53 protein-coding genes, 1 other RNA gene and 1 riboswitch (2 of these 55 running past the window's edge) are annotated in these 57671 nt (G+C 38.0%); of the genes, 29 read left to right on the top strand and 25 right to left on the bottom strand.

Features of this window, described 5'->3' with window-relative positions; genetic code table 11:
* Positions 1-1513, top strand: the 3' portion of a protein-coding gene (locus JM84_RS12115) for a M1 family metallopeptidase (RefSeq protein ID WP_144784565.1). The gene continues 107 nt to the left of window position 1, outside the view; only the last 1513 of its 1620 coding nucleotides appear in the window; its start codon lies beyond the left edge, outside the window; its stop codon occupies positions 1511-1513.
* Positions 1514-1546: 33 nt separating this feature from the next.
* On the opposite strand, the gene JM84_RS12120 is transcribed toward JM84_RS12115, so the two are convergent.
* Positions 1547-2779, bottom strand: coding sequence for an ABC transporter permease (locus JM84_RS12120; RefSeq protein WP_013751704.1), 1233 nt, complete (start codon positions 2777-2779; stop codon positions 1547-1549).
* Positions 2780-2815: 36 nt separating this feature from the next.
* On the opposite strand from JM84_RS12120, the gene JM84_RS12125 reads away from it, so the two are divergent.
* From JM84_RS12125 to JM84_RS12140, 4 genes are all read left to right on the top strand, one after another.
* Complete coding sequence (locus JM84_RS12125) at positions 2816-4042, top strand: exo-beta-N-acetylmuramidase NamZ domain-containing protein (RefSeq protein WP_013751703.1); 1227 nt, start codon at positions 2816-2818, stop codon at positions 4040-4042.
* Entirely contained in the window at positions 4035-4697 is a 663-nt protein-coding gene (locus tag JM84_RS12130) for a hypothetical protein (RefSeq protein WP_013751702.1), read from the top strand. Before JM84_RS12125 ends, JM84_RS12130 begins: the two co-directional genes overlap by 8 nt.
* 194 nt (positions 4698-4891) lie before the next feature.
* Positions 4892-7696, top strand: a complete 2805-nt coding sequence (locus JM84_RS12135) for a TonB-dependent receptor (RefSeq protein ID WP_013751701.1) — start codon at positions 4892-4894, stop codon at positions 7694-7696.
* Between the two features lie 140 nt (positions 7697-7836).
* Positions 7837-9276 (top strand): S41 family peptidase, encoded by a 1440-nt coding sequence (locus tag JM84_RS12140; RefSeq protein ID WP_144784567.1) that lies wholly within the window; start codon positions 7837-7839, stop codon positions 9274-9276.
* Between the two features lie 78 nt (positions 9277-9354).
* On the opposite strand, the gene JM84_RS12145 is transcribed toward JM84_RS12140, so the two are convergent.
* Positions 9355-10428 carry a YncE family protein gene (locus JM84_RS12145; RefSeq protein ID WP_013751699.1) on the bottom strand — a complete coding sequence of 358 codons (1074 nt, stop codon included), beginning with the start codon at positions 10426-10428 and terminating at the stop codon, positions 9355-9357.
* A gap of 8 nt (positions 10429-10436) precedes the next feature.
* On the bottom strand, positions 10437-12293 hold the full coding sequence (locus JM84_RS12150) for a TonB-dependent receptor (RefSeq protein ID WP_013751698.1): 1857 nt from the start codon (positions 12291-12293) through the stop codon (positions 10437-10439).
* 32 nt (positions 12294-12325) lie between these two features.
* A riboswitch (cobalamin riboswitch) is annotated at positions 12326-12532 on the bottom strand.
* Between the two features lie 120 nt (positions 12533-12652).
* On the opposite strand from JM84_RS12150, the gene JM84_RS12155 reads away from it, so the two are divergent.
* From JM84_RS12155 to JM84_RS12185, 7 genes are all read left to right on the top strand, one after another.
* Complete coding sequence (locus JM84_RS12155) at positions 12653-13834, top strand: ABC transporter substrate-binding protein (RefSeq protein WP_013751697.1); 1182 nt, start codon at positions 12653-12655, stop codon at positions 13832-13834.
* Positions 13827-14852: an iron ABC transporter permease gene (locus tag JM84_RS12160; protein ID WP_013751696.1), complete on the top strand. Its 1026-nt coding sequence runs from the start codon at positions 13827-13829 to the stop codon at positions 14850-14852. The genes JM84_RS12155 and JM84_RS12160 overlap by 8 nt, the downstream gene beginning before the upstream one ends.
* On the top strand, positions 14853-15644 hold the full coding sequence (locus JM84_RS12165; protein ID WP_013751695.1) for an ABC transporter ATP-binding protein: 792 nt from the start codon (positions 14853-14855) through the stop codon (positions 15642-15644).
* A gap of 5 nt (positions 15645-15649) precedes the next feature.
* Complete coding sequence (locus JM84_RS12170; RefSeq protein WP_013751694.1) at positions 15650-16177, top strand: hypothetical protein; 528 nt, start codon at positions 15650-15652, stop codon at positions 16175-16177.
* A gap of 82 nt (positions 16178-16259) precedes the next feature.
* Positions 16260-17495 (top strand): DUF2130 domain-containing protein, encoded by a 1236-nt coding sequence (locus tag JM84_RS12175; RefSeq protein ID WP_013751693.1) that lies wholly within the window; start codon positions 16260-16262, stop codon positions 17493-17495.
* Positions 17496-17543: 48 nt separating this feature from the next.
* Entirely contained in the window at positions 17544-18953 is a 1410-nt protein-coding gene (gene rmuC, locus JM84_RS12180; RefSeq protein WP_013751692.1) for a DNA recombination protein RmuC, read from the top strand.
* 7 nt (positions 18954-18960) lie between these two features.
* The gene (locus JM84_RS12185) at positions 18961-19329 is read left to right on the top strand and encodes a hypothetical protein (protein WP_013751691.1); all 369 of its coding nucleotides are present in this window, start codon (positions 18961-18963) and stop codon (positions 19327-19329) included.
* 45 nt (positions 19330-19374) lie between these two features.
* On the opposite strand, the gene JM84_RS12190 is transcribed toward JM84_RS12185, so the two are convergent.
* The 3 genes from JM84_RS12190 to rpmH form a co-directional block, all read right to left on the bottom strand.
* Complete coding sequence (locus tag JM84_RS12190) at positions 19375-19692, bottom strand: T9SS type A sorting domain-containing protein (RefSeq protein WP_158307010.1); 318 nt, start codon at positions 19690-19692, stop codon at positions 19375-19377.
* Positions 19693-19965: 273 nt separating this feature from the next.
* Positions 19966-22818: a carbamoyl-phosphate synthase large subunit gene (gene carB / locus JM84_RS12195; RefSeq protein ID WP_013751689.1), complete on the bottom strand. Its 2853-nt coding sequence runs from the start codon at positions 22816-22818 to the stop codon at positions 19966-19968.
* A gap of 106 nt (positions 22819-22924) precedes the next feature.
* Positions 22925-23086, bottom strand: a complete 162-nt coding sequence (gene rpmH, locus JM84_RS12200; protein WP_013751688.1) for a 50S ribosomal protein L34 — start codon at positions 23084-23086, stop codon at positions 22925-22927.
* Positions 23087-23285: 199 nt separating this feature from the next.
* On the opposite strand from rpmH, the gene JM84_RS12205 reads away from it, so the two are divergent.
* The 3 genes from JM84_RS12205 to uvrB all read left to right on the top strand — a co-directional run bounded on the left by JM84_RS12205 (position 23286) and on the right by uvrB (position 27241).
* Positions 23286-23867, top strand: a complete 582-nt coding sequence (locus JM84_RS12205) for a hypothetical protein (protein WP_013751687.1) — start codon at positions 23286-23288, stop codon at positions 23865-23867.
* An 86-nt stretch (positions 23868-23953) separates the two neighbouring features.
* Positions 23954-25132 carry an aspartate aminotransferase family protein gene (locus JM84_RS12210; RefSeq protein WP_144784569.1) on the top strand — a complete coding sequence of 393 codons (1179 nt, stop codon included), beginning with the start codon at positions 23954-23956 and terminating at the stop codon, positions 25130-25132.
* A gap of 108 nt (positions 25133-25240) precedes the next feature.
* Positions 25241-27241, top strand: a complete 2001-nt coding sequence (gene uvrB / locus JM84_RS12215) for an excinuclease ABC subunit UvrB (RefSeq protein ID WP_013751685.1) — start codon at positions 25241-25243, stop codon at positions 27239-27241.
* Positions 27242-27295: 54 nt separating this feature from the next.
* Here the strand turns inward: uvrB and JM84_RS12220 are convergent, their stop codons facing one another.
* Together JM84_RS12220 and JM84_RS15405 are read right to left on the bottom strand one after the other, a co-directional pair.
* Positions 27296-27730 carry an Hsp20/alpha crystallin family protein gene (locus tag JM84_RS12220; protein ID WP_013751684.1) on the bottom strand — a complete coding sequence of 145 codons (435 nt, stop codon included), beginning with the start codon at positions 27728-27730 and terminating at the stop codon, positions 27296-27298.
* Positions 27731-27850: 120 nt separating this feature from the next.
* Entirely contained in the window at positions 27851-28246 is a 396-nt protein-coding gene (locus JM84_RS15405) for a hypothetical protein (protein ID WP_013751683.1), read from the bottom strand.
* A 160-nt stretch (positions 28247-28406) separates the two neighbouring features.
* Between JM84_RS15405 and JM84_RS12230 the strand changes: the two genes are divergently transcribed.
* The 8 genes from JM84_RS12230 (at position 28407) to JM84_RS12265 (ending at position 36434) form a co-directional block, all read left to right on the top strand.
* On the top strand, positions 28407-29780 hold the full coding sequence (locus tag JM84_RS12230; RefSeq protein ID WP_013751682.1) for an amidohydrolase family protein: 1374 nt from the start codon (positions 28407-28409) through the stop codon (positions 29778-29780).
* Between the two features lie 134 nt (positions 29781-29914).
* On the top strand, positions 29915-30607 hold the full coding sequence (locus tag JM84_RS12235; protein WP_013751681.1) for a fumarate hydratase: 693 nt from the start codon (positions 29915-29917) through the stop codon (positions 30605-30607).
* Positions 30607-31323, top strand: coding sequence for a DUF3307 domain-containing protein (locus tag JM84_RS12240; RefSeq protein WP_013751680.1), 717 nt, complete (start codon positions 30607-30609; stop codon positions 31321-31323). The genes JM84_RS12235 and JM84_RS12240 overlap by 1 nt, the downstream gene beginning before the upstream one ends.
* A gap of 82 nt (positions 31324-31405) precedes the next feature.
* On the top strand, positions 31406-32902 hold the full coding sequence (locus JM84_RS12245; protein WP_013751679.1) for a S10 family peptidase: 1497 nt from the start codon (positions 31406-31408) through the stop codon (positions 32900-32902).
* Between the two features lie 217 nt (positions 32903-33119).
* On the top strand, positions 33120-33659 hold the full coding sequence (locus JM84_RS12250; protein WP_158307009.1) for a CPBP family intramembrane glutamic endopeptidase: 540 nt from the start codon (positions 33120-33122) through the stop codon (positions 33657-33659).
* Between the two features lie 3 nt (positions 33660-33662).
* Positions 33663-34172, top strand: coding sequence for a GNAT family N-acetyltransferase (locus tag JM84_RS12255; protein WP_144784571.1), 510 nt, complete (start codon positions 33663-33665; stop codon positions 34170-34172).
* On the top strand, positions 34169-35605 hold the full coding sequence (locus JM84_RS12260) for an L-serine ammonia-lyase (RefSeq protein WP_013751677.1): 1437 nt from the start codon (positions 34169-34171) through the stop codon (positions 35603-35605). The genes JM84_RS12255 and JM84_RS12260 overlap by 4 nt, the downstream gene beginning before the upstream one ends.
* Before the next feature lie 79 nt (positions 35606-35684).
* Positions 35685-36434, top strand: a complete 750-nt coding sequence (locus JM84_RS12265) for a hypothetical protein (protein ID WP_013751676.1) — start codon at positions 35685-35687, stop codon at positions 36432-36434.
* Positions 36435-36447: 13 nt separating this feature from the next.
* Here JM84_RS12265 and JM84_RS12270 read toward each other — a convergent pair whose 3' ends face one another.
* Positions 36448-36957 carry a nuclear transport factor 2 family protein gene (locus tag JM84_RS12270; RefSeq protein WP_013751675.1) on the bottom strand — a complete coding sequence of 170 codons (510 nt, stop codon included), beginning with the start codon at positions 36955-36957 and terminating at the stop codon, positions 36448-36450.
* Between the two features lie 60 nt (positions 36958-37017).
* Between JM84_RS12270 and panB the strand changes: the two genes are divergently transcribed.
* Positions 37018-37836, top strand: a complete 819-nt coding sequence (gene panB / locus JM84_RS12275) for a 3-methyl-2-oxobutanoate hydroxymethyltransferase (protein ID WP_013751674.1) — start codon at positions 37018-37020, stop codon at positions 37834-37836.
* A 100-nt stretch (positions 37837-37936) separates the two neighbouring features.
* A complete protein-coding gene (locus JM84_RS12280; protein WP_013751673.1) occupies positions 37937-38635 on the top strand; it encodes an RluA family pseudouridine synthase in 699 nt (232 codons plus the stop codon).
* 7 nt (positions 38636-38642) lie between these two features.
* On the opposite strand, the gene JM84_RS12285 is transcribed toward JM84_RS12280, so the two are convergent.
* Together JM84_RS12285 and JM84_RS12290 are read right to left on the bottom strand one after the other, a co-directional pair.
* The gene (locus JM84_RS12285) at positions 38643-39500 is read right to left on the bottom strand and encodes a DMT family transporter (protein WP_013751672.1); all 858 of its coding nucleotides are present in this window, start codon (positions 39498-39500) and stop codon (positions 38643-38645) included.
* A gap of 39 nt (positions 39501-39539) precedes the next feature.
* Positions 39540-41102, bottom strand: coding sequence for a hypothetical protein (locus JM84_RS12290; RefSeq protein ID WP_013751671.1), 1563 nt, complete (start codon positions 41100-41102; stop codon positions 39540-39542).
* Positions 41103-41220: 118 nt separating this feature from the next.
* Here JM84_RS12290 and JM84_RS12295 point away from each other — a divergent pair, with 118 nt between their 5' ends.
* The 4 genes from JM84_RS12295 to leuB all read left to right on the top strand — a co-directional run bounded on the left by JM84_RS12295 (position 41221) and on the right by leuB (position 45635).
* Positions 41221-42393, top strand: coding sequence for a 2-isopropylmalate synthase (locus tag JM84_RS12295; RefSeq protein ID WP_083811816.1), 1173 nt, complete (start codon positions 41221-41223; stop codon positions 42391-42393).
* 49 nt (positions 42394-42442) lie between these two features.
* Complete coding sequence (gene leuC / locus JM84_RS12300) at positions 42443-43828, top strand: 3-isopropylmalate dehydratase large subunit (protein WP_144784573.1); 1386 nt, start codon at positions 42443-42445, stop codon at positions 43826-43828.
* Complete coding sequence (leuD, locus tag JM84_RS12305) at positions 43828-44442, top strand: 3-isopropylmalate dehydratase small subunit (protein ID WP_144784575.1); 615 nt, start codon at positions 43828-43830, stop codon at positions 44440-44442. Before leuC ends, leuD begins: the two co-directional genes overlap by 1 nt.
* A 77-nt stretch (positions 44443-44519) precedes the next feature.
* Positions 44520-45635 (top strand): 3-isopropylmalate dehydrogenase, encoded by a 1116-nt coding sequence (gene leuB / locus JM84_RS12310; RefSeq protein ID WP_144784577.1) that lies wholly within the window; start codon positions 44520-44522, stop codon positions 45633-45635.
* Here leuB and JM84_RS12315 read toward each other — a convergent pair.
* The 14 genes from JM84_RS12315 to JM84_RS12380 all read right to left on the bottom strand — a co-directional run.
* A complete protein-coding gene (locus JM84_RS12315; protein ID WP_013751666.1) occupies positions 45632-45913 on the bottom strand; it encodes a DUF2188 domain-containing protein in 282 nt (93 codons plus the stop codon). The two genes, leuB and JM84_RS12315, sit on opposite strands and share 4 nt — an antisense overlap.
* A 57-nt stretch (positions 45914-45970) precedes the next feature.
* Positions 45971-47254, bottom strand: a complete 1284-nt coding sequence (gene argH, locus JM84_RS12320) for an argininosuccinate lyase (protein ID WP_144784579.1) — start codon at positions 47252-47254, stop codon at positions 45971-45973.
* Between the two features lie 54 nt (positions 47255-47308).
* Positions 47309-48379: a M20 family metallo-hydrolase gene (locus JM84_RS12325; protein ID WP_144784581.1), complete on the bottom strand. Its 1071-nt coding sequence runs from the start codon at positions 48377-48379 to the stop codon at positions 47309-47311.
* Positions 48370-49155, bottom strand: coding sequence for an acetylglutamate kinase (gene argB, locus JM84_RS12330; RefSeq protein ID WP_013751663.1), 786 nt, complete (start codon positions 49153-49155; stop codon positions 48370-48372). Before argB ends, JM84_RS12325 begins: the two co-directional genes overlap by 10 nt.
* Positions 49145-50110 (bottom strand): N-acetylornithine carbamoyltransferase, encoded by a 966-nt coding sequence (locus JM84_RS12335; protein ID WP_013751662.1) that lies wholly within the window; start codon positions 50108-50110, stop codon positions 49145-49147. Before JM84_RS12335 ends, argB begins: the two co-directional genes overlap by 11 nt.
* Entirely contained in the window at positions 50107-51231 is a 1125-nt protein-coding gene (locus JM84_RS12340; RefSeq protein WP_144784583.1) for an aspartate aminotransferase family protein, read from the bottom strand. The genes JM84_RS12335 and JM84_RS12340 overlap by 4 nt, the downstream gene beginning before the upstream one ends.
* An 18-nt stretch (positions 51232-51249) precedes the next feature.
* Positions 51250-52038: a pyrroline-5-carboxylate reductase gene (gene proC / locus JM84_RS12345; RefSeq protein WP_013751660.1), complete on the bottom strand. Its 789-nt coding sequence runs from the start codon at positions 52036-52038 to the stop codon at positions 51250-51252.
* A gap of 18 nt (positions 52039-52056) precedes the next feature.
* The gene (gene argC / locus JM84_RS12350; RefSeq protein WP_144784585.1) at positions 52057-53031 is read right to left on the bottom strand and encodes an N-acetyl-gamma-glutamyl-phosphate reductase; all 975 of its coding nucleotides are present in this window, start codon (positions 53029-53031) and stop codon (positions 52057-52059) included.
* Positions 53028-54209, bottom strand: coding sequence for an argininosuccinate synthase (gene argG, locus JM84_RS12355; RefSeq protein WP_144784587.1), 1182 nt, complete (start codon positions 54207-54209; stop codon positions 53028-53030). Before argG ends, argC begins: the two co-directional genes overlap by 4 nt.
* Positions 54209-54826: a GNAT family N-acetyltransferase gene (locus tag JM84_RS12360; protein WP_144784589.1), complete on the bottom strand. Its 618-nt coding sequence runs from the start codon at positions 54824-54826 to the stop codon at positions 54209-54211. Before JM84_RS12360 ends, argG begins: the two co-directional genes overlap by 1 nt.
* A gap of 439 nt (positions 54827-55265) precedes the next feature.
* Entirely contained in the window at positions 55266-56831 is a 1566-nt protein-coding gene (gene rny, locus JM84_RS12365; protein ID WP_144784591.1) for a ribonuclease Y, read from the bottom strand.
* A 122-nt stretch (positions 56832-56953) separates the two neighbouring features.
* Positions 56954-57075: non-coding RNA, 6S RNA (gene ssrS, locus JM84_RS12370), on the bottom strand.
* 55 nt (positions 57076-57130) lie between these two features.
* Positions 57131-57421, bottom strand: a complete 291-nt coding sequence (locus JM84_RS12375) for a cell division protein ZapA (RefSeq protein ID WP_013751655.1) — start codon at positions 57419-57421, stop codon at positions 57131-57133.
* 2 nt (positions 57422-57423) lie between these two features.
* A protein-coding gene (locus JM84_RS12380) for a hypothetical protein (RefSeq protein ID WP_013751654.1) crosses the window boundary here: on the bottom strand, positions 57424-57671 show its 3' portion. 43 nt of this gene lie beyond the right edge of the window; only the last 248 of its 291 coding nucleotides appear in the window; its start codon lies beyond the right edge, outside the window; it ends in the stop codon at positions 57424-57426.

Below are 57671 nucleotides of genomic sequence, written 5' to 3' on the forward strand. Positions count from 1 at the left end.
CTGGTGGGACATCGTTCACTATGATCTTTCTGTCACGGTAATACCAGCATCAAAGTCTTTAATAGGTACAAATATTATGACCTATCGTGTACTAGAAGAAGGTACGACCGAGCTACAAATAGATCTTCAATCCCCAATGGAGCTCACAGCAGTAATGCAAGATGGACACTCTCTTGACGTGCGTACTGAAGGTGCAGCCCATTTTATACAACTAGAATCTGCTCAAAAAGCAGGAGAACTAAAAGCAATAAGATTAAGCTTTGAAGGTAAACCTCGCGCTGCTGTAAACCCACCATGGGATGGTGGTATCACTTGGCAGCAAGATAGCAACGGCAAACACTTTATCGCGTCTTCAAATCAAGGCATAGGTTCCAGCATATGGTGGCCTAATCGTGATCACCCAGCAGATGAAGTGGATAGCCTAGACATGCATGTTACAGTACCTAAAGATCTTGTAGATGTATCTAATGGACGACTAGTGGGTATAGACAGTACAACATCTTCAAAAACATATCATTGGGCGGTACGCAATCCTATAAATAATTACGGAGTTAATATTAATATTGGAGATTATGTAAACTTTTCTGAGGTATATAAGGGAGAGAAAGGACCACTAGATATGAGTTACTGGGTACTTCGTGAAGATGAGAAAAAAGCAAGAGCTCAATTTACCCAAGCCCCTATGATGATGGAAGCTTTTGAACATTGGTTTGGTCCTTATCCATTCTATGAAGATAGTTTTAAACTCGTACAAGCTCCTTACTTAGGCATGGAACATCAAAGTTCTGTAACTTATGGAAACAAGTTTAAGAATGGCTATTTAGGAAAAGATTTATCTGGTACAGGACAAGGACTCAAATTTGATTTTATAATTATACATGAATCTGGTCATGAATGGTTTGCAAACAACATTACAAATAAGGATGTTGCAGATATGTGGATTCATGAGAGCTTTACTAACTACTCAGAAAATCTTTATCTAGATTATCATTTTGGCAAAGACGCTGCTAGTGAATATGTAATTGGACTGCGTAAAAACATTAGAAATGATAGACCTATCATAGGTACTTACGATGTAAATCGTTCTGGAAGTGGCGACATGTACTATAAAGGTGCAAATATGCTACACACCATACGTACCATTGTAGATAATGATGAGCTGTGGCGAGAGACTTTACGTGGACTTAATAAGGAGTTTTACCATAAGACCACAACAAGTGCAATGGTAGAAGATTTTATGTCCAGAAAACTGAATCAAAACCTCGCTCCTATATTTGATCAATATTTAAGAACGGTAAAAATCCCAACCTTTGAATATAAAGTGAGTAAAAAGAAGCTGAGTTATCGTTACACAAATGTGATAAGTGATTTCTCTATGCCACTTTCTATAATGATAAATGGTAAATTACAATGGCTCGCACCTGCAGATCAGTGGCAAGAGCTTAAAATGTCTAAGAAAATAATTGACATGAGTATACTAGAGGATTTCTATATACAAACAAGGAAGCTATAAAAGGATTCCAATCTAATTAATCAATATAATCAATTACTCAAAACGTATTGCCTTTACTGGACTTATTTTTGTTATAATGTAAGATGGTATAAGGAGTATAAGCACACAAACCAAAAACACGCCTACATTAAGAGAGAGAATATGCCAGAAGTCTATGAGCACTGGCGCCTCACTTACATAATAGGTAGATGGGTCTAACTTCACAAAACCAAATATTTTCTGAGCATATAATATTCCTAAACCTATAAGATTACCCCAAAAGAGCCCAAGACCTATTAAGTACATTGCATTATAAATAAAAATCTTACGCACACTCCAGTCTGATGCTCCAAGTGCCTTGAGTACTCCTATCATTTTTGTACGCTCTAGTACTAGTACAAGCAGCGCCACAATCATATTAATACCTGCAATCAATATCATGATAACAATGATCAAGATGATATTGAAATCAAATAGTTTAATCCACTCAAAAATATTGTAATTACTCTGTATTACAGAGATAGATCTCAAAGTAGAACCAGAGTTTTCATACACCTTATTATTCAGTGCCTCAAGATTATCAAAATCATCTACAAAAACCTCAAAAGATCCTACCTCATCTTTCTCCCAGTTATTAATACGGGTAAGGTGACGGCGATCACCCATGATATACACTTTGTCAAACTCTTGATATGCACTTTCATAAAGTCCTACAATCTCTAGTGCCCTCGGTCTAAAACGCATGTTATCTTTATTTACAAATTGTATGATTGCCTTATCGCCTACTTTAAAGCCTAAGCGGTTTGCCAGATACGTACTAAAGATAGTCTCATTATTAAGCGCTCCCGTAAGTTCTGGTTTTCTGCCTTCTACTATATATTCCTCGATACGATTCCAGTCATAATCATCACCCAGCCCTTTGTAAATTACTCCTTCAAAGGTCTCTGCAGTCCTTATTACACCCGCTTTTACAGTAATTGCCTGTACATGTGTTACTTCTGGTACTGCATTAAAATCTGGGTAAAAATCTTGATTTATAGAAATTGGATTTGGAGTTTCTTCACTGTTATTTCCGTCAAAATTTGACACGACAATATCTCCAGAAAAGGCAGACACTTTTTGTCTTATCTCTCGCTGGAGTCCTAGTCCTGTAGCAATCGATATAAGCATCATCACCATACCAATTGCAATTGCTACGATGGCAATTTTAATTATCGTACTGGAAGCACTACTTTTATACGATGTCGCGCTACTTAGGCGTTTGGCTATAAAATACTCTAAATTCAAATGCGTCTCATTTTCTTCAAAAATACCCTTTTTTTAATGCTCACACTGCTTATTTCTTGTGCAAATAGCGGTGGAGATAGTAACGCTTTCGCGAAAGCGGAATTAAAAAAAGAAACTGTACTACAAGAAACTCCTTCTCAACAACCAATCGTTACCGCTGCCAATAGGACAGCGCTCTACTTACCGTTGCTTAAAGATAAAAAAGTAGGTGTAGTCACAAACAAAAGCGGACTCATATTTAAAAGTACTCCGCATATTGAAAAGGAAAGTACACACCTAGTAGATTCTCTTATCTCAAGCGGAATTACAGTTACACGTGTTTTCTCACCAGAACACGGATTTCGCGGTGATGTAGATGCTGGAGAGCGAGTAAAAGATGGAAAAGATCCAAGGACTGGTCTTAATATTATCTCTCTTTACGGTAAAAACAAGAAACCAAGCCAGGAACAACTAGAAGGACTCGATGTAATCCTCTTTGACATACAAGATGTGGGTGTTCGATTTTACACCTATATATCTACACTTACCTATGTGATGGAAGCCGCTGCCGAAAAAGGTATACCGGTAATTGTACTAGACAGACCTAACCCTAACGCTCATTATATAGACGGTCCTACGCTAGGAAAGGAGCACACAAGCTTTTTAGGGATGCATGAAGTACCCTTAGTCTATGGTATGACTATAGGAGAATATGCCATGATGGTGAATGGTGAGGGCTGGCTTAAAGATAACATACAATGTAGTCTTACGGTGATTCCATTAAAAAATTGGGATTACACGACCCCGTATTCATTACCTACGCGTCCTTCTCCTAATTTGCCTAATGATAAAAGTATCAACCTCTACCCTAGCCTAGGCTTCTTTGAAGGAACTACCATTAATGCCGGAAGAGGAACAGAAATGCAGTTTCAAATTTTTGGAGCTCCAGATTTTTCACCTAGCAATTTTACATACTCGTACACTCCTGAGCCTAACTTCGGATCAAAGGATCCTAAACATAATGGACAACGTTGTTATGGCATAGACTTACGTAATCAAGAGTACATGAGCCGCGTTAATTTAGAATGGCTTATAGAAGCTTATACTGCAAGCACTGATAAAAATAAATTCTTTAAAACGGCTAGTTTCACCCTTCATGCAGGTAATAAAAAACTACAGCAGCAAATTCAAGATGGATATACCTTTAAAGAGATTAAACGTGACTGGATAAAGGATATAGAAAACTTTAAAAGCATACGTAAGCAGTACCTTATGTATGAATAACGATTCTTTTAATAGCGCGCTTAAAGCGAAAATTGAACAAGTTTTTACACAATTTAAAAGTCAATCTATAACAGCAGAGCAACTTGCTATAGCTGAAGAAGGTTTTATATTCTCTGAAGTAAATCCTAAAGCCAAAATACTAGTGATGGGGATTAATCCCTCATTAAGAAATGATTTTGTAGGAAGTAATGGATATAGCTATAACTATGACCACTTAAGTACTGATCGCTATTTTAAAAAATTCTCGACATTACTTAAAGGCTTTGAGCAATTTGGAATTACCTATTGTGATTTATTTTATCAACGTCATACTGAACAAAAACAAATAGAATATTTCTTAAGGGATGAAAAGGGTCGAGATTTTTTAAAAAGCCAATTAGCCATCACAAAGGAAGTTATTGAGCATATCTCTCCAGAGCTTATTTTACTGTTTAATAGAAAAGGAGCTATGTTTTTTTCTAAAGAATGGATTGGCTATACATTAGAACAACGAGCACAGCAAGAACCTCATTTTGAACAGATTGATGATTTATATAATATAAACGAGCTAGAAACCTCAATATATTGCTCCTCTTTCCTAGGTTACAGAACGCGCAAAAAGACGTACGATCGAATCTACAACGATATCGCACTGTTAATCAAATCAATAACATGATTTTTTAAGAATTAGCATAAAAGCCAGTGACAATGGCTGCTCGCATCCTCTTTTCTAATGAAAAATGTAAATAATCTAATTTTTATTAAAAAATAAGTAGTAAACATCAGTTTTAGTTAAATTTTTATCTTAGTTTTAACACAAATTAACAATAATTTAATATCTGTTAAAATTTATAAACTAACAAATCAACTATGCACAAACTCACGTTTACTCTTTTAGGTCTATTAATTGGTGTGACCTCATTTGCCCAAGTTACTGTCACAGGTACAGTAACAGATAAAAACAATGTTCCCATCTCTGGCGCAAACGTCATTGAAAAAGGAACTACCAATGGCGCTATCACAGATTTTGATGGTAATTATAATATTACAGTACAGAGCGACGGTACTTTAGAAATAAGCTATTTAGGTTTTGACACAAAACGCGTAGCAGTAAATGGTAAAACATCAATTGATGTAACACTTGAAGAAGGTGTAGGTCTTGGTGAAGTGGTACTTGTGGGCTCAAGAACTGCTCCTAGAAGTCAGGTAGACACTGCTGTACCAGTAGATGTAGTATCTGCAAAAGAACTACAAACTACAGGTCAAGTAACATTTGACAAAGCCTTACAGTACAAGATACCATCATTTAATACAGTACAAACTCCTGTAAATGATGCAACTTCTCTTCTAGATCCTTATGAAATAAGAAACATGGGGCCTTCTAGAACCTTAATCTTAATCAATGGTAAACGTAAGAACTTAAGTGCACTTCTTTATACTCAAACTTCTCCAGGACGTGGGGAGACTGGTGCAGATATCTCTGCAATCCCTACAGATGCAATCAAGCGTGTAGAAATATTACGTGATGGTGCATCTGCACAATACGGATCTGACGCAATTGCTGGTGTAATGAACGTTATCTTAAAAGATAATGATAATCAAGGTTCGGCGACGCTAAGAACAGGAATCACTTCTGAAGGTGATGGTGAGATGGTAGGAATCAGTGTGAATAATGGTTCTACTATAGGAGATGACAAAGGTTTTATAAACTATACCGTAGACTTCTCTAAAGTAAACCTTGCAAACAGACCTGGTACAGTAGATGCTGCTGGAGAAGCTGGTGACTTTGGAGCAGACCTTGCAGATGTTCAAGAATTTTTATCTCGTAACCCAGATGCAAATAACATTAACGGATCACCAGAAACTGCATCTTCTAAATTTCTAGTAAATGGAGGTTTTGACTTAAGTGATAATACTGAGTTGTATTTCAATACCGCTTATGTTTATAAGAAGGTAAATAGTTTTGCAAACTACAGAACTCCATATTGGAGAACAATTGAAGAATTTCCTTATTTAGGAGACTTCTTCCCAGGAGACAACCCTAACAACCCAGGTGGTTATGATGGTTATGTTCCTACTTTTGAAGGGCTACTTAATGATTATAATGGTACAATTGGAATTAGAACTACCATTAATGACTGGAATGTTGACGCTAGTTATACAACGGGTGGAAACACACAAACGTACCAAGTGAATAACTCTCAAAATGGAAATTTTGTCTACTCTCCTGCTGTATTCATTGATGGAAATGGTAATGGTACTGTTGAGGATGGAGAACTTACGGAAGGATCTCAACTGTATAGAGAAAACAGTGCTAGATCATTTGATCCGGGTGGAACAAAATTTACTCATAATGTAGGTAACATTGATATCTCTAGAGTACTTTCAGACAAAGTAAGTATTGGATTTGGTGCTGAGTTTAGAAATGAGGTATTTGAGGTAATTGAAGGAAAGCTTGATTCTTATGATGGTGGTGGTGCAGATTCTTTTGCAGGTAACAGCCCAGAAAACTCTGGAAAATTCAACCGTTACAACTTTGGAGGTTATTTCTCTTTAGATTATGACGTTACTGATGCTTTCTTATTAAGCGGAACAGTTAGAACAGAAAATTACTCTGATTTTGGTAATACATTTGTTTATAAATTTAGCTCACGCTATAAGCTTACAGACAATCTCACAGTAAGAGGTTCATTATCTACTGGATTTAGAGCTCCTACATTACACCAGATTTATACACAAAAAGCACAATATAGCTTTATCCCAGGTCAAGGTATTCAAGTGGGAGGTTTAGTAAATAACGTGTCTACACAAGCCCAATTATTAGGAATTGATGAACTAGATGCAGAGACATCAAATAACTTCACCATTGGTTTTGGTGGTAAACTAGCAAACAATCTTACGTTTACAGTAGATTACTACAACATTGCTGTAAAAGATCGTATCGTGTTAGGATCTGAAATTACAGGAACTGCTTTTGATGATGATGGAAATAATATAGGTACTACTCCACTAGATGATATTTTAAGAGACAATAACCTGAGCGATGTAAGTTTCTTTTCTAATGCTATTGACACAAGAACTTCTGGACTTGACGTAGTGATTAGTAAAAGAAATATCGAGCTAGGTAACGGTAAGCTTGGACTTAATCTATCTGGTAATTATACAATTACAAATGAACGTGATGGTGCTGTAAAAAATCCACAACTTGTTGAGGATTCTGGACAGTCTGTAGTAAACGCTACGCAAGAAGCATTATTCTTCACGTCTAGACCTAGAACTAAGTGGATCTTAGGTGGTAACTATGATATTGGGAAGTTTGCTTTCTCTCTAAACAATACATATTTCGGAAAGACTACATTTAAGCAACAAGGGCTTGATGACAACTTACGCACAGAGTTTATCCCTAAGATTGTTACAGATCTTGGTATCAACTATAATGTAACTGAAAAGATCACGCTTGCACTTAACGTAAACAACTTATTGAATGTATTACCAGAGTGGGAATTTAAAGCAGAAAATGCAGCAGGGTCAGCTATACTAGCAGATGCTGCAGCAACGCAAAATCAGTCTAATTTAATAACTTTTAACCAGCGTTATTCTCAGATGACGTATGACGGTTATCACTTTAGCCAGTTAGGTACTATGTTTAACTTATCTCTTAACTACCAGTTCTAAGGATCTGATTTTTAATGAAAACCTCTCTATATTCATTTATAGAGAGGTTTTTTTATGAAATTACGTGATTCCTTGTAATCTTTGCTGTGCTATTACGTTTAACTATATTTACAGTAAGTCACATTAAACCCTCATTATTGATGAAAAACATAACACTCCTATCACTTTTACTTCTTGTATTCTTAAGTTCTTGTGATGATGACCTTGATGATAATTTAAGACCAGCTAGTAGCACAGAAATCTCGGACTTTGTATATCGAGGGCTAAATTATTGGTCGTTATATAAAGAAGACGTACCAGAACTAGCAAATGACTTTTTTGATAATGACGCCGCAAGATTTGATTATTTAAGTCAGTTCTCTTCTCCAGAAGCTGCTTTTGATGCGCTTACATCTACAAGAGATCGCTTCAGTATATTAAGAGATGACTATGTTGCTCTTGAAAACTCCCTTGCAGGTATACGTACTTCTTCTGGATTAAATCTATCTTTATTAATTATGCCCAACGATCCTACTACTGCTTTTGGGGTTGTACGCTATGTAGTTAATGGCAGCCCGGCAGATCTTGCCGGAGCAGAGCGAGGAATGATATTTACACTTGTAGATGGACAACCACTCACAAGTAGCGATGGACAAGCGATAGATGGAAGCACAAATTTTGATAGCTTTTTTGCACCAGATACTTACACCATAGGATTAGCGACCTATGATGGAACAGACTTCACTGTTACAGGAGAAGAAATTCTAATTACAAAAACTGAACTCACCATAAACCCTGTACATACGGTAAACGTATTAAGTGTAGGAGGTAATGAAATAGGATATCTACATTACACAGGATTTACTAATGAATTTGATAGCGAACTCAACGCTGCTTTTGCACAATTCCGTAGTGCGGGAGTTACAGATCTTGTTCTTGATTTAAGATATAATGGAGGTGGATCTATAGAAACCGCAAATGATCTCTCTACAATGATTACTGGGCAATTTAACGGTGAAGAATTCATAACGCAAGAGTATAATGCAGATAGAAATCAAGAAAATGAATTTGTAAGAAGATTTAATAATAATCTAGGCTCTGGAGATGATGGCCCTGCTATAAACAGCTTAGGATTAACAAGAGTTTTTGTATTAACAACAGGAAGATCTGCAAGTGCGAGCGAACTTATACTAAGTGGTCTTGATCCTTACATTGAGGTAATTCAAATAGGAACTAACACCGTAGGTAAATTTGAAGGTTCATTTTTATTATATGATGCTCCTGCACCTAATTTCCGTCGCTCTGAGGCAAATCCTAATCACCGTTATGTAATGCTTCCATTAGTATTAAAATCTGTAAACGCTGACGGGCTAACAGACTACTTTGATGGGTTTACACCAGACTTACTAATTGCCGAAGATTTTGAAAACTTTGGACAACTAGGTGAACTAGGGGAGCCACTATTAGATGCAGCTATAGACATTATATTAAATGGTAGAAGTAGCACAAACTACAATACCAGCATACAACGATCTATTTACGATTCAGAACAAGAAGATCCATTATACCAGCGTATGATGGTAGATCGCATCGATTTATAAACATCAATTTAAGAGTAATAAAAAAGGGGTAACAATACGTTACCCCTTTTTTATTATAATCTATTCTAGAAATGAATACTACTCATTAAAATAAATGTTTTCAGGTATGATACCAACTGTAAGTGTATTAATTAACTCTCCTGTTGAAACATTATAAACTTCAACCGAACCGTTGCTTGCAAAATCTCCTGCATTTGTACCTAATAAAGTATCTCCTCGTACAATCATATTAAATAAAGATAATCCTGTTAATTCTGGAGTCGTAGGTATTTCAAAATCTGTAGTAGAAGAAACAAAAACCTCCCCATTTAAATAGTAATAAAGGTTCTGGCCTTCTATATTAATATAGTTAGGGTGATCTGTCACTCCAAAATCAAATGAAGCAGATACAGTATTGGTAGTTGTATTGATTACAGATAAACTCCCTGCAGTCTCAGTACCTGTAAATGATGGTGAACCACCGGCAAGCACCCATAAGTTCCCTGAGCTATCTAACTCTAATCCATTAGGTGCATCACCTACTGGTATTGTTGTAATCACTGTATCTGTAGCAGGATCAATTACAGTAACAATATCATTTACACCAAAACCACCTTGGTTTGTTACATAAAGATATGTGCCATTATATAGTATTTCTTCAGGTCCTTCTTCTACTGCGATAGTATTGGTAATTGTATTAGTGCTAAGATCTATAACTGCGATATAATCATCTGTAGCATCTGCTCCATCTCCCCAGTTAGTCAAATATCCTTTCCCGTTTGCACTTGTAAAAAATCTTGGGTTAGATAAACCAGTTTCTATACGAGCTATTTCCTCAAATGTAAATCTGTCTACTATCGTTAGTCTATTCCCAATATTTGCAACCACATAAGCATTATCCTCTGTAAACCCTATTGACTGTACAATGTTACCTAGGTTATCATCATTTACCGTTTGATAAATATTATTTTCTGAAGTAGTTAATCCTTCGTCGATAAACGAGACTGTTCCAAAACCATTATTAAAAGGTCCTTGATTAGTCACTAAAAATCCATTCTCATAGGCCTCATCTTCTACTTCTACTTCTATAATCGGCTCTGTGAAGTCATCATCACTTTCACAAGAGAAAGCAAATAGCGATAGTACGGATAATAAATAAATTGTTTTTTTCATAATTGTGTTTAAAAAGTATACGTTGTTTGTATTAAAAAGTTGCGGCCAGGATTAGGTCTAAAAGCGACCGTCTGGTAATTTATATTCAAGACATTATTCAATTTGGTGGATAAGGTCATCTTACGATTTCCATTTTTAAAGAGCTCTGCAGTTATGCCTGCATTTGCAACAAAGGAATCTGCCACTGTTGAAGTATTATCTGTTGTAGTAAATACACTTCCATTATAAATTCCCTGCACATATGAACTAAGCCAACTATAATTATAACTCACTCCCACAGTTCCTTTATTTTTAGGAACATAAATAAGTTGCCTATTAGTTTCTGCATTCTCTGCAATTGTATAAGCGTATGCTGCGCTTGCTGCCAGACGATGCTGTCCTATTTTCTTATCTAGTTTAAAAGAAAATTCAGCACCATAATGCTCCGTATCTTCAATGTTTACTGGACTCCATATTCCCGCACTATTAGGTTGCCACTTAATGAGATCGTCCGTATCTATATAAAAACCTCGCAAACCTAAGGTGATGTTGTTCTGGCTTCTAGAAACCCCTAACTCGGCTTGTTTACTAGTTTCTGGTTGAATATCTGGATTCCCTGTAGCCCCAGGTCCCGCCCAGTAGGTGTCATTAAATGTAGGTATACGGTAATTGCGGGAAGCGTTGAATGAAAATTTATACGCTTTCGCGAAAGCGTAATCCAAACCAACCCCTAGTAAGAATGGACTACTATAATCTTCAACAACTTCCTGCCTTACCTGTATTTCATAACGTAATGCCGACAGCAATTGGTGTTTCCACAATGCAACAGCAGATGCACTCGTTCTAGATGCTTTCTCAATAGAAGCTCCCGCTGCCGAAATGGTGTTTATTTCTCCCAAAAAAGTAAGTCTCTTGGATGGATCTATTTTTAAAGTTCCCTCATAGTTTGCTAGGTAACGCGTGGCTTTCCCTAAGTCATTAAGGTCTGACTCATTATTTGCATAGTATCTAAATTGCTCATAGATATGTGCTAGCCTTAAAATACCATCATAGCGCTTGCTTAGATTTTCCCAAGCAACTAAGGTTCTCGTGTTGCGATCCTCATAAGCATCATTAGATGGTGCAGTGAGCGTTCCAGAAAAATTGCGATCACCTAAATATGTATTGTGATGTAATTTTAAAATGTGAGTTTTGTCTCTAGCAGTTGATAATAAGTAGCCCACATTAAAATTGAGGTCTAGATTCTCATATTGACCGTTTGCATTAAACAAATCATTTGTATCAAGATAATCAAAATCATTTTCAGACTGCTGGAAATCTGCTCCTACATCGACATATAATTTCTCTGTAGAAAATCGAGTTTTTGCATGTGCTACCTGCGTATCAAAACTCCCGTAACCAGCAGAAATTGTAGTCTCCGCATGTTTATAAAACTGGATCTCATTATTAAGATGGACGCTCCCTCCTATTGCTCCTGAACCATAAATAATGCTACCACCACCTGCACGCACATCAAGATTATCGTAATTATTTGTGGAGATGGTATTAAAATCCGTTTGACCTGTGAGCTGACTATTGATGTTGATACCATTCCACACCACGGCTGTTTGAGAAGCATTTGTTCCTCTAAAAGACGCCGAAGAAACCCCACCAGGACCATTTTCTCTAAAGTATATACTTGTATTATTCTTCAAAACATCTGTAAGAGATGTTCTAGATTGCTGTAATATACTATCAGATACTTTTTGAATTGCAATCCCCACGCTGTGCTCTCGTAACTTTACGTCACTCAATATCACTTCAGGTAAAACTTGAAGTGTATCTATCTGTCCAACAGACGCGTGTGCATACAGCATCACTGCAATAAAAAGAAAAATATGTCTCATTATCTACCGCCTCTTTACCCGAGAGTCGCTTGATTTTAATTAAGAATTGTGGCAGGTCTCCTGGCTTGCTTTTGTTACACCTTCCCATCACAACACCTTGCGACAGTGGCTTTGTAGTAGTAACAAACCCCTAAAGGGCTTAGCTTACAGTTGCGGGAACAGCTTCCGTTTTTAACGGAATTCCCTATTAATCCTCCGTGCTCGTGTAGCACATCAGAACCAAAATTCGGCACAAATATACATAACTATGTTTCAGTCTATCTATAAATAGTTGAAAACTAATCACAACCTCAAGTCGCAAATTTCTAAACTTAAATGAGCCCTTGTCGCATTGATTATTTTAATGCTACTTTTGACAGATGAAGAATACTACCCTATTTCTAGTTGGCTTGTTATCGCTTTTCATTTCATGTAAAGAGAAATCAAAAGAGGTTAAAAACAACGAAAGCCAAGGCATTTCTTTGTCTATAGATTATGCAAACGGATTCTCTATAAAACAATACACAAATCATACAATTATTACAGTTACAGAAGCATTTCCTGGAGCGCAAAAGGTGTTTAAGTATGCTCTAATACCGAGAGATTCTTCTGGAAATAATACAGATATAGAGCTGTCTAACACACTAGAAGAAACGCTTAAATCACAAGGTGTAGATGCAATTCTCAAAACGCCGTTAAACACTGTTGTCGTTACTTCTACGACACATATCCCTTCGTTAGAAATGCTAGGTGTTGCAGAGACTTTAAAAGGTTTTCCTAATCTTGATTATATTTCTAGTCCGCTTTCGCGAAAGCGTATTGCAAACAAAGAAATCATTGACCTTGGGCAAAATGAATCTCTCAATACAGAACTCACTATCGAGCTGCGCCCAGAAGCAATTATAAGCTTTGGTGTAGAGGGAGAAAACAAGTCGCTTAACAGTGTAGAACGAGCTGGAATTCCTGTACTATATAATGGAGATTGGGTGGAGAAAGACCCACTAGGAAAAGCAGAATGGATTAAGTTTTTTGGCGCACTTTATGGCAAGGAGCGCGAGGCAGATAGCATTTTTAATCATATTAAAAACAACTACAATCTAATAAAAGAGCAAATAGCCGCTATAGAGAATAAGCCTACAGTTTTAAGTGGAGGCATGTTTAAAGATATCTGGTACTTACCTAAAGGTGACAGCTGGCAAGCAAAAGTGCTTGAAGATGCTGGCGGTAATTACTTGTGGTCTGAGACCGAGGGAGCTGGAAGTATCGCACTAAGTATAGAATCTGTGCTAGAGAAAGGACAGCAAGCCGACTTCTGGATAGCACCAGGACAGTACACTAGTTATGCTAAGCTTGCGAGTGACAATCCCGCTTATGCTCAGTTTGACGCATTTAAAAACAAGAAGGTTTACACGTTTGCAAAGTACAAAGGAGAAACTGGCGGTTTGTTATATTACGAGCTAGCGCCTAACAGACCTGATTTAGTATTGCGAGATCTTGCCAAAATCTTACATCCAGAAATGATCACAGAGGCATTTACCTTTTTTGACACACTAGATGAATAACAATAGCTACATCCCTACATTTCTCATTCTTACGCTAGTGTTGCTAGTATGTATACTAGCAAATCTAAGTCTAGGATCTGTTGCTATACCTATACAGGATGTTATTGCGAGCCTTGTAGGTTCTGAGGTTTCAAAATCTTCTTGGGAATATATTATTGTAGACTACAGATTACCTAAAGCTATCACTGCAATTATTGCGGGATCTGGACTTGCGGTATCTGGATTGCTCATGCAAACACTTTTCCGTAATCCGCTGGCAGGTCCTTTTGTATTAGGTATTAGTAGTGGAGCAAGTTTAGGGGTTGCATTATACATTCTGGGAGGTACCGCTCTCGGGCTTTCTACAGCACTTCTTTCTGGCAAATGGGGTCTTATAATCGCCGCAAGCGTAGGTAGTTTTCTGGTATTACTCATGGTTATAGGAGTCGCTACACGTGTAAAAGACACCATGGCATTGCTCATTATAGGTCTTATGGTAGGCAGCCTTACTAGCGCCGTAGTGAGCGTTCTAGCATACTTCAGTAAAGCCGAGGAGTTACAGCGTTTTGTCTTTTGGTCATTTGGAAGTCTTGGTGATTTATCATGGAATGGCGTTGGAATTTTAGCACTTTGCTTTGCCGCAGGATTAGTTTTATCCATCGCAAGTCTAAAATCACTCGATAGTTTTTTACTTGGCGATGCGTATGCAAAAACTATGGGAACAAGATTCTCACGATCCAGACTACTCATAATTATTGCCACTAGTTTGCTAGCCGGCAGTATTACTGCCTTTGCTGGTCCTATTGCTTTTATAGGTCTTGCGGTGCCGCATCTTATACGTCAGGTTATTAATACTACAAGACACATTATATTATTACCCGCAGTAATTATGGGAGGCGCCATTTTAATGCTTATTTGTGACACAATTGCGCAAGTACCTTTTAGCGAATTTACACTTCCCATCAACGCAATTTCTGCGATGGTAGGAGCTCCTGTTGTAATTTGGTTATTAGTGCGCAAAAAGAAATTACTTTTCTAGATGAATAACCCGAGCTCACATAGCATTTTACAAACTAGAGATCTTTCCATAGGCTATCTGGCATCACCAGTAAATACTGTCATTGCTAGCGACATAAACCTAGATATAAACAAAGGAGAACTCATAGGTGTTGTGGGAATTAATGGAGCAGGAAAATCCACATTGCTCCGCACATTATCAGGATTGCAACCTGCTGTGAGTGGTCAGGTTACGCTTTCGCGAAAGCAAATAAAAAACATTACTCCATCCCTACTCGCACAACAACTTAGTGTTGTACTTACTAACCAACCTATCTCAAAAAATCTATCTGTTGCCGAACTTGTAGCCTTAGGAAGACAACCCTACACCAACTGGTTAGGAATTATCTCTGATACTGACAAGGAAGTAATTATCGAGGCGCTTAAAAATACGGAGACCTTCACACTCAAAGATAAAAAATGCCACGAGCTTAGTGATGGGCAGCTTCAGCGAGTTCTAATAGCACGTGCGCTCGCTCAGAACACAGACGTAATTTTGCTTGATGAACCCATGACGCATCTCGACCTGCATCATAAGGCTTCTCTGTTAAAACTGCTTACCTCTATAGCCCATACGCATGGTAAAACAATATTATTTTCCACACATGATATCCCTTATGCGCTAAACGCTTGTGACAAAATGATAGTCATGAAAAGTGGTACAACGCACTTTGATTCACCATCTAGCTTGATAAGCGATGGTGTCTTTGATACCTTGTTTCCTTCTAAACATGTAGCGTTTGACAGAGAAAAACGTATCTTTTTTCTCAAATAATCACCATGAAAACTTTTTACACAAGTATAGTACTCCTAATAATCATTACGAGCTGTTCTGGATATAGCAATACTGTAAAGCAAACTAATGAGTTTAATAAAATTTCTGCAGAGGATCCAATAACGTCAAATGAAGTTTATAAAATTATAGATACCACAAAACTGTATAAGCTTGTCGCTCATTATTATAAGTATGATGCAGATAAGGTAAACGCAGTAATTACTTATAATTATAAAAAGTATTTAAAGTTTTATAAAGACGGCAGGCTAGCGGTTTTCGATGCATTTGATTTGAATAGTCTAGATACACTAAGAGCTCAAAAAACAGACCAAGGCTATTATGACTATAATTACAATACCTTATCTACGAGAAACTATATTACAAATAAAAATGGCAAACAGCTCTATAATCCGCAATATCAAGAGCTTGCGGGAGATACCTTATCTCTTTATTCTCAAAGTACAAAGAACATAAGCCACTATCTTTCTGTCGATATCCCATCACATGTTTTTGTTGAAAAAGCAAACTGGTAAATCGAGTGTATGTTTGCCACTTCTCCTATCTTTATAGCATATTTCCAAATATTAGGAATTACTATCAAAAATAAAGAGATCGATGACTGATAAAATAAAATGCCCCAATTGTGCTCATAACTTTGACGTAGAAGAGGCGTTATCAGGAAAACTACAAGCGCAGTTTAAAGCGCAATACGAACGTAAAGTAGCCGAACAAGCCGAAAAATTTAATGCAGAACGTGCAAAGCTTGAAAAAGAAGTCTTGCTATTTGAAGAAAAAAAGGAGCGTGAGAATGAGCTTTTTAAGGCAAAACTAGAGCAACGCCTAGTTAAAGAGCAGGAGAAAATCGAAAAGTCAACTCAAGAAGCTTTTGAGCAACAATTAAAATCACTTCAGTTAGAAAACGACAAGCGCAAGGAAGAAAACCGCGCATTGAAGTCTGCTGAAATAGATTTACTAAAGCGTGAAAATCAGCTAAAAGAACAAGCAGAAGAGTTACAACTCACCATGCAAAAACAGCTCCTTGAAAGCCAGAAAGAAATAGAAGATAAAGCTCGAGCAAAAGAGCGTGAAGCTATGTTCCTTAAAGAAAAGGAGTTTGAAAAAAAGCTTAACGATCAAAAGAAGCTTATAGACGAGATGAAGCGCAAGGCAGAGCAAGGAAGTATGCAAATGCAAGGAGAAGTCCAAGAACTTGCACTAGAGGAGCTACTGGCTCACTCCTACCCTTTTGATAACATTAGTGAGGTAGGTAAAGGAATACGTGGTGCAGATTGTATTCAAAATGTTGTTAATAGACTCCAGCAACAATGCGGTTCAATCGTTTATGAAAGTAAGCGTACCAAGAATTTCTCAAATGACTGGATAGAAAAACTCAAGCAAGATCAAATACAATGTAAGGCAGATATTGCTGTTATCGTTACTGAAACGTTCCCTAGCGATATGGATCGTTTTGGGGAGAAAGATGGCGTCTGGATTTGTGGATTTCATGAGGTAAAAAGTGTATCATTTGTGCTGAGAGAAATGCTCATTAAAACACAGTCAGTAAAATCATCAGACGAGAATAAAGGAGACAAAATGGAGCTTCTTTATGGATACCTTACCAGTAATGAGTTTGTTCAAAACATAAAACGCATTGTAGAGAACTACGATGGTATGATTAATCAGCTCAACTCTGAGAAAAAAGCGATGCACAGAATATGGGCATCTCGTGAGAAGCAAATCTGGGTGGTACAAGAAAATATTTCGGCGTTATTTGGCTCTATAAAAGGGATTGCTGGTAATGCGCTTGAGACTTCTGCCGTATTGGATTTACCAGACACTCAGATAGATTAACCTTTGTAAATAGACATTCTCAATATATCTTATCATCTCTATAATTGTATGGACAATACACTTCTTCTTATTATCATTGGTTGCCTGGGCATTCTCGCAGGAGGACTATTAGGATTTTACATTGCAAATCTTAAGAAGAAAGGACAGTTTATAAGTTTACAAGAACGACTTCACAATGAGCAAGAGAAGGTAGTTGAGGGTAAGACCGCTTTCGCGAAAGCGCAACAAGAAACCACATCGCTTAGACAAGAAAGCAGCAATCAGCTTCATGCATTACGCGCTGAAAGTGAGAAGCAAATAGCTTACATAAGAGAGGAAAAAGATCAATTTCAAAATGAGCTTACTGCACGTGATGTTGCCTATGAGAATCTCAAACTCCGCATGGATGAGAAGACCAACGAGCTAGAGCAATTACAAGAAAAATTTACCAAGGATTTTGAAATTATAGCTAGTAAAATACTCGATGAAAAGTCGAGTAAATTCACACTACAGAATCAAAAAAATATTGACAGTATATTAAAACCTCTTCAGGAAAAAATTGAAAAATTTGAACTCAAAGTAGAGTCTACTAACAAGGAAGCAATACACAGAAGTTCTGCCTTACATGAGCAAATTAAAGGCCTCACGGCTCTTAATGAACAAATGACTAAGGAGGCAAACAATCTTACCAAAGCCCTTAAAGGTGATAGTAAAATGCAAGGTAACTGGGGAGAACTTGTGCTAGAAAGGGTACTAGAAAAATCTGGTCTTGAAAAAGATAGAGAATATTTTATACAGCAGAGCTTTACTACAGAAGAAGGAAACAGAGTATTACCAGATGTGGTGATTCACCTTCCAGATAACAAAAAAATGATTGTAGATAGTAAAGTCTCGCTTCGCGCTTATGAGCGATTTGTAAATGAGGAAGAATTACATCTACGTGACACGCATTTAAAAGATCATGTAGCTGCTCTAAAACGTCACATACAACAGCTAAGTGATAAAAATTACCACGATCTTTACCAGATTGAAAGTCCAGATTTTGTATTACTTTTCATCCCTATTGAACCAGCGTTTGCAGTTGCGATAAACTATGATAACCAACTATATAATCAGGCTTTTGAGAAGAACATCGTGATTGTTACTCCGTCTACGCTGCTAGCAACATTGCGCACTATCGATTCCATGTGGAATAATGAGAAGCAACAACAGAACGCACTAGAGATTGCAAAGCAAGCCGGAGGATTATATGATAAATTTCACGGCCTAGTGACCGACTTAACTGCTGTAGGCAAAAAAATGGATGATGCTAAGACGGGATATTCGGCAGCAATGAATAAACTTATAGAAGGGAATGGAAACCTAATTACAAGAGTTGAAAAATTGAAAAAAATGGGAGCAAAAGCAAAGAAACAACTTCCAGAAAACATCGTTAATCGCGCTATTGCAAGTGACGATGATATAACCTTAATAGAATAAATCAATTATGAAAAAAATATTATTTGTAGTATTAACCACCATATTTCTTATGGCTGCGGGATGGTTTGCATTTATATACTACGTGCCTTATAGTAAAGGAACTCGCGCTGGAGAACTTATAAAATTTTCAAATAAAGGAGTAGTTTTTAAAACTTGGGAAGGTGAGATAAGTCAAGGTATAAGTGGCGCACAAATATTTAGTTTCTCGGTATTAGATCAAGAGAAAGAAGCAATTGAAGCGCTTAATGAATATCAAGGGCAATATGTGAAGCTAGAATATATAGAACGGTTTGGGACATTTTCTTTTTGGGGAGATTCAAAGTACTTTGTGACAAAAGTAATTCCAGAACAATCACCACATTTTAATAGACAATAAAAAAAGCCGCAAATTGCGGCTTTTTTTATGAGTATGATTTTAGTGCTAGTTTTTAACTAGTCTCTTGGTAGTCGTACGCTTACCATCTGTAAAAGAAACTATATAAATACCCGCTTGTAATCTCGTTATATCAATGTAATCATCATTTCCAGTGATGCTTTTACTTAGCATGGAATCTCCTAAGATATTATAGATTTCTACCTTAAGCTTACTATCAGAATCATTAGAAATTTGAACTTTATCAATCGCAGGATTAGGATAAATTGACACCGCTTCTGCAAGAGAAGTTTGGCTTACATTATCAACCTTTTTATAGTTATTTTGAGCAACAACCGTACTTACCGATAGGAAAAAGAAGCTCAATAAAAGTAATTTTTTAATCATCAATGGGGGAAAAATTAATTGTCTGTGCTTACAATATAAGATTGATTTTTTTAAAATCTTGTCATTGAAAGAATAAACCTACAATTATATTACAATAGCACGTCAAAATGCAAAATTTTTAACAATTTTAAGCAAAGAAAGTAAACATTATACTCTCACGTACAGCTTGTTAGTTTTATTTGAGCCAACTGTTTAGCACAAAAAAGCCTACTTAATCAAGTAGGCTTTTTCATAATTATTCCGAGATAATATTTAATTACTCAAGTACATTTTTCTACGAGCATATAGGTCATAAAATGCATCATCTCTTAAGTTGTCAATAAAGAGTATACTTTCTCCAGTACTCTTCATTTCTGGCCCTAAATTTTTATTCACATTAGGAAATTTATTGAAAGAGAATACTGGTTGCTTGATCGCATATCCTTCTAGTTGCGGGTCAAAAGTAAAGTCTTTTACCTTCTTAGCTCCTAGCATCACCTTAGTTGCATAATTTACATAAGGTTCTTTGTAAGCCTTAGCAATAAATGGAACCGTACGAGATGCACGAGGATTTGCCTCTATAATAAACACCTTATCATCTTTAACAGCAAACTGGATGTTTATAAGACCTACCGTATCAAGAGCTAGTGCAATTTTTCTAGTGTGATCTTTTATTTGCTCCATTACAAGATCTCCCAGATTAAAAGGAGGTAAGGTAGCGTTAGAGTCACCAGAGTGAATACCACACGGTTCTATGTGCTCCATAATACCGATGATGTAAACATCCTCGCCATCACAAATAGCATCTGCCTCTGCCTCTATAGCTCCATCTAGGTAGTGATCTAATAGTAATTTATTGTTAGGGATTTTACGAAGTAAATCTACTACGTGTTCCTCTAGTTCATTGTCATTTATTACAATCTTCATTCCTTGCCCTCCTAATACATATGATGGTCTTACAAGAATAGGGTAATCAAGTTTTGCAGCTACAGCTAGAGCCTCATCTGCTGTTTCGGCAACATCAAATTCTGGGTAAGGTATATTAAGATCTTTTAAAAGTGTAGAAAAACTTCCACGGTCTTCGGCAAGATCAAGTGCTTTATAGCTTGTACCCAATATTTTAATACCATAACGATCTAACTTTTCAGCTAACTTAAGAGCTGTCTGCCCTCCTAGCTGAACAATTACTCCTTCTGGTTTCTCATGACGAATGATGTCATAAATATGTTCCCAGAATACAGGTTCAAAGTAAAGTTTATCTGCAGTATCAAAATCTGTAGATACTGTTTCTGGATTACAGTTAATCATGATTGTTTCATAACCACACTCTGCAGCTGCCATTACACCGTGTACACAGCAGTAATCAAATTCTATTCCTTGACCTATACGGTTAGGACCAGAACCTAATACGATAACCTTTTTCTTATCTGAAACAATACTCTCATTGTGAGTTGTTAATGTTCCGTCTGCTAGCTCTACATCATTCTCAAAAGTAGAATAGAAATAAGGAGTTTTTGCAACAAACTCTGCTGCACAAGTATCTACAAGCTTAAATGTTCGATTTACACGCAGTTCATCGCGTTTAAATGTTACCTCACTTTCTAAGCATCCTAACATGTGTGCAATCTGACGATCTGCAAAACCTTGTTGCTTAGCTTCCATAAGTAAATTTCGCGGAAGCGTATCTAATTTATAGGTAGAGATTTCTTTCTCCATTGCATGCATCTCCTCATATTGTTTAAGGAACCACATGTCAATTTTAGTAATCTCATGAATACGATTTAATGGAATACCCATCTGGATGGCGTCATAGATTACAAATACACGATCCCAACTCGCATACGTAAGCTTCTCTATAATCTGATCATAGCTTTTATAACCCTTACCATCTGCTCCTAATCCATTACGCTTAATCTCAAGAGATTGTGTTGCTTTGTGTAATGCTTCTTGAAAAGAACGACCTATTCCCATCACTTCTCCTACAGATTTCATCTGTAAGCCAAGTGTGCGATCACTTCCTTCAAACTTATCAAAATTCCAACGTGGGATTTTTACAATTACATAATCCAGTGTTGGCTCAAAAAGTGCCGATGTAGACTTTGTAATTTGATTATCAAGCTCATCAAGGTGATAACCTATAGCTAGCTTAGTTGCAATTTTTGCAATAGGATATCCAGTTGCTTTAGATGCTAGTGCAGATGATCTTGATACACGTGGGTTAATTTCAATCGCAATAATCTCCTCTTCATTATCTGGATTTATTGCAAATTGTACATTACATCCTCCTGCAAAATCACCTATACTACGCATCATATGGATAGCCATATCACGCATTTTTTGATAAGTCACGTCAGAAAGTGTCATTGCTGGAGCTACTGTTATAGAATCTCCAGTGTGGATTCCCATAGGATCCATATTCTCTATCGCACAGATTATTACTACGTTATCATTTGCATCACGTAATAATTCTAGCTCATATTCCTTCCAGCCTAAAAGAGCCTTATCTATCATCACCTCGTGTACTGGCGATGCTTCAAGACCATGTGAAAGTAATTTATCAAAATCTTTTTCTTCAAATACAAATGAAGCTCCTGCTCCACCTAGTGTAAATGAAGATCGTATTACTAATGGAAAACCAAACTCTTGCGCAATCTCTTTTCCTTTTAAGAACGAGTTTGCACTTGCTTGTGGTGCCATCGGTATACCTATGTCGCGCATTAAGTTTTTAAACTGATCGCGATCTTCTGTAATATTAATCGCAGCAATATCAACACCTATAAGTTCTACACCAAAGTCTTTCCAGATTCCTTTTTCATCTGCCTCGATACAAAGGTTAAGCGCAGTTTGTCCACCCATTGTAGGAAGTACAGCATCTATCTGAGGATGTTCCTTTAAGATTTGAATAATTGACTTCGTATTTAATGGTAATAAATAAACATGATCCGCCATTGTCGGATCAGTCATAATAGTAGCAGGGTTAGAATTGATAAGAATTGTCTCAATACCATCTTCTCGTAAAGAACGTAGAGATTGAGATCCAGCATAATCAAATTCACACGCTTGACCAATGACTATAGGCCCTGAGCCTATAAGTAGAATCGATTTTAAGTTTTGATTTTTAGGCATTTACTTAATTTTTATCTAATGTTTTCTAAAATTAGGAACTTACAGGGTATAAAAAAAGGTGTTACTTAAAAAAAGCAACACCTTATATATACATCTTAAAGATGCATTATTTTTTATGACGAGTTTCAGAAGATACACTGATTTTCTTTCTTCCTTTAGCACGACGACGTGCTAAAACTTTACGACCGTTTACTGAAGCCATACGCTCTCTAAAACCGTGTTTGTTTCTTCTTTTTCTTTTTGATGGCTGAAACGTTCTCTTGCTCATTTTGTATCTTCTTTAAGGTCTTTATAAGACCGCCTTTAATTTCTTTTTATTACAGCTCTCTAAGCTGGGCGCAAATATACGAGAAGTTTTTACTTCTGCAAATGGAAAAATGAAAATATTTTATCTCCTTTTGTATACCTTTGCAATCGCCTCACAGAGTCAGGCAAAAATAACAAATCATTCGACCTAAATACAATATATGTTCAATAAAAATATCAAACTTGTTCTTGCCCTAGCCACACTGGCCGCTGCTGTATGGCAGTTTATTGAAAATGAAATAGGAAACGGCATCATGCTCTTACTATTAATGGGAATATTTATATTCTTATACTTTAAGAACGAAATTATACTCCTAGCCTTCTTACGCCTACGTAAACAAGACTTCCCTGGAGCACAAAAATGGCTTGAAAAAATCAAAAACCCAAGCGCTGCACTCGTTAAGAAGCAAGAAGGATATTACAATTACCTGCAAGGATTAATGGTATCACAAACTAATATGAGCCTTGCCGAAAAATATTTTAGAAAAGCCATTGAACTAGGTTTATCTATGGACGCAGATCTTGCTATGGCAAAACTGAGCCTTGCAGGTATAGCAATGAGCAAAAACCGCAAGCGAGAAGCACAAGTTCTTATGAAGGAAGCAGAGTCTCACGATAAGCACAATATGCTAGGTGAACAACTTAAAATGATGAAAGAAAACATGAAACGTGCGGGTAACCAACCTAAACAACAGTATGGACAGCGCACATCTGCCCGTGCTGGAAGAAGGCAAGGGAGATAACATCGCCCTTATTATTCTTTAGAAAAACGTGTTTTTAATTTCGCTTTTGCGAAAATTTGAGATCTCCCAGTGTCATCTACTATTATATGAAATCAGATTTCCTCACCTACCAAGCGCAAACCACTCCGCATCCACTAGCGATGGAAGTGGCACGTGCAGAAGGAAGTTATATATATGACACTGCAGATAAAAAATATCTAGATTTTGTCGCTGGAGTTTCTGCTTGCAGCTTAGGACATCAACACCCTAGAGTAAAAAATGCAATTACAGATCAGCTAGACAAATATCTACACGTAATGGTCTATGGAGAATACGCACAATCTCCAGCCGTACAAGTCACAAAGCTTCTTGCACAACATCTTCCTGAGTCACTAGAGAGCACGTATCTCGTAAATAGTGGTACAGAAGCAATAGATGGTGCTATAAAACTCGCAAGACGAGCAACAGGAAGAACAGAAATTATTGCTGCCGTAGATGCATATCACGGTAATAGTTATGGAGCGCTAAGCTTGATGAGTAACGAGGAGCGCACAGCGCCCTTCCGCCCTATGATAGGTGATGTATCTTTTATTAAGTTTAATTGCGAGCGTTATCTTGAACGTATAACAGAAAAAACCGCAGGTGTCGTTTTAGAAACAATCCAAGGTGGAGCAGGTTTTATAGAACCTACTCATAATTTTCTAGCAAAAGTTAAAGCGAGATGTCAGGAAGTTGGCGCTTTATTAATCTTGGACGAAATTCAACCAGGAATGGGTCGCACTGGCAAACTCTTCGGTTTTGAGCATTATAATGTAACTCCAGATATTCTTGTTACTGGCAAAGGTTTAGGTGGCGGTATGCCTATAGGCGCTTTTACCGCTTCAAGGGAAATGATGTCGTTGCTTTCAGATAATCCAAAACTTGGTCATATTACAACCTTTGGAGGTCATCCAGTGATTGCAGCTGCTGCACTCGCCACACTGCAAGAAATTACAGAGAGCAACCTAATGCAAGAAGCATTAGAAAAAGAACAATTAATCAGATCATTATTAGTTCATCCGTTTATCACAGAAATACGTGGCCGCGGCCTCATGCTAGCTGCCATGACACCTTCGGCAGAGATTGCTTCTGAAGTTATCCTCAAATGCCAAGATCGCGGATTGATTTTATTCTGGCTACTTTTTGAAAGTAGAGCGATAAGAATCACACCTCCACTCACTATTTCTAATGATGAAATTAAGGAAGGTTGTGAGATTCTTTTGGAAGCCTTGAACGAGGTTCACTAAGCACTTTATCTATAAATAGATTAGGTTTCATTATTTCTAACATTTCATTGGGAGTCTCACGCTTTCGCGAAAGCGTAAAAACTCGTAATTTTATAAAAAATTCTGCCCTTGAAATTCAAACTTGAATCACCCTTTAAACCTACTGGCGATCAGCCCACTGCTATTAAATCACTAGTAGACGGTGTAAACGCAAATGAAGCCTACCAAACACTGCTAGGTGTGACCGGAAGCGGAAAGACATTTACCGTGGCAAACGTGATTCAAGAAACGCAAAAACCCACACTCGTTCTTGCACATAACAAGACTCTTGCTGCCCAATTATACAGCGAGTTTAAGGCATTTTTTCCAAATAATGCCGTAGAGTATTTTGTTTCCTACTATGATTACTACCAGCCAGAAGCATTTATTCCTTCCTCTGGAGTTTATATTGAAAAAGATCTTTCTATAAATGAGGAGATAGAAAAAATGCGATTGAGCACCACTACCTCCCTACTCTCTGGGAGGCGTGATGTGATTGTGATAGCTTCTGTTTCTTGTTTATACGGTATAGGAAATCCAGCAGAGTTTCAAAAAAATATTATTGAGATTAAGCAAGATCAGGTCATTGCACGTACGATGTTACTTAAAAAGTTAGTGCAAAGTTTATATTCTAGAACAGAGAGCGAATTTAATCACGGGAATTTTAGAATTAAGGGAGATACCGTAGAGGTGTTTCCTGGATATGCAGATATGGCATTTAGGATTCACTTCTTTGGTGATGAGATTGAGGAGATTGAAGCTTTTGACCCAACATCTGCAGAGGTGATAGAGAAGTACTCGCAGTTACGCATCTACCCTGCAAATATGTTTGTGACCTCGCAAGATGTTCTGCAAGGAGCAATAAATCAAATAGGTGAAGACCTCACGAAGCAAGTTGGCTTTTTTGAAGGCGTAGGCAAACACCTAGAAGCAAAACGTCTCGATGAGCGCACTAATTTTGACCTTGAGATGATACGCGAACTTGGGTATTGCTCAGGTATAGAGAATTACTCAAGATATCTTGATGGGCGTGAGCCAGGCACAAGACCGTTCTGTTTATTAGACTTTTTTCCAGACGACTATTTAATGGTAGTAGATGAAAGCCACGTAACGGTTTCTCAAGTAAGTGCAATGTATGGTGGCGATAGAAGTAGGAAAGAAAATCTAGTTGAATACGGTTTTAGGCTCCCTGCAGCGATGGATAACAGGCCTCTTAAATTTGAGGAATGGGAAGCTATGCAGAACCAAGTCATCTACGTATCTGCAACTCCCGCAGATTATGAATTACAGAAAACGGAAGGAGCCTATGTAGAGCAAATCATTAGACCTACAGGCTTACTAGATCCTATCGTAGAAGTACGTCCATCCCTTAACCAGATAGATGATCTTATAGAAGAAATCACAAAAGTTACTGCCCGTAATGAACGTATTCTAGTCACTACACTTACCAAGCGTATGGCAGAAGAACTCACAAAATACCTCACAAGAATAGATATAAGAACTCGCTACATACACTCTGATGTAGATACGCTAGAACGGGTAGAAATCATGCAAGATTTGCGTAAGGGATTATACGACGTACTCGTAGGTGTAAACTTATTAAGAGAAGGACTGGATCTTCCGGAAGTCTCTCTAGTCGCTATTCTAGATGCAGATAAGGAAGGTTTTTTACGTAGCAATAGATCGCTCACACAAACGATAGGTCGTGCTGCCCGTAATATTAACGGTAAGGCGATCATGTATGCAGATAAAATTACTCGCTCTATGCAAGAAACCATAGACGACAGTAATTATCGCAGGCAAAAACAAATAGACTACAATACCAAGCACGGATTGAGCCCGATGGCAATAAAAAAATCGCTAGATAATGCAATGACTCAAAAAGAAGCTTATAAAATAGAAGCCGAAGAACTTGTAAACCTAGCTGCCGAAGATGCGCAAGAGTATCAAACAAGGCCGCAGATTGAAAAGAAAATAAGAAGCACTCGTAAGGCTATGGAAGCTGCTGCAAAAGAACTAGACTTTATGCAGGCTGCAAAGCTCAGAGATCAAATTAAGGTCTACCAAGATAAACTTAAGGAACTCGCATAAATAAGAAAGGGTCTCCTTACGGAAACCCAATCTCAAACTAACCAACTTAAATTGTTATGCTATCTCGATTAATCGAGATGGCTGCACACGTGATTCCTCACGTTTAGGCAATCCTATTGCAAGAATTCCATCTACGTACTCGGCTGTGATTTTTGCTGTATTTACAGACTCAGGTAAGTTAAACGAGCGTTTAAACGAAGTGTAATTAAATTCTCTTCTCGTAAATTTCTGAGTTTCTGCAGTCTCTTCGTCTTTCTTAATTTCAGAAGAGATTGTGAGCAAATCATTATCTAACTGAATATTAAAATCTTCTTTTTTGAGACCAGGAGCAGCTACCTGCACCGTAAAGGAATCATCCTTCTCTATAATATTTACAGAAGGAGTTGCAGTTGCAAATGTGTTTGTTCTTCCACCTAGCCAGTCAGTATTTAATAATTCTTCAAAAACTGATGGTAAATATGGAGCTGTATTTTTTCTAACTAAAGTCATAATTATAAATTTAAAGTTTAACTGATTCTGCTATGGGTTAGGCAAATTCAGTTCCAATGTAAAATTTATGACGTTTTGACCGATTTACAGTATTTAATACTGCCTTTTTGTCAATTATCGTTAGTTGTAGAATCTTTTAAAAATCTCAACTAGACGATGAGAAGGAATTATTTTATGCTCATAATCTCCCATTTCACTTAGGATTTGCTGCACTGCTTCTGCCCTGATACCTAACTTTAGTCCGTAATTGCGTAGCGTGTCAATTTCTACAAATTGAGTTTCCTCATCTACATTCATGACCAATAGAAGCCTATGAAACTGCGTGAGGCGTTGCATTTCTGTTTTGTACACCATCTTATCTTGAGGACTTTTTACAAGCTCATCAACCTCATCTTTTGATATTCCCATGCGTCTTGCAACCATAAGTATAAAATCATACTCGCGTTCATGTAAGTGATTATCTGCTTTTGCCATGAGCAACATATCAGATATAATTTGGAGATTTTCGGAGTTCATAGTATTTCTTTAAAGCGCAATGTAATTGATAATTTAGAGCGAGCGACACCCCCCCCTATTAATAGTTGGCTATTTTGTAATTTTAAGACTTAGCTTTAAGGAACTACGCTTTCGCGAAAGCGTAACACTAAAACCACCTAAAACAGACACCATCAACAACATGAAGTATATATACTCAACCATAGCGATACTTTTACTACTAGTAAGTTGCAAGCCTAAGGACACAAAACCAGCGTATGATCTCAAGATAAGCAATGTCTCCATTATAGACGAAAATGGAGCGCTAAGTAGTAATAAAAATGTGTATCTCAGTAATGATTCGATTTATAAAATTGAAGAGATAGGCACTCTTTCTGATGATAAAGATGGTAATGTAATAGACGGTAGTGGCAAGTTTTTACTTCTTGGGTTTTGGGATAATCATACTCATTTTCGCGGAGGCGAAGCTCTTATTCCTCAAAATGAAAAATTTCTTGAACAATTTATAAAATATGGAATTACAACGGTGCGCGATGCTGGAGGCGATCTCACTACCCAAGTACAGCAATGGAATGAAGAAATAAAAAATAAAAAGCGCACAGGTCCTACTATTTATACATCTGGACCTAAACTAGATGGAAAGAATGCTCGCTGGGCAGGTTCTATAGGCGTGAATACAGACGATGAGATAAGCAAAGCACTAGATTCTTTGCAGCAACTAGGCGTCGATTATGTAAAACTTTATGATAGTACGATAACTAGAGATACTTACCTATCCATAATAACACAAGCCGAAGAGCGCGGAATGATTACCTCCGGGCACATGCCTTTTACCGTGACACTAGATGAAACTATCACTGCTGGAATTGATAATATTGAACACCTCTATTATATCTTGAAAGGATGCTCTTCTCGTGAAAAGGAGATCACTCAAGACATAAAAGATGGAAAGCTAGGGTTCTGGGGAAGCATGGAACAGCTTATAGCAAGCTATGATGAGGAAACAGCACAAAGTACTTTTGACAAATTAAAAAGCAACAATGTGTACGTCACTCCTACTTTATACATAGGCGATGTGCTAAGTTATATGGACGAGGTAAATCATAGTGATGATGCCTATTTAAAAACGTTAGATGCAGATTTTATAGCCACTTATGAAGGGAGAAACAAAGGAGCATTGAATGCTAGCCCAAAAGCCAAGCAAGATAGAAAAGAGCTGCAGCAATTTTTTCTAAAACTCGTTGCTTCATTAGATAAAGCTGGAGTTAATCTACTTTCGGGATCAGATAGCGGCGCTTACAACTCATATACGTACCCAGGACAATCGTTACATGGTGAGTTACAAGAAATGGTAAAAGCTGACATCACTCCAGCAAATGCAATCGCAACGATGTATCAAGGTGCAAATTTTTTACACAAGAAAGGCTACCAGTTAGCCCCAGGTAACAAAGCAGATTTAGTGTTGCTTAATAGTAATCCGCTACTAGATATAAGCGCTACACAGGACATACATCTGGTGATTAAGGATGGTACAATCGTACATACTGAAAAATAAATTTATAAGCTTATTCACTTATAAACATACTTTATAAGTATATACACTTATAAATGTACTCTATAAGCTTATTTACTTATAAATATATTCTATAAGCATATTTGCTTATATTTGAATATCAAAGCATTTAAAAGGTGGATTATACCAATCATATAGTAATTTCTGGTGATTTTATTGCCTACACAAGTTTAAGCACGGACGAAAAGAAAACGCTCGAACAGCAGCTCTTACAGCTGTTTCAGCAACTAGAGACTAAATATAACACGTTCTCTAGACTCATTAAAGGAGATTATCTTGAGTGTGTAGTTCCAGATCCCGAAAATGGACTAGCCGTAGCGCTGGCAATCAAAACATTTATAAAGTCTTTAGAAATTGAGGAAAAAGTAGAAAATAATAGAACAAGAGTTTTTCAAACCTATAGCATACGCCTTGCCATGGGTTTAGGCAGGCTAGATAGATTTAATAGAGAAGAAAACATTATAGATGGCGATGCGATTTACAGAAGCGGTCGCGCCATAAGTAGCGAGAGCACTCACAATAAGGAGCGTATGGTTATAAAAAATACGCTATTCTTTAGTTCAATAAACGAGGAGCTAAACCTCAACATAGATGCGATTATCTCATTACTAGATCACTTACTAGCACGAGCAACTAGTAGACAGAGCGAGGTCTTATTTCTAAAAATCATGGGTAATAGTGAAAAGGTTATCGCAAAAAAACTAGGCGTAAGTCAGTCTTCTATTAACCAGCACTCCACAGCCTCTGGATGGAATGGAATGGACAAAGCCATCAGGTATTTTAATCACACTTTAAGTAAGATTTCATAATGGATATAGCAACTCTCATCGCCCTACAGACCATAGGTCACCTGCTAGCAGATTATACCTTTCAATCTAAGAAAACTGCAAAGTCAAAGGCAAAAAAAGGCTTTAAAAGCAAACATCTCAAGTGGCATATTCTCACCGTTTTTATTGCTTCTTTTATCACCTCTCTTGATTATAGGTTTCTACCCTGGGCAATAGCAATAGCTGGTATACACTGGATTATTGACGGATTAAAACCTCAATTACTTAACAACAAATGGCTGCATAAAGGTGCATTCTTTATTGACCAGTTACTACACATCATCACGTATGTTGCAGCAAGTGTTCTTTATGTAAATATCTTGGGGTGGCAACCACTTATACTAGATGCCTCCTACTTTCCAATAATATGCCTTATCGCTATGTTTTTACTTTGTACAAAGCCGGCAAACATTGTGATAAAAGAGATTTTCAATCTATTCTCGGTTTCATTTACAGAAAAATCACAAGACTTACCTAATGCAGGCCGACTCATAGGTATCACAGAAAGATGGCTAGTACTTGTGCTTATAATCGTAGGGCAGTTCAGCGCTGTAGGTTTTTTGATTACAGCAAAATCTATCTTAAGGTTTAAAGATGGTGACTATCTCAAAACAGAATATGTTTTGATAGGTACCATGTTGAGTTTTGCCATTGCCATTGGGTGTGCATTACTATACACACAATTCATAGCTCAATAACATCTTCGTTAAAAACGTCATTATCGCCGTATGTTTAACTTCTAGATGCTATTTTTATAAGTACAACCAAAATTTACAATCCATGTATTTCAAACACATTCTCGCGGGTATCATTGTTGTTTCCGCTTTCGCGAAAGCGTATTCTCAAAAAATATCGGTTCCTGTAGATACTACCATCGTATCAAGTCATTCTATCACTATTAAAGGAAAAACGATTCCGTATACGGCTACAGCTGGTTTTCAACCAGTCTGGGATGATGAAGGAATGCCTGTTGCGAGTTTATTATACACCTATTACAAACGTTCTGATATTAAAAATGATGAGACTAGACCATTAGTCATCTCTTTTAACGGAGGTCCAGGCTCTGCATCTGTATGGATGCACATTGCTTATACAGGACCACGCATCCTTAAAATAGACGACGAAGGTTATCCTGTACAACCATACGGCATAAAAAGTAATCCTAATTCGATTCTAGACGTAGCAGATATCGTATTTGTAAATCCTGTAAATACTGGCTACAGCCGAATGCTGCCTAATGAAAAAGGAGAAATGCCGGACTCTAAACAGTTTTTTGGGGTAAATGCAGATATTAAATATTTAGCCGACTGGGTAAATACTTTTGTTACAAGAAATAATCGCTGGCGTTCTCCTAAATTTTTAATAGGCGAAAGTTACGGTACCACTCGAGTATCTGGACTTGCCGCCGAACTTCAAGACAATAAATGGATGTTCATTAATGGGGTGGTACTCGTATCACCTACAGAAATAGGTTTTGATTTTGATGGTCCTGTAGAAGTTGCAAACCGTCTTCCTTACTTTACAGCTGCTGCTTGGTATCACAATATGCTACCTCTAGCCCTACAACAAAAAGACCTTACAGAAGTACTTGCCGAAAGTGAAGACTATGCGGTAAACGAACTCTTACCACTACTAGTAAAATCTGGCTATCTAGAAGCAGATAAAAAAGAGGCTGCTATTAAAAAAATGGCGTATTACTCTGGACTCTCAGAAACTACCATAAGACAAAACAACCTTGAAGTTCCTTTTAATTATTTCTGGAAGGATTTATTGAGAAACCGCGACGGACTTACCATAGGACGTCTTGATTCTCGTTATAAAGGACTAGACGTAAAAGAAGCTGGCGATAGACCAGATTACAATAGTGAGCTTACCTCATGGTTACATTCATTTACGCCAGCCATTAACTATTACTACAGCCAGGAATTAGGGTTTAAAACAGATCTTAGTTATAATATGTTTGGACCAGTGCGTCCTTGGGATCGCTCTAACAACAATGCTGGCGCTAGTTTACGCAAGGCTATGGGAGTAAACCCTAACCTCAACGTGATGATACAAAGTGGTTATTATGATGGTGCAACTACTTATTTTAATGCAAAATATGTGATGTGGCAACTTAATGCAAGTGGCAAATTATCTGATAGATTAAGCTTTAAAGGTTATAGATCTGGACATATGATGTACCTGCGCAATGAAGATCTTATCAATGCAAATGACGATTTACGAGACTTTATTAAAAAGTCTTCTGTAGGTATTGAGAAAGGAGCAAAACATTAAAGGATGTCCAAAAGGATTTTAATATAATTTAATAAATACAGCCCTTGACAAAAATTATTCAAGGGCTGTTTAATAATATATAGCTATCAACAAGACCACTACTCTTATTAAATACTATCTATACCTCTGGGGATTATACATTATCTTCTTTACAATATTCGGGATCCTTAAAACTCAGTTTCCAGAGATATTTGAACGAGACTATGAGCAATCTGCTTTGCGTGAGTTATTAAAGAATAATCCGCTTAAGTTATTTGTGCTAGCGGTTCTATTTGCTCCAATTATTGAGGAAATGATGTTTCGCACACTTATAAAGCCAAGTCACTCAGACATCATACTCCTGCTCTGCTCCTGGCCGCTCTTTTATTCAAATAAATTTATACCTGCAGATGTACATTGGGTAATAAAACTTGGATTCATAGCTATCTTCTTATTTACTGTATTCACCATTCTCAAACAATTTATACCAGAGCAGCGTACTCTTAAAATACGTAACTTCTTATCACGTCACGCTATGGTTGTTCTTATTGTGAGTTCGCTACTTTTCGGTATGGTGCACATTAATAATTATGTAGACACCTTTGTACTTAATGCAGCACTTATTACACTCATAATCCCGAGAATTATTTCAGGATTTATGATGGGATTACTTAAAATCAAGAATGAAAATATCGCTTGGCCTATGGCGCTTCATGCGATGAATAACGGTTTTGTAATTATCATTTTAATACTCTCTAAAACAATGGAAAATTCTTAAACGATGATTGTCACGCCTATAAAAAATAGTGAACTCGACGTCCTACAAGATCTTGCAATACGGACCTATTCAGCAGCATTTGCTCATAAAAATAAACCTGAAGTCATCGCAAGTTATTATGAGTACGCTTTCGCGAAAGCGCACCTAAACAAACAATTAGCTACTAAGGATTCACTATGGTTCTTTGCTCGTGACAATGATACTATTATAGGGTACCTAAAGTTGAATGTTAATCAGGCTCAAACAGAATTCCAAGAGCCTAATGGACTAGAAATAGAACGTATTTATATAGACACTACATACTTGCGCAAGGGTTATGGGAAACGGCTTATAGATTTTTCGATTTCCAAAGCGAGACAGCTTAAAAAAAACTACATTTGGCTTGGCGTTTGGGAGGAAAATCCAGACGCAATAACATTCTACAAAAAACAAGGTTTTATCATCACAGGCACTCATGATTATGATATGATTGCAGAGATTCAAACCGACTATATAATGACGCTTGATATATGAATAAGCAAATAGAATCCATCTCCGTATTTGATATGCTTAAAATAGGCGTGGGACCTTCAAGTTCTCACACGCTCGGACCTTGGCGTGCAGCAAAACGCTTTATTAAAAAATTAAAAGACACTAGTAAATTTGAGATGGTTTCTACTATAAAAGTAGATCTTTATGGCTCGCTATCTCTCACTGGTAAAGGCCATGCTACAGATGTTGCCGTGATTATGGGACTCACAGGTGCAGACCCACAAACCTGTAATATAGATGAAATCCCTACTACCGTAGACCACATAAAACTATTTAGACGTCTTGATCTTGATGGAGAGCTCACTTTCGACTTTAATCCTATAGAGGATATCATTTTTAATAGAAAATTTTTACCATTTCATCCTAATGGAATAAAATTTACAGCAACACTGGCCAATGATAAAAAGGTAGTAGAAACCTTTTATTCTATAGGTGGAGGCTTTGTAATTCAAAAAGAACGTAAACGTGCACAACGTAAAAAAATTGAGTTTGAATGTTTTCCGAGACCAGTAGAAAAGGCAACAGACTTACTCAAGTTTTGTAAACAAGAGGGGAAACCTATTTCTCAGATTGTTTTAGAAAACGAACTGTACCTTAACACAGAACAGGAAATTAACGAGCGTTTTAAACAAATTTGGGATGTGATGTTAGACTCCATGTACATAGGTTGCCACACAGAAGGAACACTCCCCGGCGGACTTAATGTAAGAAGACGAGCTTATGATTCTCATTTAAAACTTCAAAAAAACACCAATTATACAGATAAGTATGAGTGGATAAAAGCGATACGAAGCCAAGAAGTACGCTTTCGCGAAATATTGAAGTGGGTATCTTGTTTTGCTCTTGCAGTTAATGAAGTAAATGCCTCTTTAGGCCGAGTGGTTACCGCTCCTACTAATGGAAGTGCAGGAGTGATCCCTTCGGTACTGATGTACTACATCGTTATAGAAAATCACGATGCAAATTTTGAAGATATTAAAAGGTTCCTTCTCGTAGCAGGTGAGGTAGGAAGCTTATTTAAAAAAGGAGCAACCATCTCTGCAGCAATGGGCGGTTGTCAAGCAGAAATAGGAGTATCTAGTGCAATGGCAGCAGCTGGTCTTACAGAACTGATGGGTGGAAGCCCAGAGCAAGTTCTCATGGCTGCAGAAATTGCTATGGAACATCACTTAGGCCTCACTTGTGATCCTATTGGAGGTCTCGTACAGATTCCTTGTATAGAACGTAACGCCATGGGAGCAATCAAAGCTATTAATGCCTGTGAAATGGCTCTAGATGGAGATGCTGCAAATGCTAAGGTTCCTCTAGATAAAGTGATTGACACTATGTGGCAAACTGCTCAAGATATGAACACGAAGTATAAAGAAACCTCAGAAGGTGGTCTGGCTATAAACGTAGCCATGGCAGATTGTTAAGAGTGCTTTTATAAATACAACGCAACCTTACGGTGGAAAATGCATCTTTATAGAGAATCCTCACTAAATCCTACCTTAAATGAGAATTACTACAAGCGCGCTGGTCATTATCTTATGTTGCATTCAAACACTACGAGCACAGACCACTCGAGAAGAAAAGAAAGCGATACGTGTTGAAAAACGTGTAAAAAAAATTGAGCGCAGGGATAGCATCTCAAGGATACCCGTAAAATCATACCTAAGTCTCAGTTTAGTAAGTCCTATCACGCCTTTTCCTAGAATAAATATAGGCTACACAAAATCTCTTAATAATCACTGGTCTGTAGGTGGTAGCGTGGGAGTAGGTTTTCAAGGCTTGCCTTATACAAATGGAGATTCAAGCAATTATAGCCTTTATGAAATACGCCCCGAAGTACTTTATTTTATAGGCAAAGGAGATAAATATACTAATTATGTAGGCCTAGAGTTGTTTTACATAAACAGTAAAGAAACGCTAATTTCTGATACTTTTGAGCCTATAAACGATGCAAATGGCACAGTAGAACTTATAGCTTTTGACCGTGCAGACTATCAACGTGTAAAGAATGGGGTTCTAGTAAACTTTGGAGAGTACACTCGATTGTCAAATACACTTATGTTGCGTGTAAACTTTGGCCTAGGCTTTCGCTTTAAGGATAACAGCTATAGCAATATTGAGAATCCTAATTTTAGAGGATTTAATTTTGAAGAAAACTTTTTATTTAGTGATACAAATCCGCGACGTGAAGAGGGGTTCTCTACTGGATTTGAGTTTAATATGGACTTTAGATTAATTTATAAGCTAGATTAAAAAATTACTCCTTCTATCCCCGCTTCTCTACACAATCCTCTCGATCTCTCGTATCTACTATATAAAAGATTTTCCAGACTCCGTTGCGTTTAAAAAGTTGAAAACTATTTGTACCACAATGACTAAGACTACCATTAATATAAAATGAATATGGCGTCCATACATTTGCCATTTTACCATCCATTTTTATCTCATAATCTGCTATGCGCTCTTCAAAAACAGTAGTTTCTGGTATAGAGCAAATAGATAATAGAAACTGATTAAAGTCTTGCTTACTCAATTCAATCTCCCCAAGTTTCCCTTTGCCTATAGACTGCATCATAACATCTTCATGAACTACCTTTTTAATAAGTAGTGAATCCTGCTTATGGAAACCTTCAAAAAATGTTTGCACTACCTCTTTCACCTCTTGTTCTCCCTGAGGATCTTGATTTGAAGACTTGTAATAATGATTATCTGCTTTTACAAAAGCAAACAGTATAAAGACAGCAATCATTGGAACAAAAAGATATTTAAGACGCATAAAGAATGTTTAACACATAGGTATCTAATTTACTACTTTTGTAACAGAAAAAATAAACAAATGTCTACAGCCAAAAAAGAATACAAAAGAGTAACCGTAAAGTCTCTTACTGAGATGAAAGCTCGTGGAGAAAAAATATCAATGCTTACTGCCTACGATTATACCATGGCAAAAATAGTGGATGGTGCAGGTATAGATGTTATTCTGGTAGGGGATAGTGCTTCAAATGTAATGGCTGGACACGAGACCACACTACCTATTACGCTAGATCAAATGATATATCATGCCTCTTCTGTTGTGCGTGCTATTAACAGAGCTTTGGTCGTGGTAGATTTACCATTTGGTAGTTACCAGAGTGATCCTAAAGAAGCGTTACGATCTGCAATACGTATCATGAAGGAATCTGGAGGACACTCTATAAAATTAGAAGGTGGTAAAGAGGTAAAAGAAAGTATTAAGCGTATTCTTAACGCAGGAATCCCTGTAATGGGTCACCTAGGACTTACACCACAAAGTATCTATAAATTTGGTACTTATACGGTGAGAGCAAAGGAAGAAGAAGAAGCTCAAAAACTAAAGGAAGACGCACTAATGCTTCAAAAAGCAGGATGTTTTGCACTTGTTTTAGAAAAAGTTCCTGCAAAACTAGCTCAAGAAGTTGCCGCTAGCCTTACAATTCCAGTAATTGGTATAGGCGCTGGTGCTGGTGTAGATGGTCAAGTACTAGTAACGCACGATATGGTTGGAATGACACATGAATTCAATCCGCGTTTTTTGAGACGTTACCTAGATCTTCATACAGAAATGACAAAAGCATTTGAGCAATATAGCACAGATGTAAAAAATCAAAGCTTCCCTAACGAAGATGAGCAATATTAATACACCGTATTAAATTCCCTTATACCCATATTATCACGTAGAGCTTCATGCAATCGTGATAATATGGATATAATTATAGCTTCTAAAAGAAAAGCCATCAATGAATAATACCCTCTCTACTGCAGACAACCTCAACGTTATTTATGAGGATAATCACATTATTGTGATTAATAAACGTAGTGGGGATATCGTACAGGGAGATAAGACAGGTGATGCTCCATTAAGTGAGGTGGTAAAAAAATATATTGCTATAAAGTATGATAAACCCGGCGCCGTTTATCTAGGTGTTGTACATAGATTAGACAGACCTACTTCTGGAATTGTTGTATTTGCAAGAACAAGCAAAGCACTACCACGCCTCAACAAAGCCTTTGCCGAAAGAGAAACACAAAAGACCTACTGGGCGTTAGTAAAAAATCCGCCGCCGGCAGAGAGTGGAACTCTTATTCATTACCTCAAGAGAAATCCAAAGCAGAATAAAAGCTACGCTCATAAGCACGAGGTTCCGGATAGTAAAAAGGCAATTTTGGATTATAGAGTTATAAAAAAGCTCAAGACCTTTTTCCTACTCGAGATTGACTTGCACACTGGGAGACATCATCAGATTAGAGCCCAACTTACGGCTATAGGATCCCCTATAAAAGGCGATCTTAAATATGGTTTTGATCGTAGCAATCCTGACGGTAGTATAAGTTTGCTTTCGCGAAAGCTTACCCTCACCCACCCTGTAAAAAAGGAAGAAATGACTTTTACAGCCGAAGTTCCCGAAGGAGATGCTGTGTGGAAGGCTTGTAACTAGGGGTTTCCTACTTATTTCGCGACGCTCTTAAACTCTCTGCCACAACACTAAATAGTATTAAAGAACCTCCCAACACAGTACGCCATCCAGGGATTTCATTAAGAAAAATAATACCTAGAATGATCCCATAAATAGGCTGCACGCTTCCCATTAAACTAGCTGCTGTAACAGAAAATCTTTTGATACTAAACAAGAACATCGTGTGTCCTAAAGCGGTGGTTATAAGAGCAAGCAATCCTATATAAGGCAGCTCTGCAACAAAACCTTCGGTGTCAAAGATAAAATATGCTGGTATAAGCATAATCGCAATCACCAGCGTTTGGTACCACATCACTACAGACCCGTTATAGGAGCCTATTTTTGTCTTAACAAGCAGATTGCGTATTGCAAAACATAATGCAGACAGCAAGCCTATTAATATCGCAAGGAAATAGTCGTTTTCTGTATCAAAAGAAGGCGCAAGAAAGTAAATACCTATCAAGACAAGCACCCCTAGTAATAAGTGCATTTTTGAAAACTGCGTTTTTAAAAATAGTGGTTCTAGCAAACTAGTCATCACAGGATAAGTGAATAGCGAGAGCATCCCGATAGCAACATTGGATAGCTGTAAGGAATAAAAATAGGTAATCCAGTGTAGTCCCATAAAAACTCCAGAAAGAGCAATCGCAAGCATATCTTTTCGCGCAAGCGTAAAAGAAAAACCTTTCCACTTTATAAAGAGGCCAAGCAACAGCATTGCCCCAAAAGATCTAATACCTATGGTTACTGCAGGAGGTAAATCTATATATCTCCCCAAAACACCAGATGTGCTCACAAAAAGCATGGCAAGATTGATCTCTAATATATGTTTGGTGCTATTTTTCATATGATAATTATAGTTGAGGGAACACTATGATGTACATAATTAACGCAAAGATTGATGCGCTTTATTTTTGATTATATCTGCCACAGGTTTATTCTCTATTTTACTCTCTAACCAGGACAATACATCTAAGTATAAAAATGCTCTTCGCTCATAAGGATCTTCCTCATATTGCTTGAGCGTGCTGTGTAATTTCTTAAAAGCTCCCTTGAGTTCGTGAGGGTATATATCGCCTAAGTTTCGCACAAATTTAATCATCTCTTTTTGTACCTCATGCATATCATCCATCTTAATTAGAAACTTATAGGTGCTTCTTAATAGCGACTCTAGATGATAGTCCTTGCCAGCTTCATAATGAGCAATGAGATTGAGAATACGTGAGAAACACATGAGGTCTTCTCTACTTTTGAGACTATGATTATTGATTATTTTTTGACAGTACTCTATACATTTCACGTTATCTCCGGCTCCAAAGTATAGACTTGCAATCTTATAATAGAATATCATTACATGATGCTCATCTATTCTATATTTAGGAGATTTTAATCCTGCAAGCACCTCTTTTACAAGACCATCCTTATCACTAAAACTTCCCGTCATAAACTTATGATTAAAGCGATTGCTTGTCGTATATAGAAATAATAGCGTATCTAGGTTATCACCTTTAGGAAAGTTAGGATTCTCCTTTACGGTGGTGAGTTTATCGAGCGCTTCCTTAAACTTTGATTCGTGTTTGAGATAATATAAAGATTCGAGCAAATAATGTATTCCCTTTAAGTAGAATACTGGATTTTGCTTGATCATTGTTGGGTTATCATCAAAAAGTCTCACATAACGATCTGCATACTTGTAACTGGTCAAGAAGTCTTGCGTTAAAAAACTATACCACAGATGCGCTTTATACAACCACAACTTTTCTCTAAAGTTAAGTGTGTCATAATTATACTTAGGTAAATGCCCATCAAAGTAGTCAGTAAGGCGCTGCTTCTCTGCATCACTCTTCACATAACCCGTCTTGAGCATGATACTATATAATTGTAATGAGAGATTAGATAACTTACTAGCCATTACATTTTGCTCACTTAGCATTTTTGCTTGTACAGCAAGCTCATCTGCACGAGTAGATATACTTCTAGTGATATATTGGGTTTCTATAATTTTCTCTAATTCTACAATCTCGTAGGCCACGTTTTTTTCCTCATTCTCAAGCGCCATACTCTTGGCTTTATCAAGAATTTTGAGGCTTTGTTTATACAACCCTTTCTGATATAAGATGGTTGCAAAATCTAGCTGCTCTCGTATTTGAACACGTATATTTTGGTGCGCAGGAGTGAGCCGTAAGCTTATTAATAATTGTCTATAAAGATGTGCTTTAAGGTTAGAAAGTTGTGTTTTAGTAACTATTCCAGACTTTAAAATAGCAGTCTCATTATATGTTTTTTCTTTATCTAGAAATTCAAAAAGTTGCAAAAACTTGGCTTCACTATTTCCCACTAGTCGGCCTACGTACAGTTTAAACTGGCGCTTCTCACTCTTAGATAATGACTTTATTAAAATAAATAAAGAATCATTATGATCATTAAGCGTTGTAATGATTTTTCTCATAACTAATTGAAATACAGTTATTTGATTAGACTAAAATTAACCTTGATATCGTAAGCTTCTTTATAACTCACATCGTTTAAGAATAAGCAAGGTATAAATTCGTGTAGAAATGAATGCTATGCAAAACGACAAAGTTCAGATTTTTGATACGACTCTTAGAGATGGAGAGCAGGTTCCTGGTTGTAAACTAGACAAAAAAGAAAAGCTCACCATAGCAGAGCGTCTCGATGTGTTAGGCGTAGATGTTATAGAAGCTGGATTCCCTATTTCATCACCTGGAGATTTTACCTCTGTGGCAGAGATATCAAAACTCGTAAAAAACGCAACCGTATGTGGTCTCACCCGCGCTGTAGAGAAAGATATAGAAGTAGCGGCACAAGCACTTAAATATGCCCTAAAACCTAGAATACACACTGGTATAGGGACTAGCGAGTCGCACATGAAATATAAGTTTAACGCCACACCAGAACAAATTATTGAACGTGCTGTAAAAGCAACCGCTTACGCGAAAAATTTTGTTGATGATGTAGAGTTTTATGCAGAAGATGCGGGTCGTACAGATAACGCTTTTCTTGCTCGTGTTCTAGAACAAGTCATCGCAGCTGGAGCGACAGTTCTTAATATTCCAGATACTACAGGTTATTGTTTACCTGAAGAGTATGGAGCAAAAATTAAATACTTACGTGAAAACGTGAAAGGTATAGAAAACGTAATCCTCTCTTGTCACTGTCATAATGATCTTGGTCTAGCCACTGCAAATAGTATTGCTGGCGTTATAAATGGTGCAAGACAGATCGAATGTACCATAAACGGTATAGGAGAGCGTGCTGGTAACACCTCTCTAGAGGAAGTGGTGATGATACTTAAACAACATCCTACCCTTAATCTTCACACAGATATAAATACCCAACTACTTTTTGACACGAGCCGTATGGTGAGTGATAAGATGGGAATGGTCGTACAACCTAACAAAGCTATTGTAGGTGCAAATGCTTTTGCTCACAGCTCAGGAATTCACCAAGATGGTATGATTAAAAATAGAGAGACCTACGAGATCATGAATCCTAAAGATGTGGGAGTAAATGAGACTTCTATCGTGCTTACTGCAAGAAGTGGTAGAGCAGCACTTGCATACAGATCTAAAAAAGTAGGATACGAATTGACCAAAATACAACTAGATGCAGCTTATGAACAGTTTCTTAATGTAGCAGATAGACAAAAAGAAGTAAAGGATAATGACATCCATATGATAATGGATCGCATACAGCTTAAAGCAGGAGCAGTAGCTTAACAATAACCAACTCGATTTTTACAACGTAAAATTTGAGTAACACAATACAATGGGAAAAACACTATTTGATAAAGTCTGGGATGCACACGTAGTAGATACGGTAGATAATGGACCCCAAATCTTATACATAGACAAGCATTTAATACATGAGGTTACCAGTCCACAGGCGTTTAATGAGCTTGAGGAGCGTGGTATTGCTGTAGCGCGTCCAGATCAAATAGTTGCCACCGCAGATCATAACACCCCAACTGAAAATCAGCATCTTCCTATCAAGGATGAGATGTCTCGCAAGCAATTACAACAACTTACTAATAACTGTGAGAAACACGGTATTACCCTCTATGGACTAGGTCACAAATACAATGGTATTGTACACGTGATGGCACCAGAACTGGGCATCACACAACCCGGTATGACTATGGTTTGTGGTGATAGTCACACCTCAACACATGGCGCTTTTGGCACTATTGCCTTTGGTATCGGGACGAGTCAGGTGGGACAAGTATTTGCGAGTCAGAGTCTATTACTTAACAAACCTAAAAGCTTGCGTGTTTCTGTAAATGGTACCCTCGCACCACACGTTTCTCCTAAGGATGTGATTTTATATATCATTTCAAAATTAGGCACTAATGCCGGTACTGGTTACTTCTGTGAGTATGCAGGTAATGTTTTTGAGGAGATGAGTATGGAAGGCCGTATGACGGTTTGTAATATGAGTATCGAGATGGGTGCTCGTGGCGGAATGATTGCCCCAGATCAAACCACTTTTGATTATGTGGAAGGGCGCAAATTTGCTCCGCAGGGTGACGCTTTCGCGAAAGCGGTATCCTACTGGAAAACACTTCCTACAGATCAAGATGCCACTTTTGACAAAGAATATCAATTTGATGCCGAAGATATAGCACCTATGCTCACCTACGGCACAAACCCGGGAATGGGAATTAAAATAAATGGCGCTATCCCTGAGAAGGGTGATATGACCTTTGAAAAAGCACTTGAATATATGAATTTCAAGGGTGGAGATCAACTACTAGACACACCTATTAATTATGTGTTTTTAGGAAGTTGTACAAACTCAAGAATAGAAGATTTTAGAATAGCCGCAGCTTACGTGCGCGGAAAACATAAAGCTGCAAATGTGAACGCCTGGCTAGTACCTGGCTCACAACAAGTAGCAAAGCAACTCGAAGAAGAGGGGCTTAAAGAGGTGTTTGAAGAGGCTGGGTTTGCCTTACGGCAGCCTGGCTGTTCAGCCTGTCTAGCGATGAATGATGATAAGATTCCCGCTGGAGAGTACTGTGTTTCTACCTCAAATAGAAATTTTGAAGGCCGCCAAGGTCAAGGCGCAAGAACGATTCTTGCATCTCCCCTTGTAGCTGCCGCTACTGCCATTGCAGGGAAAATAGTAGACGTCACAAAAGAAGCTGTAGCCTAATGGAAAAATTTACAAAACTCATAAGCACCGCGGTACCGCTAGCTATAGAAAATATAGATACAGACCAGATTATCCCTGCGCGCTTCTTGAAGGCGACAGATAAAAAAGGGTTTGGTGATAACGTCTTTAGAGACTGGCGTTTTAAAAAAGATGGAATGCTGGATGCAGAGTTCCCTATTAATAAACCACAATATGCTGGAGCAAAAATTCTGGTAGCTGGAGATAACTTTGGTTGTGGGTCTAGCCGTGAGCACGCTGCTTGGGCAATTGTAGGATATGGGTTTAAGGTTGTGATCTCAAGTTTTTTTGCAGATATTTTTAAAGGTAATGCACTTAACAACGGCTTACTTCCCATTCAGGTGACGCCGGAGTATCTTAAGGAATTACTAGCAGGTATAGAAGCAAACCCTAAGTTGCCTATTACAATAGACCTAGAAAATCAGGTAGTTGAGATGGCTGGAGTTTATGCTGAGCAAGGTCGAAGTACGAAAGCGGAATTTGAAATAGATCCTTACAAGAAAGTATGTATGATCAATGGGTATGATGATATAGATTTTTTATTAAGTAAAAAGGCAGAAATAGAAGCCTTTGAAAAAGAACGAATGGTGTTTTAATAAAACACAATATATAAATGGTTACCAGATCCTCGCCTACTAAGGCGGGGATTTAGTACATAATTCAAACACACACTATGGATTTTAATATTGCAATCATACCTGGAGACGGGATAGGACCAGAAGTTACTGCTCAAGCAAAAAAAGCTCTAGAGGCAGTAGCAGACGAATACGGACATCACTTTACATATACAGAAGCAATGATGGGTGCTTGCGCCATAGACGCGACGGGCAATCCGCTTCCTGAGGAAACGCTGGATATTTGTGAGGCATCTGACGCTATATTATTTGGGGCCATTGGTGATCCCAAATATGATAACGACCCTACGGCAAAAGTTCGTCCAGAGCAAGGCCTTTTGAGACTTCGCAAGTCACTAGGACTCTTTTGTAATGTGCGCCCTGTGAAGGCTTACGAGCAACTTATAGATAATTCACCTCTTAAAAGAGAAATCATTTCTGGCGCAGATATGTCGATTTATCGCGAACTAACGGGTGGAATCTATTTCGGAGAAAAGCATCTAAGTGATGATGGTCAAGTAGCTTCAGACGGTTGCTCGTATTCTGTAGAGGAAATTACGAGAATTGCACATCTAGCATTTAAAGAAGCTCAAAAACGACGTAAAAAACTTACTCTTGTAGATAAAGCAAATGTGTTAGAGACTTCCAGGCTTTGGAGAAAAACAGTCACTGAGATTGCCAAAGGATATCCTGATGTAGCGGTAGATTTTCTCTTTGTAGACAATGCAGCGATGCAAATGATTTTAAACCCAAAGCAGTTTGATGTGATCTTAACGGAAAACTTGTTTGGTGATATTATATCTGACGAAGCAAGTGTAATAGGTGGTTCTATAGGACTTCTAGCATCTGCCTCTGTAGGAAAAGAAAATGCACTTTTTGAGCCTATACACGGCTCCTACCCGCAAGCGACTGGCAAGGGAATTGCAAATCCGCTGGCTTCTATATTATCTGCAGCGATGTTGTTAAGACACCTAGGCTTGCAAGAAGAGGCAGCCAGTATAGAAACCGCTGTAGAAAAATCTTTAGAATTAGGTTTCTCTACAGAAGACCTCAATCCCAAAAAGCCACTAAGCACTTCAAAAGTGGGAGACTTTATTGCAGATTACATTCTTAATCCAGAAGACACAAATCGTAATTTTAAAAATATTCACGCAGGACAAAGCACAATTATTTAATCGTAGTTTATACGCTCGCGTATGCCACCACCTGCACGGTGTATAATCACATCTGCCTTGCGTTTACGAGCAATACGCTTTGCTTTACGTATGGCAGTACTCTGCTTTTGATGCTTTGAAGTGATACGCTTGTTACCCTCGCGCCTTACAGCCCAGTCCCCTTCATAGGGGACCACGTGCTGATGCCAAGTGCGTTTTCTACTTGCCTTGCGAGAGTTTTCATATACGTTTTCTACTATTTCTAGTAATGAACGCAAAAAGGTTTTAATGCTACTCATAGTGCGAAGATACTATTTTACACAAGCTCATTATGTGTCTAAAGCCTTCCATACTCATTAAGATACCGCCTTGTCAAATTTGGCTTGTATCTTATCTAGACCTAGGTTATGTATACTTCCTAAGTGTGAGTGCTCCTTTGTATTTCCTGCTTTAAAAGAACCATTTTCTACCTGCTCTCCTATTTGCTTATATGCTTCTCTAAAAGGTACTCCAGCAGTCACAAGATCGTTAATAGCATCTACCGTAAAGAGGTGTTGATATTTCTCATCATCCAGATTTACATCCTGCACTTGCACCTGAGCAATAGAGAACTCAAAAATATCTAGCACTACCTTAAGATCCTCAACAGACTTGATAGCATTTTCTTTAAGTAACTGGTAGTCTCTGTGATAACCGCTTGGCAGATTATTTGTTATCATAATCATTTCTTGAGGGATTGCTTGTAACTGATTGCACTTACCACGCAAAAGCTCAAATACATCTGGGTTCTTTTTATGCGGCATTATACTACTGCCCGTAGTAAGTGCATCTGGAAACTTAATGAATCCAAAATTTTGAGAGCAGTACAAACATATATCCATTGCAAAACGACTCAAGGTATTGGCAATATTGGCTACAGCTTGTGTTACCGTACGCTCAGATTTCCCTCTTGAGAGTTGAGCCGCAATTACATTGTATTTCAAATCGGCAAATCCAAGTTGCGCGGTAGTCATCTCTCTATCGATAGGAAAACTAGACCCATATCCAGCTGCGCTCCCCAGCGGATTTTGATCTACTACCTTCTGCGCTGCTTTGAGTAAGTAAAGGTCATCTATAAGTAACTCTGCATAGGCAGAAAACCAAAGCCCAAATGATGATGGCATTGCCACTTGAAGGTGCGTATATCCAGGTAGTAGGGTGTTTTTATGCGCCTCTGCAAGTTTGAGAAGTGTCTTAAACAACTTCTCTACTCCTTGCGTAATCTGGGATAATTCTGCTTTGAAATAAAGGTTTAACGCCACAAGAACTTGGTCATTACGAGATCTCGCTGTGTGTATTTTTTTCCCCGTATCTCCTAATGCTTTTACAAGATCACTTTCTATTTTAGAGTGTACATCTTCAAAATCTGCTTCTATAACAAATGTTCCCTCCTGCTCTTGCTTGAGCATAAGGTCTAACTGCTTATTTAACTGGTCGCTCTCCTCTTGTGTAAGCAAGCCTACAGATGCAAGCATCGTTGCGTGTGCCTTGCTGGCTAGCAAATCATACTTAGCAATATGGATATCAATCTCACGATCATTACCCACCGTAAATGCTTCTATTTTTTGATCTGTTGGTATTCCTTTTTCCCAAAGTTTCATAGGTATCTTATTAGTAGGTTATGCTATTCACACTATTGCAACAACCTTTATTATTTATGCGTTTAAAAATTTTTCTAAGAGCTCGATGTACAATGGAATCCCCTGCTCTATCTCGTGTACATAGACAAACTCATCTGCCATATGAGAGCGAGTGCTGTCGCCTATACCTAGTTTTAAAGATGGACAACTCAAACAGGCTTGATCAGATAAGGTAGGCGAACCGTAGGTTTCTCTGCCTAGGGCTATTCCTGCTTGTACTAATTTGTGCTCTTTTGGAATACGCGAACTATTTAATCTCAATGACCGTGGCTGTATTGTGTCACACGGCACATTTGCCACCATATAATCGGCGATTTCTTGGTTGCTGTAATGTTCATTAACTCTCACATCTATGACGAGTTCTACTTGACTAGGCACTACATTATGTTGACTACCAGCATTTATTTGAGTTACTGTAACCTTAGTGGCACCCAGCGTCTCAGACACTTTATCAAAAGTTATATTCTCAAACCACTGCAAGGTTTCTATCACATTATAAATAGCCATATTCTCCTTTATGTGAGCTGCGTGACCTGCCGTTCCTTTCACTACTGCATCAAAAACCACCAGACCTTTTTCGGCAATGGCGAGGTTCATAAGTGTAGGCTCGCCTACTATGGCAACATCTATTTCTGGTAGATGCGCAAGCATACTATTAAGACCATTTGGACCACTTGACTCTTCTTCAGCAGAAGCTACAATTACAATATTATGAGACATACCCTCACGCTCATAAAAATGTACAAACGCAGTAAGCAATCCTACAAGACTTGCACCTGCATCGTTACTTCCTAGACCGTACAATTTTCCGTCCTTGATTTCGGCATTATAAGGATCTCTTGTATATCCTTTATTTGGCTTAACCGTATCGTGGTGGGAGTTGAGAAGCAATAACGGTTTTGATGCGTCATAATGTTTATTAAATGCGTAGATGTTGTTACGCTTTCGCGAAAGCGTAATCCCCTTCTCCTCTAGCCAGTTTACTATAAGTAAAGCTGTGCCATCTTCTTCACTAGAAAAACTTTGTGTCTCAATGAGTGATTGTAGTAGTGCTACGGCGTTATCTATTTGAGTTTTTAAAGACATAGTGTCGTGTGTTTTATAGTGTTATCGCTCAGTACGTCAACTTCGCCCAGATGCACTCTCATAACGCCCTGATCTAGCGCCTCAAAAGCAGTGTCTAGTTTAGGAATCATCCCTTCAAATATTTGTCCTGCTGTTTTCATCTCTTTATAAAGGCCTTTATCTATGCGCGTTACTATCGATTCATCATTATTTACATCTCCAAGAACACCTGGTTTTGTAAAACAATAAAATAATTGAACGTTGTAGAGAGAGCTCATTGCTACCGCAATTTTGGCAGCAAGTGTATCTGCATTGGTGTTGAGTAATTGCCCATTACCATCGTGCGTAATTGCAGAAAATACGGGTACTTTTCCATCAGAAAGGAGGTCATTTATAAAACTCACATTCACTCTATCTATATCTCCCACAAAGCCATAATCTACAGTTTTCACTTCGCGTTTATGAGCTCTCACAGCATCACCATCAGCGCCAGAAAGTCCTATGGTATTTTTACCTTTTGCCTGCAGGCCAGCGACAAGTTTCTTATTGAGAAGTCCGGCATACACCATTGTCACAACCTCTAGCGTAGCCTCATCTGTCACCCTTCTCCCGTCTACTTTTACCGGAACATAACCCAGCTGCTCTTGTAAAGTAGATGCTTTATTTCCTCCACCGTGTATGATTATAGCTGGACCAGAAATTGCCTTAAAATGCGTGTAAAATGAGGTGAGCAGCTCATTATAATCTACAATGTCTCCACCTATTTTTACTACGGTAAGTTGCTGTTTATTTATCATTGTCGAGTATGTTTTTAAGTACCCATTGTGCAGCCCACGTTCTATTACCAGCTTGCTGGATTACTGCGCTTGATGCAGTGTCTAGCACATCATCTGCAATGACAACGTTACGACGCACAGGTAGGCAATGCATTACTTTGGCTTGATTGGTTCCCTTAAGTTTTTCGGCATTAATTATCCAGTTACTGTCTTGCGATTGCACCTTACCATAATCTTCATAGCTGCTCCAATTTTTTACATAAATGATATCAGCATTTGCAAAGGCTTCTTTCTGATTATGAATCACAGGTACTTCTCCACGTATTTCTGGATTGAGATCATACCCCTCTGGATTAGTAATTGTGAAATTTACATTTGCCTTTTGCATAGTCTGGACAAATGAGTTTGCAACTGCGTGCGGCAAGGCTTTAGGATGTGGCGCCCAGGTCAACACAACATTAGGCTTTTTATTTTCTGCACGTAGACTTTCGGTGAGTTCGTAAATCGTGATTGCATCTGTAAAGCCTTGTAGCGGGTGCGCCGTACTGCTTTCTAGATTTACAACCGGCACACTCCCATATTGCATAAATGCAGAAAGTACAACCTCTAGCTCATCTTGACTTTTATCTACCAGCCCTGGAAAAGCTCTCACGGCAAGTACATCACAATATTGCGATAACACCTGCGCAGCCTCTTTAATGTGCTCTGCTTTTGTGCCATCCATCACAGTACCATCTTCAAACTCTAGTTGCCAGCTATCACTGTTTACATTGAGTGTCATCGTCTCCATTCCAAGGTTTTTGGCAGCCTTTTCTGTGCTCAATCTTGTACGTAAGCTTGAGTTAAAAAATAGAAGACCTAAGGTTTTTTGTTTTCCCGCTTTCGCGAAAGCGTACGGATATTCCTTCATATACAGCGCTTCTTTAATCGCCATTTCTAAATTAGGAATATCATTTATAGATATGTAGTTCTTCATAACTCTTTGTGTAATGCTTCAAATAGTAAATCTATCTGTGGTTTTTGAATCGTAAGTGGTGGAAGTATTCTAAGCACGTGTTTGTTTTTTGCTCCACCCGTAAAAATGTGATGCTCGTATATTAGTTTTTTGCGCAATGCTCCTACATCGTAGCCTAAGTCTAGCCCTAGCATTAGTCCGCGACCTTTTACAGTCACCCGATTGCCAAATGCAAGTGCTTTCTCCCTAAAGTAGGTTTCCATTTCCTTTGCGTGTGCCATCAAATGCTCCTTTTCAATCACCTCGAGAACCGCAAGTGTAGCAGCGCAAGCAAGATGATTACCGCCAAAGGTCGTTCCCAGCATCCCATATCGCGCCTCAATAGAGTGATGCACCAGGACGCCGCCCACAGGAAAACCGTTACCCATTCCCTTTGCGATGGTGATAATATCTGGAGTGATATTATATTTCTGAAAAGCAAAAAACTCTCCAGATCTACCAAAACCAGACTGCACCTCGTCTGCAATGAGTTTTACATCATATTTTTTACAAAGCGCGGCAACATCTTGATAAAACACCTCTGTAGATTGATCTAAACCTCCTACACCTTGAATAAATTCTAAAATCACAGCGCAGCAATCGCCTTGTTGCAAAGTTTCCTCTAGTTGCTCCGTATTGCCCAGATCAAGTATGGATACTTTGTGTTGTGCATTTATAGGTGCAACGATACTAGGATTATCAGTAGCTGCTACGGCGGCAGATGTTCTCCCGTGAAAGCTATTTTTAAACGCTACCACGCGACTTTTACCTGTGTCAAATGACGCTAGTTTTAATCCGTTCTCATTTGCCTCTGCTCCTGAGTTACAGAAAAACAAATCATAATCTTCACAACCAGAAAGCGCTCCTAACTTCTGAGCAACCTCCGCCTGCAGCGGATTCTGAACTGCATTAGAATAAAACCCTATAGCGTCCATCTGTGTTTTTAATTTCTCTATATAATGTGGGTGTCCGTGACCTATAGAGATCACCGCGTGACCACCATATAAATCAAGATACTCCTGACCACTTTGATCATACACATAACATCCCTCTGCCTTAACAGGAGTAACATCATAAAGTGGATATACATTAAATAATTTCATACCCTTTATTTTTCAGCACTATGAGATGCTATTAATTTTTTGATAACTAGCCACGATTCCCTTTATGAGAGAAGAGCTTAAACCTGAATGTTCCATCTCATTGAGACCTTCTATGGTACAGCCCTTTGGGGTAGTCACTTTATCAATTTCTGCTTCTGGGTGATTACCAGATTTAATAACCAAAGTGGCAGCTCCTAGACAGGTTTGCATAGCAAGTTCTTGCGCTTCTTTTGCGTCAAAACCTAACTGTATAGCTCCCTGCGTAGTTGCTCTTATCAATCGCATCCAGAAAGCAATACCACTCGCACAGATTACCGTAGCAGCTTGCATCTGTCCTTCTGGGATAATAAGACTTGTGCCTAGTTTATTAAAAATGGCTTCGGCTATGGCAATACGCTTTTCCCCTGCCGTGTTGCTACATAAACAGGTCATACTTTGACCTACGGCAATAGCAGTGTTAGGCATTGCACGTATAATAAATTGATCGTCTCCTACAATTTCAGCGATTTGCGGCACTTTAAAACCTGTGATTGTAGAGATGATAATATGTTTTTCTGTAAGTAATTCTTTAATATCTTCAAGTATACTTGCAAAGTGACCTGGCTGTACTGCAAAAATGAGAATATCACTTTTTACAACAGCCTCACGGTTATCACTCGTAGTTGTTACTTCCTTGTACGCATCCCATTTTTCGATACTCGAAATATCTCTTTTAGTAAGATATAAGCTAGTCACCGCATTATTTGTGATGAGTCCTTTTGCGATGGCAAGACCTAAATTCCCCGTTCCAATGATTGCTATTTTCATATGTCTATATCTTAACTATTAGAAATAACTTGCCTTGAGATGGAGACCAGTATCTTGAGCCCAACCAAACATTAGATTCATATTTTCTACAGCTTGACCACTCGCTCCTTTTAAGAGATTATCAATCACGCTGGTAATTAATAATTTATTACCGTGTTTTTCTAAATGGATAAAGCAGTAGTTTGTATTGACCACTTGTTTAAGGTGTAAAGGTGCTTTTACCGCTTTCGCGAAAGGGGAATCCTTATAAAAATCATCATAAAGCGCATATGCTTCTTCAATCGTACCTTCAAAATATGTGTAGGCAGTTGCAAAAATCCCTCTAGAAAAATTACCACGCTGTGGAATGAAATGAAGTTCGCTATTAAAACCTTCTTGCAGCTGCACCACAGACTCTCCTATCTCCCCAAGATGTTGATGATTAAAAGCCTTGTAGTGTGAGAAGTTATTATCTCTCCACCCAAAATGCGTAGTAACACTAGGTTTTACTCCCGCTCCAGTTGCTCCTGTTACGGCGTTAATATGCACATCTTGATTGAGCAAAGAAGCACTCGCCAGTGGCAATAAGGCTAGTTGAATAGCAGTTGCAAAACAGCCAGGGTTTGCAATGTTTTGCGCGGTTTTTATTTCCTCTTTATTGATTTCTGGCAAGCCGTAAACAAATGTTCTATCCTTAAAATTGACATCACTCTTAAGTCTAAACTCATTACTCAAATCAATGATCTTCGTACTTGAAGAAAAGCTATATTGCTCCAGAAATTTACCAGAGTTACCGTGACCTAGACATAAAAAAACTACATCTACACTTGTGTTTACCTCACTTGTAAAAGCAAGATCTACATAAGCAAGATCTTGATGCACCACGCCTACTGCATTGCCAGCATTACTTGTGCTGTATATAAAATCTATCTCAACTTCTGGGTGATGAATAAGCAGTCTAATGAGCTCCCCAGCAGTATAACCTGCTCCACCTATGATTCCTATTTTTTTCATTTGTTCTGATTTGCTATGATTCTAGACTGGTTGCCTAATATTTTTATAAATCCTTTAGCTTCGGCGGCAGTCCAGCCTTGGTTTTCTTCTCCGTAACTCGCTACCTTAGATTGCATCAAGTCATAATCTGATGTGATGCCTACTACCTCAAATCTATATGGATGTAATATCAACTCGACCTCTCCCGTGACAGTATTCTGGCTGCTCTTTAAGAAGGCTTCAAAGTCTCTCATTACTGGCTCTAGGTATAATCCCTCGTGTAAGTGAGTACCATACCACAAAGCGATGTTTTCTTTGTGTTGTAATTGCCATTTTGAAAGCGTGTGTTTCTCAAGAGTACGATGTGCTTCGAGTATAATTATAGAAGCTGCAGCTTCAAAACCTACTCTTCCTTTTATACCAATAATGGTATCGCCTACGTGCATCCCGCGACCTATGGCATACTTGCTTGCGATGTCTTCTAGTTGCTCTATAATCTCCACTGGTGACCCTTTCTTACCATTAAGTGATATAGGTTCCCCTTGTGTGAATCCAATCTTTAAGGTTTGCGAATCGCTAGCTTCCAGCTGACTAGGATATGCATCTTCAGGAAGTGTTTGATGTGAGGTTAGGGTTTGTGCCCCTCCTACACTTGTACCCCATAAACCTTGATTGATCGAGTATTGCGCTTTCTCCCAAGACCATGAGATACCGTGACTCTGTAGGTAATCGATTTCTTGCTTTCGCGAAAGCGTTTGATCTCTTATCGGCGTTATTATTTCTAACTCTGGCACAATAGTCTGGAACGTCATATCAAAACGCACCTGATCGTTACCTGCACCCGTACTACCGTGAGCAATAGTATCTACGTTTTGAGCTTTGGCAAATTTTGCAATCTCTATGGCTTGCACGATACGCTCTGCACTTACAGAAAGTGGGTAACTGTTGTTCTTAAGTACATTACCAAAAATGAGATACTTCACCACCGTATCATAAAAGGTAGCTATAGCATCTATATTAGTATATGATGTCGCTCCTAGGGCAAGCGCTTTCTCTTTGTTATTTGCGATTTCTTGATCTGTAAATCCACCTGTATTTACACTTACAGCGTGTACTTCATACCCCATTTCTGCAGTGAAATATTTTACACAATAGCTTGTATCGAGTCCTCCTGAATATGCTAAGATTAATTTTTTCATTACTTATTTTTTTTAAGGAATAGCTTTTCCTTTATTTGTTTTAGCCTGTTAAAAACAGGCGCCTTTACAGTATTTTTTTCTGTGGATTTGGATTCTTTTGATGGATCATAGAGCATCCCTGTACATAAGCACATCTTTTGTTCTGTACGTGTGAGTACATCAAAGTTCTTGCAGGTCTGGCAACCTTTCCAGAAGCTTTCATCCGTTGTGAGTTCAGAAAACGTGACGGGTTTATAACCTAGGTCACTATTAATCTTCATCACGGCAAGACCCGTAGTGATTCCGAAGATTTTTGCATCTGGATAACGCTTTCGCGAAAGCATAAATATCTCTCCTTTAATTTTTTTGGCAAGTCCCTGTCCTCTGAAGTCTGGGTGAACAATAAGTCCAGAGTTGGCAATAAATTTTTCGTGTCCCCAGGCTTCTATATAACAGAAGCCCGCAAAAACGTCTCCCTCTAAAGCGATGACAGCATTACCTGCTTCCATCTTTGAGATGACATATTCTGGAGTTCTACGAGCGATTCCTGTACCACGTACCTTAGATGACTCTGCGATGGTATCACAGATAATCTGAGCATATGGTGTGTGCGAAATCGTGGCTACAACAATTTGCATAGCGATGATTTAAGTTAAAATGTATATTGAAAATGTGACGGTTCCTTTTGTGGAAAACGGGATAGGACTCACCTACCATCCCTCATTAATGAGCTACCCTTACGGGCGGCGGCGGAAGCGTCGTACAGGAACAGGAAGTAATTGCATAGCAGGTCTTGCAGCAAGAAGTGCTGTAAGGCTATTTGAGATATGTGCAATTATTCTATTCATACTAATGGCTCAAAGGTAGCAACTTATTTGAGCTAGCAATGCACTTTTAGTATTAATTATATAAAAACTATCTTTTTTATATAATTAAATAAGATTTTTAGACTTTACTACAAGAATCTTATTTAATGCCTTTTAGATTATGAAATACTCAACATAAGGGGTTTAAAACAAAAGAGGCTAGCGCATAATGCGCTAGCCTCTTTATAAAAATAATAACTAAATCTTACTGTTACTTTGCAATATTGACCGCTCTGGTCTCTCGTATTACGGTAACTTTTACTTGACCTGGGTAAGTCATATCTGTTTGAATTTTCTGAGAAATTTCAAAAGATAGTGATGAAGCTTTATCATCATTAACCTTCTCACTCTCTACAATAACACGTAGTTCACGTCCTGCTTGAATAGCATAAGCCTTCTTCACACCTTGGAATCCAAAAGCTATTTCCTCAAGATCTTTGAGACGTTGTATGTATGAATCTAATACCTGACGGCGTGCACCTGGTCTCGCTCCACTTATAGCATCACAAACCTGTACAATAGGAGAAAGTAAACTTGTCATCTCAATCTCATCGTGGTGAGCACCTATGGCATTACACACGTCTGGCTTCTCTCCATACTTCTCTGCCCATTGCATTCCTAAGATTGCGTGTGGTGTTTCTGTCTCTGTATCTGGCACTTTACCTATATCGTGTAAAAGTCCAGCTCTACGGGCAAGTTTTGCATTTACGCCTAACTCTGCTGCCATCACACTACAAAGTTTTGCAACCTCCCTACTGTGTTGTAGTAGGTTTTGACCATAAGAAGAACGGTACTTCATACGCCCTACTGCTTTAATAAGCTCTGGGTGTAAACCGTGTATTCCTAAGTCGATTACTGTACGTTTTCCTACTTCTACAATCTCTTGCTCAATTTGTCTCGTTGTTTTCTGTACAACTTCTTCAATTCTTGCTGGGTGTATACGACCATCTGTTACAAGTTTGTGTAGTGATAAACGAGCTACCTCACGACGCACACTATCAAAACAAGAAAGTATAATTGCCTCTGGAGTATCATCTACAATAATTTCAACACCTGTTGCTGCTTCAATAGCACGTATATTACGACCTTCTCTACCTATAATTCTTCCTTTTACATCGTCACTTTCAAGGTTAAAAACAGATACACAGTTTTCTACTGCTTCCTCTGTACCTATACGTTGTATGGTATTAATGATAATTTTTTTAGCCTCTTGCTCTGCAGTCATTTTTGCCTCTTCGATAGAAGTTTGCACGTGCTTCATAGCATCTGCCTTGGCTTGATCTTTCAGAGTAGTTACAAGTTGACTTTTTGCTTCTTCTGCAGAAAGTCCAGAAATAACCTCAAGTTGCTGCACAGTACTCTCGTGCATCTTCTCTGCTTCAGCCTTTTTCTTATCAACGTATTCTAAACGCTTGTCGTAATCTTTAATCTTATCTTCTAGTGATTGATTTAATTTTTTATTTCGCGAAAGCTCTCCACTTACTTGAGATTCTTTATCTCTAGCTCGTTTCTCTGCATCATTCATTTTCTTATCACGAGATAATATTACTTTCTCATGCTCTGCTTTAAGCTCAATAAATTTTTCTTTTGCTTGTAATATTTTATCTTTTTTAAGAGACTCTCCATCAGAAGTTGCTTCTTTTAAAATGCCCTGGGCACTTTTCTTAGCGCGTTTGATAATCTGCGATGCGTTGTTACGTTCTAGCATTTTTGCTATAAGAAAGCCTAAAGCTAGTGCAATCACACCTACGATGAACAAGAGTGCATTATGTTCCATAATTTTAGTGAATATTTTTAATGCCACAGAGGGCAGTACTAATGGTTGATTTATAAGGTTTTACAACCTTAACATCTCACGATGAGATATAAAAAAGCCTGCATTAGAAGTGCATTTTGTATAAACTCCTAATAGTAAGGATTAGAGCTAGAAAGCTGATCAAGGTTCCGTCTACCTAGACAAGTCTAGTAACGGCATGCTTTTACAACTTAGAGTCACTCTTTATAAAAAATAACTGTTGAGTTTATCAAAAAAATATCCAATGCAGGCAGTAATATGCTGTTGTATGTAAAGAACGTCTATGTTAAGCTCTCATCGAGGAGTGCCGCTAGTTTTTGTAATCTAGCTGCTGTCTCATCACTAAGAGAGTCTTCATTTATAGTTTTTTGGGTAACCTTTGAAGCAAATTGCAATGCACACATTGCTAATACATCTTGCTTATCTCTAACGGCATAACTCTGCTCAAATTGCTTTACCATTGCTTCAATCTCCTTAGTCGCTTTACGTAATCCTTCCTCTTGAGCTGGATCAATAGTAAGCGGGTATACGCGATCTGCAATTGACAATTTAATTTTAAGTTTGTCTGCCATAATTATTCAGCCAGTGACGCAATACATGTATCAATCTCACGTACTAATGCGTTTATCTTCAATTTGGTTTCCCTTTTGTAATCGTTACTGCCTAGTAATGCATTTGCCGTTTTAAGAGTCTTCACCTTCTGTTCACTCGCCACAATGGCGTCTCTCAGTTGTTTGTTTTCTTGTTGCATTGCGGTAAGTTCTGTTTCCAGGTCTATCCGCTTTTGCTTCACATCTTCGTATTTTTTCAACAAAGTAGCGA

Origin of the sequence: Dokdonia sp. Hel_I_63, assembly GCF_007827285.1 — a bacterium.
Taxonomy (GTDB): Bacteria; Bacteroidota; Bacteroidia; order Flavobacteriales; family Flavobacteriaceae; genus Dokdonia.

Coding starts and splice junctions, on each gene's coding strand:
- JM84_RS12175 (WP_013751693.1), top strand. CDS start 16,260: ATGACTGATAAAATAAAATGCCCCAATTGTGCTCATAACTTTGACGTA.
- JM84_RS12270 (WP_013751675.1), bottom strand. CDS start 36,957: ATGCGTCTTAAATATCTTTTTGTTCCAATGATTGCTGTCTTTATACTG.
- rmuC (WP_013751692.1), top strand. CDS start 17,544: ATGGACAATACACTTCTTCTTATTATCATTGGTTGCCTGGGCATTCTC.
- argH (WP_144784579.1), bottom strand. CDS start 47,254: ATGAAACTTTGGGAAAAAGGAATACCAACAGATCAAAAAATAGAAGCA.
- JM84_RS12220 (WP_013751684.1), bottom strand. CDS start 27,730: ATGACTTTAGTTAGAAAAAATACAGCTCCATATTTACCATCAGTTTTT.
- JM84_RS12230 (WP_013751682.1), top strand. CDS start 28,407: ATGAAGTATATATACTCAACCATAGCGATACTTTTACTACTAGTAAGT.
- JM84_RS12135 (WP_013751701.1), top strand. CDS start 4,892: ATGCACAAACTCACGTTTACTCTTTTAGGTCTATTAATTGGTGTGACC.
- JM84_RS12165 (WP_013751695.1), top strand. CDS start 14,853: ATGAATAACCCGAGCTCACATAGCATTTTACAAACTAGAGATCTTTCC.
- JM84_RS12335 (WP_013751662.1), bottom strand. CDS start 50,110: ATGAAGAACTACATATCTATAAATGATATTCCTAATTTAGAAATGGCG.
- rpmH (WP_013751688.1), bottom strand. CDS start 23,086: ATGAGCAAGAGAACGTTTCAGCCATCAAAAAGAAAAAGAAGAAACAAA.
- JM84_RS12150 (WP_013751698.1), bottom strand. CDS start 12,293: ATGAGACATATTTTTCTTTTTATTGCAGTGATGCTGTATGCACACGCG.
- JM84_RS12260 (WP_013751677.1), top strand. CDS start 34,169: ATGAATAAGCAAATAGAATCCATCTCCGTATTTGATATGCTTAAAATA.
- proC (WP_013751660.1), bottom strand. CDS start 52,038: ATGAAAATAGCAATCATTGGAACGGGGAATTTAGGTCTTGCCATCGCA.
- JM84_RS12140 (WP_144784567.1), top strand. CDS start 7,837: ATGAAAAACATAACACTCCTATCACTTTTACTTCTTGTATTCTTAAGT.
- JM84_RS12245 (WP_013751679.1), top strand. CDS start 31,406: ATGTATTTCAAACACATTCTCGCGGGTATCATTGTTGTTTCCGCTTTC.
- carB (WP_013751689.1), bottom strand. CDS start 22,818: ATGCCTAAAAATCAAAACTTAAAATCGATTCTACTTATAGGCTCAGGG.
- argB (WP_013751663.1), bottom strand. CDS start 49,155: ATGATAAATAAACAGCAACTTACCGTAGTAAAAATAGGTGGAGACATT.
- JM84_RS12280 (WP_013751673.1), top strand. CDS start 37,937: ATGAATAATACCCTCTCTACTGCAGACAACCTCAACGTTATTTATGAG.
- JM84_RS12315 (WP_013751666.1), bottom strand. CDS start 45,913: ATGAGTAGCATTAAAACCTTTTTGCGTTCATTACTAGAAATAGTAGAA.
- JM84_RS12170 (WP_013751694.1), top strand. CDS start 15,650: ATGAAAACTTTTTACACAAGTATAGTACTCCTAATAATCATTACGAGC.
- leuC (WP_144784573.1), top strand. CDS start 42,443: ATGGGAAAAACACTATTTGATAAAGTCTGGGATGCACACGTAGTAGAT.
- argC (WP_144784585.1), bottom strand. CDS start 53,031: ATGAAAAAAATAGGAATCATAGGTGGAGCAGGTTATACTGCTGGGGAG.
- JM84_RS12290 (WP_013751671.1), bottom strand. CDS start 41,102: ATGAGAAAAATCATTACAACGCTTAATGATCATAATGATTCTTTATTT.
- JM84_RS12340 (WP_144784583.1), bottom strand. CDS start 51,231: ATGAAATTATTTAATGTATATCCACTTTATGATGTTACTCCTGTTAAG.
- JM84_RS12375 (WP_013751655.1), bottom strand. CDS start 57,421: ATGGCAGACAAACTTAAAATTAAATTGTCAATTGCAGATCGCGTATAC.
- JM84_RS12155 (WP_013751697.1), top strand. CDS start 12,653: ATGAAGAATACTACCCTATTTCTAGTTGGCTTGTTATCGCTTTTCATT.
- JM84_RS12160 (WP_013751696.1), top strand. CDS start 13,827: ATGAATAACAATAGCTACATCCCTACATTTCTCATTCTTACGCTAGTG.
- leuD (WP_144784575.1), top strand. CDS start 43,828: ATGGAAAAATTTACAAAACTCATAAGCACCGCGGTACCGCTAGCTATA.
- JM84_RS12265 (WP_013751676.1), top strand. CDS start 35,685: ATGAGAATTACTACAAGCGCGCTGGTCATTATCTTATGTTGCATTCAA.
- JM84_RS12125 (WP_013751703.1), top strand. CDS start 2,816: ATGCTCACACTGCTTATTTCTTGTGCAAATAGCGGTGGAGATAGTAAC.
- JM84_RS12185 (WP_013751691.1), top strand. CDS start 18,961: ATGAAAAAAATATTATTTGTAGTATTAACCACCATATTTCTTATGGCT.
- JM84_RS12145 (WP_013751699.1), bottom strand. CDS start 10,428: ATGAAAAAAACAATTTATTTATTATCCGTACTATCGCTATTTGCTTTC.
- JM84_RS12130 (WP_013751702.1), top strand. CDS start 4,035: ATGAATAACGATTCTTTTAATAGCGCGCTTAAAGCGAAAATTGAACAA.
- JM84_RS12285 (WP_013751672.1), bottom strand. CDS start 39,500: ATGAAAAATAGCACCAAACATATATTAGAGATCAATCTTGCCATGCTT.
- leuB (WP_144784577.1), top strand. CDS start 44,520: ATGGATTTTAATATTGCAATCATACCTGGAGACGGGATAGGACCAGAA.
- rny (WP_144784591.1), bottom strand. CDS start 56,831: ATGGAACATAATGCACTCTTGTTCATCGTAGGTGTGATTGCACTAGCT.
- JM84_RS12255 (WP_144784571.1), top strand. CDS start 33,663: ATGATTGTCACGCCTATAAAAAATAGTGAACTCGACGTCCTACAAGAT.
- JM84_RS12325 (WP_144784581.1), bottom strand. CDS start 48,379: ATGTCTTTAAAAACTCAAATAGATAACGCCGTAGCACTACTACAATCA.
- JM84_RS12210 (WP_144784569.1), top strand. CDS start 23,954: ATGAAATCAGATTTCCTCACCTACCAAGCGCAAACCACTCCGCATCCA.
- JM84_RS12295 (WP_083811816.1), top strand. CDS start 41,221: ATGCAAAACGACAAAGTTCAGATTTTTGATACGACTCTTAGAGATGGA.
- argG (WP_144784587.1), bottom strand. CDS start 54,209: ATGAAAAAATTAATCTTAGCATATTCAGGAGGACTCGATACAAGCTAT.
- JM84_RS12240 (WP_013751680.1), top strand. CDS start 30,607: ATGGATATAGCAACTCTCATCGCCCTACAGACCATAGGTCACCTGCTA.
- JM84_RS12205 (WP_013751687.1), top strand. CDS start 23,286: ATGTTCAATAAAAATATCAAACTTGTTCTTGCCCTAGCCACACTGGCC.
- JM84_RS15405 (WP_013751683.1), bottom strand. CDS start 28,246: ATGAACTCCGAAAATCTCCAAATTATATCTGATATGTTGCTCATGGCA.
- JM84_RS12360 (WP_144784589.1), bottom strand. CDS start 54,826: ATGCAAATTGTTGTAGCCACGATTTCGCACACACCATATGCTCAGATT.
- panB (WP_013751674.1), top strand. CDS start 37,018: ATGTCTACAGCCAAAAAAGAATACAAAAGAGTAACCGTAAAGTCTCTT.